The 56,299-nt window shown below is 72.2% G+C and carries 51 protein-coding genes, 1 tRNA gene and 1 pseudogene (2 of these 53 running past the window's edge); 28 read left to right on the forward strand and 25 right to left on the reverse strand.

Annotation, left to right across the window (positions count from 1 at the left end):
- The 3 genes from ACGFQ9_RS29445 to ACGFQ9_RS29455 form a co-directional block, all read left to right on the forward strand.
- On the forward strand, positions 1–284 hold the 3' end of the coding sequence (locus tag ACGFQ9_RS29445) for an acyl-CoA dehydrogenase family protein (protein ID WP_393577953.1). Its footprint begins 874 nt before the window's first position; only the last 284 of its 1,158 coding nucleotides appear in the window; the start codon falls outside the window, past its left edge; the stop codon is at positions 282–284.
- Positions 285–370: 86 nt separating this feature from the next.
- Positions 371–676 carry a YiaA/YiaB family inner membrane protein gene (locus ACGFQ9_RS29450; RefSeq protein ID WP_393577954.1) on the forward strand — a complete coding sequence of 102 codons (306 nt, stop codon included), beginning with the start codon at positions 371–373 and terminating at the stop codon, positions 674–676.
- 101 nt (positions 677–777) lie between these two features.
- Positions 778–1,413: a TetR/AcrR family transcriptional regulator gene (locus ACGFQ9_RS29455; protein ID WP_393577955.1), complete on the forward strand. Its 636-nt coding sequence runs from the start codon at positions 778–780 to the stop codon at positions 1,411–1,413.
- 17 nt (positions 1,414–1,430) lie between these two features.
- Here ACGFQ9_RS29455 and ACGFQ9_RS29460 read toward each other — a convergent pair whose 3' ends face one another.
- The gene (locus tag ACGFQ9_RS29460) at positions 1,431–1,892 is read right to left on the reverse strand and encodes a MaoC family dehydratase (protein WP_393577956.1); all 462 of its coding nucleotides are present in this window, start codon (positions 1,890–1,892) and stop codon (positions 1,431–1,433) included.
- A gap of 128 nt (positions 1,893–2,020) precedes the next feature.
- On the opposite strand from ACGFQ9_RS29460, the gene soxR reads away from it, so the two are divergent.
- On the forward strand, positions 2,021–2,464 hold the full coding sequence (soxR, locus tag ACGFQ9_RS29465; RefSeq protein WP_393577957.1) for a redox-sensitive transcriptional activator SoxR: 444 nt from the start codon (positions 2,021–2,023) through the stop codon (positions 2,462–2,464).
- On the opposite strand, the gene ACGFQ9_RS29470 is transcribed toward soxR, so the two are convergent.
- From ACGFQ9_RS29470 to ACGFQ9_RS29485, 4 genes are all read right to left on the reverse strand, one after another.
- A complete protein-coding gene (locus ACGFQ9_RS29470; protein WP_393577959.1) occupies positions 2,445–3,380 on the reverse strand; it encodes a 3-keto-5-aminohexanoate cleavage protein in 936 nt (311 codons plus the stop codon). The two genes, soxR and ACGFQ9_RS29470, sit on opposite strands and share 20 nt — an antisense overlap.
- Entirely contained in the window at positions 3,377–3,997 is a 621-nt protein-coding gene (locus ACGFQ9_RS29475) for a hypothetical protein (RefSeq protein ID WP_393577960.1), read from the reverse strand. The genes ACGFQ9_RS29470 and ACGFQ9_RS29475 overlap by 4 nt, the downstream gene beginning before the upstream one ends.
- A 107-nt stretch (positions 3,998–4,104) precedes the next feature.
- On the reverse strand, positions 4,105–5,436 hold the full coding sequence (locus ACGFQ9_RS29480) for a serine-threonine protein kinase (RefSeq protein ID WP_393577961.1): 1,332 nt from the start codon (positions 5,434–5,436) through the stop codon (positions 4,105–4,107).
- Between the two features lie 89 nt (positions 5,437–5,525).
- Entirely contained in the window at positions 5,526–6,833 is a 1,308-nt protein-coding gene (locus ACGFQ9_RS29485; RefSeq protein ID WP_393577963.1) for an exo-beta-N-acetylmuramidase NamZ domain-containing protein, read from the reverse strand.
- Between the two features lie 177 nt (positions 6,834–7,010).
- Between ACGFQ9_RS29485 and ACGFQ9_RS29490 the strand changes: the two genes are divergently transcribed.
- The 3 genes from ACGFQ9_RS29490 (at position 7,011) to ACGFQ9_RS29500 (ending at position 10,233) form a co-directional block, all read left to right on the forward strand.
- On the forward strand, positions 7,011–7,775 hold the full coding sequence (locus ACGFQ9_RS29490; RefSeq protein WP_393578186.1) for an SDR family oxidoreductase: 765 nt from the start codon (positions 7,011–7,013) through the stop codon (positions 7,773–7,775).
- Positions 7,776–7,864: 89 nt separating this feature from the next.
- Positions 7,865–9,571, forward strand: coding sequence for an AMP-binding protein (locus ACGFQ9_RS29495; RefSeq protein ID WP_393578187.1), 1,707 nt, complete (start codon positions 7,865–7,867; stop codon positions 9,569–9,571).
- A gap of 56 nt (positions 9,572–9,627) precedes the next feature.
- Positions 9,628–10,233 carry a TetR/AcrR family transcriptional regulator gene (locus ACGFQ9_RS29500; RefSeq protein ID WP_393577965.1) on the forward strand — a complete coding sequence of 202 codons (606 nt, stop codon included), beginning with the start codon at positions 9,628–9,630 and terminating at the stop codon, positions 10,231–10,233.
- Between the two features lie 66 nt (positions 10,234–10,299).
- Here ACGFQ9_RS29500 and ACGFQ9_RS29505 read toward each other — a convergent pair whose 3' ends face one another.
- The 7 genes and pseudogenes from ACGFQ9_RS29505 to ACGFQ9_RS29535 form a co-directional block, all read right to left on the reverse strand.
- Positions 10,300–11,532, reverse strand: a complete 1,233-nt coding sequence (locus ACGFQ9_RS29505) for an acyl-CoA dehydrogenase family protein (RefSeq protein WP_393577966.1) — start codon at positions 11,530–11,532, stop codon at positions 10,300–10,302.
- Between the two features lie 13 nt (positions 11,533–11,545).
- Entirely contained in the window at positions 11,546–12,580 is a 1,035-nt protein-coding gene (locus tag ACGFQ9_RS29510; protein ID WP_393577967.1) for a phosphotransferase family protein, read from the reverse strand.
- Between the two features lie 213 nt (positions 12,581–12,793).
- Positions 12,794–12,982: pseudogene (locus tag ACGFQ9_RS29515) on the reverse strand (MBL fold metallo-hydrolase); the annotation flags it as partial.
- A gap of 120 nt (positions 12,983–13,102) precedes the next feature.
- Positions 13,103–13,399 carry a hypothetical protein gene (locus tag ACGFQ9_RS29520; protein WP_393577969.1) on the reverse strand — a complete coding sequence of 99 codons (297 nt, stop codon included), beginning with the start codon at positions 13,397–13,399 and terminating at the stop codon, positions 13,103–13,105.
- Positions 13,400–13,546: 147 nt separating this feature from the next.
- The gene (locus tag ACGFQ9_RS29525; protein ID WP_393577970.1) at positions 13,547–13,876 is read right to left on the reverse strand and encodes a DUF202 domain-containing protein; all 330 of its coding nucleotides are present in this window, start codon (positions 13,874–13,876) and stop codon (positions 13,547–13,549) included.
- Positions 13,873–14,271: a YidH family protein gene (locus ACGFQ9_RS29530; RefSeq protein WP_393577971.1), complete on the reverse strand. Its 399-nt coding sequence runs from the start codon at positions 14,269–14,271 to the stop codon at positions 13,873–13,875. Before ACGFQ9_RS29530 ends, ACGFQ9_RS29525 begins: the two co-directional genes overlap by 4 nt.
- Entirely contained in the window at positions 14,268–14,795 is a 528-nt protein-coding gene (locus ACGFQ9_RS29535) for an NUDIX hydrolase (RefSeq protein WP_393577973.1), read from the reverse strand. Before ACGFQ9_RS29535 ends, ACGFQ9_RS29530 begins: the two co-directional genes overlap by 4 nt.
- 56 nt (positions 14,796–14,851) lie before the next feature.
- Here ACGFQ9_RS29535 and ACGFQ9_RS29540 point away from each other — a divergent pair, with 56 nt between their 5' ends.
- The 5 genes from ACGFQ9_RS29540 to ACGFQ9_RS29560 all read left to right on the forward strand — a co-directional run bounded on the left by ACGFQ9_RS29540 (position 14,852) and on the right by ACGFQ9_RS29560 (position 21,678).
- Positions 14,852–16,507, forward strand: coding sequence for an FAD-binding dehydrogenase (locus tag ACGFQ9_RS29540; protein ID WP_393577974.1), 1,656 nt, complete (start codon positions 14,852–14,854; stop codon positions 16,505–16,507).
- A gap of 20 nt (positions 16,508–16,527) precedes the next feature.
- Complete coding sequence (locus ACGFQ9_RS29545) at positions 16,528–16,815, forward strand: acylphosphatase (protein ID WP_393577975.1); 288 nt, start codon at positions 16,528–16,530, stop codon at positions 16,813–16,815.
- A 541-nt stretch (positions 16,816–17,356) separates the two neighbouring features.
- Entirely contained in the window at positions 17,357–18,313 is a 957-nt protein-coding gene (locus ACGFQ9_RS29550) for a hypothetical protein (RefSeq protein ID WP_393577976.1), read from the forward strand.
- A 157-nt stretch (positions 18,314–18,470) separates the two neighbouring features.
- On the forward strand, positions 18,471–20,018 hold the full coding sequence (locus ACGFQ9_RS29555) for an APC family permease (protein WP_393577978.1): 1,548 nt from the start codon (positions 18,471–18,473) through the stop codon (positions 20,016–20,018).
- Positions 20,019–20,229: 211 nt separating this feature from the next.
- Positions 20,230–21,678, forward strand: a complete 1,449-nt coding sequence (locus tag ACGFQ9_RS29560; protein ID WP_393577979.1) for an amino acid permease — start codon at positions 20,230–20,232, stop codon at positions 21,676–21,678.
- A gap of 91 nt (positions 21,679–21,769) precedes the next feature.
- Here the strand turns inward: ACGFQ9_RS29560 and ACGFQ9_RS29565 are convergent, their stop codons facing one another.
- Both ACGFQ9_RS29565 and ACGFQ9_RS29570 read right to left on the reverse strand, forming a co-directional pair.
- On the reverse strand, positions 21,770–23,548 hold the full coding sequence (locus ACGFQ9_RS29565) for a protein kinase (protein ID WP_393578189.1): 1,779 nt from the start codon (positions 23,546–23,548) through the stop codon (positions 21,770–21,772).
- Between the two features lie 152 nt (positions 23,549–23,700).
- Positions 23,701–23,788: transfer RNA gene (locus ACGFQ9_RS29570), tRNA-Leu, on the reverse strand.
- 164 nt (positions 23,789–23,952) lie between these two features.
- Here ACGFQ9_RS29570 and ACGFQ9_RS29575 point away from each other — a divergent pair.
- The 3 genes from ACGFQ9_RS29575 (at position 23,953) to ACGFQ9_RS29585 (ending at position 26,665) form a co-directional block, all read left to right on the forward strand.
- Positions 23,953–25,278: a M20/M25/M40 family metallo-hydrolase gene (locus ACGFQ9_RS29575; protein WP_393577981.1), complete on the forward strand. Its 1,326-nt coding sequence runs from the start codon at positions 23,953–23,955 to the stop codon at positions 25,276–25,278.
- A 168-nt stretch (positions 25,279–25,446) separates the two neighbouring features.
- Positions 25,447–25,680 (forward strand): chaplin ChpH, encoded by a 234-nt coding sequence (chpH, locus tag ACGFQ9_RS29580; protein WP_393577982.1) that lies wholly within the window; start codon positions 25,447–25,449, stop codon positions 25,678–25,680.
- A gap of 154 nt (positions 25,681–25,834) precedes the next feature.
- Positions 25,835–26,665: a chaplin gene (locus ACGFQ9_RS29585; RefSeq protein ID WP_393578190.1), complete on the forward strand. Its 831-nt coding sequence runs from the start codon at positions 25,835–25,837 to the stop codon at positions 26,663–26,665.
- 449 nt (positions 26,666–27,114) lie between these two features.
- Here ACGFQ9_RS29585 and ACGFQ9_RS29590 read toward each other — a convergent pair whose 3' ends face one another.
- Positions 27,115–27,303 (reverse strand): DUF5703 family protein, encoded by a 189-nt coding sequence (locus ACGFQ9_RS29590; RefSeq protein ID WP_393577984.1) that lies wholly within the window; start codon positions 27,301–27,303, stop codon positions 27,115–27,117.
- A 47-nt stretch (positions 27,304–27,350) separates the two neighbouring features.
- Between ACGFQ9_RS29590 and ACGFQ9_RS29595 the strand changes: the two genes are divergently transcribed.
- Complete coding sequence (locus ACGFQ9_RS29595) at positions 27,351–28,007, forward strand: hypothetical protein (RefSeq protein ID WP_393577985.1); 657 nt, start codon at positions 27,351–27,353, stop codon at positions 28,005–28,007.
- Between the two features lie 100 nt (positions 28,008–28,107).
- Here ACGFQ9_RS29595 and ACGFQ9_RS29600 read toward each other — a convergent pair whose 3' ends face one another.
- Positions 28,108–30,432 (reverse strand): helix-hairpin-helix domain-containing protein, encoded by a 2,325-nt coding sequence (locus ACGFQ9_RS29600; protein WP_393577986.1) that lies wholly within the window; start codon positions 30,430–30,432, stop codon positions 28,108–28,110.
- Positions 30,429–31,427 carry an aldo/keto reductase gene (locus ACGFQ9_RS29605; RefSeq protein ID WP_393577988.1) on the reverse strand — a complete coding sequence of 333 codons (999 nt, stop codon included), beginning with the start codon at positions 31,425–31,427 and terminating at the stop codon, positions 30,429–30,431. Before ACGFQ9_RS29605 ends, ACGFQ9_RS29600 begins: the two co-directional genes overlap by 4 nt.
- A 99-nt stretch (positions 31,428–31,526) precedes the next feature.
- Here ACGFQ9_RS29605 and ACGFQ9_RS29610 point away from each other — a divergent pair, with 99 nt between their 5' ends.
- A complete protein-coding gene (locus ACGFQ9_RS29610; protein ID WP_393577989.1) occupies positions 31,527–32,576 on the forward strand; it encodes an LLM class F420-dependent oxidoreductase in 1,050 nt (349 codons plus the stop codon).
- A 257-nt stretch (positions 32,577–32,833) separates the two neighbouring features.
- The gene (locus ACGFQ9_RS29615; RefSeq protein ID WP_393577991.1) at positions 32,834–33,622 is read left to right on the forward strand and encodes a ferritin-like domain-containing protein; all 789 of its coding nucleotides are present in this window, start codon (positions 32,834–32,836) and stop codon (positions 33,620–33,622) included.
- 25 nt (positions 33,623–33,647) lie between these two features.
- On the opposite strand, the gene ACGFQ9_RS29620 is transcribed toward ACGFQ9_RS29615, so the two are convergent.
- The gene (locus ACGFQ9_RS29620) at positions 33,648–34,640 is read right to left on the reverse strand and encodes a magnesium and cobalt transport protein CorA (RefSeq protein WP_393577993.1); all 993 of its coding nucleotides are present in this window, start codon (positions 34,638–34,640) and stop codon (positions 33,648–33,650) included.
- 55 nt (positions 34,641–34,695) lie between these two features.
- Between ACGFQ9_RS29620 and ACGFQ9_RS29625 the strand changes: the two genes are divergently transcribed.
- The 4 genes from ACGFQ9_RS29625 to mshC all read left to right on the forward strand — a co-directional run bounded on the left by ACGFQ9_RS29625 (position 34,696) and on the right by mshC (position 38,275).
- Positions 34,696–35,400: a histidine phosphatase family protein gene (locus tag ACGFQ9_RS29625; protein ID WP_393577994.1), complete on the forward strand. Its 705-nt coding sequence runs from the start codon at positions 34,696–34,698 to the stop codon at positions 35,398–35,400.
- Between the two features lie 81 nt (positions 35,401–35,481).
- A complete protein-coding gene (locus tag ACGFQ9_RS29630) occupies positions 35,482–36,072 on the forward strand; it encodes a DUF3090 domain-containing protein (RefSeq protein ID WP_393577996.1) in 591 nt (196 codons plus the stop codon).
- The gene (locus ACGFQ9_RS29635) at positions 36,036–36,914 is read left to right on the forward strand and encodes an SCO1664 family protein (protein ID WP_393577998.1); all 879 of its coding nucleotides are present in this window, start codon (positions 36,036–36,038) and stop codon (positions 36,912–36,914) included. The genes ACGFQ9_RS29630 and ACGFQ9_RS29635 overlap by 37 nt, the downstream gene beginning before the upstream one ends.
- A 131-nt stretch (positions 36,915–37,045) precedes the next feature.
- Entirely contained in the window at positions 37,046–38,275 is a 1,230-nt protein-coding gene (gene mshC, locus ACGFQ9_RS29640; RefSeq protein ID WP_393577999.1) for a cysteine--1-D-myo-inosityl 2-amino-2-deoxy-alpha-D-glucopyranoside ligase, read from the forward strand.
- 104 nt (positions 38,276–38,379) lie between these two features.
- On the opposite strand, the gene ACGFQ9_RS29645 is transcribed toward mshC, so the two are convergent.
- From ACGFQ9_RS29645 to ACGFQ9_RS29665, 5 genes are all read right to left on the reverse strand, one after another.
- A complete protein-coding gene (locus tag ACGFQ9_RS29645) occupies positions 38,380–39,348 on the reverse strand; it encodes a PAC2 family protein (protein WP_393578001.1) in 969 nt (322 codons plus the stop codon).
- Positions 39,349–39,483: 135 nt separating this feature from the next.
- On the reverse strand, positions 39,484–41,091 hold the full coding sequence (locus tag ACGFQ9_RS29650; protein ID WP_393578003.1) for an FAD-dependent oxidoreductase: 1,608 nt from the start codon (positions 41,089–41,091) through the stop codon (positions 39,484–39,486).
- 74 nt (positions 41,092–41,165) lie between these two features.
- Positions 41,166–42,692 (reverse strand): glycerol kinase GlpK, encoded by a 1,527-nt coding sequence (gene glpK, locus ACGFQ9_RS29655; RefSeq protein WP_393578005.1) that lies wholly within the window; start codon positions 42,690–42,692, stop codon positions 41,166–41,168.
- Between the two features lie 92 nt (positions 42,693–42,784).
- Complete coding sequence (locus ACGFQ9_RS29660; protein WP_393578007.1) at positions 42,785–43,567, reverse strand: MIP/aquaporin family protein; 783 nt, start codon at positions 43,565–43,567, stop codon at positions 42,785–42,787.
- Between the two features lie 325 nt (positions 43,568–43,892).
- The gene (locus ACGFQ9_RS29665) at positions 43,893–44,660 is read right to left on the reverse strand and encodes an IclR family transcriptional regulator (RefSeq protein WP_393578009.1); all 768 of its coding nucleotides are present in this window, start codon (positions 44,658–44,660) and stop codon (positions 43,893–43,895) included.
- Positions 44,661–44,927: 267 nt separating this feature from the next.
- Between ACGFQ9_RS29665 and metH the strand changes: the two genes are divergently transcribed.
- From metH to ACGFQ9_RS29685, 4 genes are all read left to right on the forward strand, one after another.
- On the forward strand, positions 44,928–48,437 hold the full coding sequence (metH, locus tag ACGFQ9_RS29670) for a methionine synthase (protein ID WP_393578010.1): 3,510 nt from the start codon (positions 44,928–44,930) through the stop codon (positions 48,435–48,437).
- Between the two features lie 125 nt (positions 48,438–48,562).
- Positions 48,563–49,264, forward strand: a complete 702-nt coding sequence (locus tag ACGFQ9_RS29675; RefSeq protein WP_393578012.1) for an HAD family hydrolase — start codon at positions 48,563–48,565, stop codon at positions 49,262–49,264.
- Between the two features lie 488 nt (positions 49,265–49,752).
- Positions 49,753–51,357, forward strand: a complete 1,605-nt coding sequence (locus tag ACGFQ9_RS29680; protein WP_393578014.1) for an ABC transporter substrate-binding protein — start codon at positions 49,753–49,755, stop codon at positions 51,355–51,357.
- Positions 51,358–51,428: 71 nt separating this feature from the next.
- On the forward strand, positions 51,429–53,012 hold the full coding sequence (locus tag ACGFQ9_RS29685) for an ABC transporter substrate-binding protein (protein WP_393578015.1): 1,584 nt from the start codon (positions 51,429–51,431) through the stop codon (positions 53,010–53,012).
- Between the two features lie 68 nt (positions 53,013–53,080).
- Here the strand turns inward: ACGFQ9_RS29685 and ACGFQ9_RS29690 are convergent, their stop codons facing one another.
- Complete coding sequence (locus tag ACGFQ9_RS29690; protein ID WP_393578016.1) at positions 53,081–53,752, reverse strand: response regulator; 672 nt, start codon at positions 53,750–53,752, stop codon at positions 53,081–53,083.
- Positions 53,753–53,809: 57 nt separating this feature from the next.
- Entirely contained in the window at positions 53,810–54,718 is a 909-nt protein-coding gene (locus ACGFQ9_RS29695) for a RecB family exonuclease (protein ID WP_393578017.1), read from the reverse strand.
- 156 nt (positions 54,719–54,874) lie between these two features.
- Here ACGFQ9_RS29695 and ACGFQ9_RS29700 point away from each other — a divergent pair, with 156 nt between their 5' ends.
- Together ACGFQ9_RS29700 and ACGFQ9_RS29705 are read left to right on the forward strand one after the other, a co-directional pair.
- Entirely contained in the window at positions 54,875–56,071 is a 1,197-nt protein-coding gene (locus ACGFQ9_RS29700) for a site-2 protease family protein (protein ID WP_393578018.1), read from the forward strand.
- Positions 56,072–56,089: 18 nt separating this feature from the next.
- On the forward strand, positions 56,090–56,299 hold the beginning of the coding sequence (locus ACGFQ9_RS29705; protein ID WP_150210670.1) for a tRNA (adenine-N1)-methyltransferase. The gene runs 690 nt beyond the window's last position; only the first 210 of its 900 coding nucleotides appear in the window; it begins with the start codon at positions 56,090–56,092; the stop codon falls past the right edge of the window.

Consider the following 56,299-nt stretch of genomic DNA (forward strand, 5'->3'; position numbering starts at 1 on the left):
TGGACGTGGACGCGGCCAGGCTGCTCACCTGGCGGGTCGCCGACCTGATCGACCGCGGCCGGCCCTTCGCCACCGAATCGGCCACGGCCAAGCTCTTCGCCTCCGAGGCGGCGGTCCGTGCGGCGGGCAACGCGCTCCAGGTGCACGGCGGTTACGGGTACGTCGACGAGTATCCGGCGGGCAAGCTGTTGCGCGACGCCCGCGTGATGACCCTCTACGAGGGCACCAGTCAGATCCAGAAGCTCCTCATCGGCCGTGCCCGCACGGGGGTTTCGGCCTTCTGAGCCGTGCCTCCGGCGGCGGGTTCTGAGTACCCACCTGAGTACGCGTACGGATTCCCGCCCGGCGGCACCGGCGGGAAGCTGGGCCCATGAACGAGACACCGGTTAAGCAGCAGAACACGGGGGCGTACTACGGCCAGGCCATCGCCTCCTTCGGCGTCGCGATCAGCGCGGTGGCCCTCGGGATCTACAACCTGGACGCGGACGCCTGGGTCCGGGCCTTCCTCGGCATCTCCGTCCTCTACCTCACCACCTCGGCCTTCACGCTGGCCAAGGTGATCCGGGACCGGCAGGAGGCGGACCAGATCGTCAGCCGGGTGGACCAGGCCCGGATGGAGAAGATCATGACGGACTACGACCCGTACCGGCCTCAGACCCCGAAGGCGGCGGGGTAGGGGAGGGGCGCGGAGGGCGGTGGAGGGGAGCGGTGTGGGCTAAGCGCTTGCTCAGCCTCCGGTAAGGTGTTCACTCCCCGAGGCGGAGAGGTGAACGAGCGATGGTCAGCGCGGAGGAGACCGGCGGCAGCGGCGGCGGGTACGTGCCGTGGTCGGAGGTCGCCCCCGACGCGGCGCGGCGGCTGCTGATCGCGGCCGTGGAAGCCTTCGCGGAGCGCGGGTACCACGCCACCACCACGCGTGACATCGCGCAGCGCGCCGGGATGAGCCCGGCGGCGCTCTACATCCACTACAAGACCAAAGAGGAACTCCTCCACCGGATCAGCCGGATCGGCCACGACAAGGCGCTGGAGATCCTGACGACGGCGGCAGACGGCCCCGGGAGCGCCGCCGCACGGCTCGACGCCGCCGTGCGGTCCTTCGTGCGGTGGCACGCCGCCCACCACACCACCGCACGGGTGGTCCAGTACGAGCTCGATGCTCTCGGTCCGGAGCACCGCTCCGAAATCGTGGCACTGCGCCGTGAGAGCGATGCGGCGGTCCGCCGGATCCTCGCCGAAGGGGTGGAGGCGGGCGAGTTCGACGTCCCCGACGTCCCGGGCACCACCCTGGCTGTGCTCTCGCTCTGCATCGACGTGGCCCGCTGGTTCAACGCGGCGGGGAACCGGACACCCGACGAGGTCGGCGCGCTCTACGCCGACCTCGTGCTCCGCATGGTGGGCGCACGCCAGGCGTAGCGCCACCCGCTCGGAAGTCAGAAGTAGTAGCGGGACACCGTCTCCGCCACGCACACCGGCTTCTCGCCGCCCTCACGCTCGACCGTGACGGTCGCCGCGACCTGTACCCCGCCGCCCGCCTCGGTCACGGAGGTGATGACGGCGGTCGCGCGCAGCCGTGAGCCGACCGGCACGACGGCGGGGAAACGCACCTTGTCCACGCCGTAGTTGATGCCCATGCGCATGCCCTCGACCCGCATGATCTGCGGCACCAGGGTGGGCAGCAGCGACAGGGTCAGATAGCCGTGCGCGATGGTCGAGCCGAACGGCCCGGACGCGGCACGCTCGGGGTCGACGTGGATCCACTGGTGGTCGCCGGTCGCGTCGGCGAAGAGGTCGATCCGTTTCTGGTCGACCTCCAGCCAGTCGCCGGGGCCGAGCGGTTCGCCGACCCCGGCCCGTAGCTCATCCGCGGACGTGAAGATCTTCGGCTCGGCCATGGGTCTCCCTCTGGGGCCATCGGGTCATCGGAGGTCATCGCAACATCATCGGAACAAGCGCTTGCTCAGAATGGTTCGGCGGCATGTATCTGTCAACGGAACAAGGTAGGCCGACTACCCTCGGCAGGGTGCCGCAGATTCCCGAGAAGATCCACGAACTCACCGTCGGCCAGCTGTCCGCGCGCAGCGGGGCGGCGGTCTCCGCGCTCCACTTCTACGAGTCGAAGGGGCTGATCAGCAGCCGCCGCACCTCCGGCAACCAGCGGCGCTTCACCCGCGACACGCTGCGCCGGGTGGCGTTCGTACGGGCAGCCCAACGGGTCGGCATGCCGCTGGACGCGATCCGCGAGGCGCTCGCGCAGCTCCCGGAGGAGAGGACCCCGACCCGCGAGGACTGGGCGCGGCTGTCGGAACTGTGGCGCGCCGAACTCGACGCCAGGCTGGAGCGCCTGTCGCGGCTGCGGGACCAGCTCTCCGACTGCATCGGCTGCGGATGCCTGTCGCTGAAGTCCTGTGCCCTGTCGAACCCCGACGACGCCATCGGCGCCGTGATCACCGGCTCCCGCCTCTAGCGGCGGAGCCGCCCTCACGGCCGGAGGCCAGGGCCGCCGTGACCAGGGCGGCGTTGGACGGGGCCGGGCGGCCGTCCGGGAGGTGGAGGACGTCTCCGATGCCGGTGCGGCGTCCCGCACCCAGCCGCGCGGCCGACCGCAGCACGGGCCAGGCGGCACCGTCGCGTCCGTACAGCACCACCTCGCCCGCACAGGCCTCGAGCAGCCGGGCGAGCGGCACTTCGGGGCCGTGGCAGGGCATGCGCAAGGACAGCCGGCCCAGTGCGCCGCCACCCGGCAGCGGCACCAGCAAGCGCGTCAGCGGGAGGCCTTCCAGAGGGTGAGGGAGGCCGTCCGGCCGGTGCGGGAGATCCCCGGGGCGGCCGGGAACGTCCTCCGTCGCGGGAGACAGGCACACCGGGAGCGGACGGACTACGCCGTCCACCGCGACACCCCGTCCCGCCAGGGCCATCGCCAGGTCCACCGCGCCCGGCTCCGAAAGGTCGACCACCGCGCGGTCCGGGAGGACCTCCCAGCCTGCGATCCGGGCGAGCCGCGCCGCCGGGTCCGGCTCCGTCGCCACCGTCGCGCACACCGCCAGCGGTACGCGGACCGCCGCCCGGAGCGCGGCGAGCACCGGCCCGACCACACGCGGCGACAGGGACTCCCGTCCGCACGGGGTGCGCGGGTGCACCAGCACCTCGGTGGCTCCCGCCGCGACCGATGCGACCGCCGCCTCGACCAGCGCTTCCGGCGACATCGGCACCGCCGCGCCCTCCGCCGCCGTACGCGAGCCGTTCAGCGCCACCTGGAGCACCGCCGCACCGGGCGGCTCCGGGGCGTGCGGCTCCGCGCCGCGCACCGCCGCCACCCGCTCCCGAGCCGCCGTGGCCGCCACCACCCCCGTCGCCGGCCGCCCCCGCCGCGCAGCCGTCATGGCGTACCGGTACCCGTGCCCATGCCTGTGCCCGCTTCCGTCCCCGTACTTGTGTCCGTGTCCGCGTCCGCCAGGGCGGGCCGCGGTACGACGATGCCGCAGCCGGCGCACACCGGGCCGTCCCACGGCTGGGCCCCCTGCGGCGGGGGCTCCGGCTGCGCCTGTCCCCAGCACAGTTCCCGGGCGCCGCACACCGGGCAGGTCGTGCCCGGCTCCGACTCCAGTGCCTTCACCAGCCGCCGCAGCACCTCGCCCAGCGGCTCCTTCGGCCGGATCCCCGGGTCGGCGCAGCGCGCCACCGCCTCACCGCCCCACGCCCACTCCGGCCGGCGCAGCCCGTCGTGCTTCTCCCGGCGCCGCCGCTCGGCGAAGTGCCGCTCGTACTCCAGCCAGACCGCCCTGGCCTCCTCCAGTTCCTCCAGCGCCGCCACCAGCCGCTGTGGATCCGCCGCCCGGTCCTCCGGCCCTATCCCGTGCCGGTCGCACAGGTGCCACCAGGTGGCCCTGTGCCCGTACGGCGCGAATCTCTCCAGACAGCGGCGCAGCGAATGCCGCCGCAAGGCGCGGTCGTTGCGCGCGTCGCGCACCTGGACCGCCAGGCTCCGGAAACCCGCCATCGCATCGTCACCTCCGTGCGCACCTCCACCTCCGTGGCCAACATGCCCGGACCCGTGTGGGCGCATGCGGGGGCGGTCGAGGCGTACGGGTGGCACGTGGCCGGAACTCAGCGCCCCATACGCCCCGCCGCGACCACCACCCGGGCGAGTTCCTCGTGGCAGATGTCGCTGTGCGCCCCCGACGGGGGACCGCCCCGCCGGACGACCGAAGCGGCGTCCACGCTCGCGCAACCCGCCGTCGGCAGCCCGCCCCGCAGGGCCTCGTCCAGGGTGATGCGCACGGCCCCGGGGATCCCCTGGACGCCGTCGTGACCGATGGCGCCCCACCGGGCGTCGAATCCCGCGAATCCGGCTGAATCGCCCGCCATCCGGGACGCCAGCGGGTAGAAGACCCGCAAGGCCGCGTCGTGCCGCGAGTAGCAGGACACCACCGGCCCGTCCACCCGCCGCTGCAGCCCGGCCAGCGCCCCGCCCCGGCCCCGGTCGTGCGGCAGCCGGTCCGCGAAGGCGTAGTGCGAGAAGGCTCCCTGGAGCAATGTCAGGGACCGGACGAATCCCCAGCCGTCCGGCACCGCGCGGAGCGCGAACGACACCACGCGGGCGCCGAAGCTGTGCCCGATCAGATGGATCCGCAACCGGGGGCGGGATCGCGACAGCTCGGTCAGTACGGGGCCCAGCCCGCGCTCGCCGACCACCCCGGCCCGCTTCTTCATCCGGTGGTACGTGGCCTGCCGGAGCAGTTCCTTGCCGCCGTTCCACAGCCCTTCCGGCTCGGTCGAGCCTGCCTCCGTCAGTCCGGCGGCCAGCGCCCGGCAGGCGTCGGCCGGGTCCCCGGTGAAGATCACCGGCAATGGCTCCGCCGCCCCCGCGCCGAGCGGGCCCGCCCCGAACGCGCCCGGCCCGGCCGTGTGCGCGCCTGATCCGTTCTCGCCCGCCAAAGCCCTGGTCAGTGCGGCGAATTCGGTCAACGCCTCCACCGACTCCGGGCGCTCCGCCAGCAGTTCGGCGATCCGGTCCAGCTCCGCTTCCCGGCCCGGCCAGAACTCCCGCAGCGCCGAACGGGTTCCGGCATCCAGCCCGGCCGTGCCCCCGGCGCCGCTCCCGGCCACGGTGCCGTTCTCCGCCCCGAATCCCGCCCCGCGCACCTCGAAGTCCGGGATCGGTTCGTCCGCGAACCGGATCGACGGCCAGACCACGCCCACGTAGCCGAGCCGTACCGAGGGCCCGACCAGCCCGGGGAACGGCGCGAAGAACCGGTCGTACAGCCGGGTCGCGGTCGACGGCTCGCTGTTCCAGCCGTGCGAGAACACCAGCAGGTCGGTGGCCTCCAGACCGGCCACGGCAGCCCGCGACCCGGGATCCACGTCCCCCTCTGCGTCGAAGGTCAGTTCCGCGTACGGGCCAACCCCCAGGGCCGCGCCCCGACTCGCACCCGACATGAGGTCCCCCCTCGCCGCCGCGCTCCGTCACCGCGGCTCCAGCATCCCGCCGCGCCGGGCATCCGGCCAGCCCCCTCGCACGGCGGACCTCACCGGTACAGCAGGTACTGCTCGCGCACCTCCGCGAACCGTGCCAGCCCGGCCTCCCAGTCCGCCACGACCTCCTCCACCCCGGCGCCGGCGTCCACCAGCCGCCGCACCCGGTCCGAGCCGGTCAGCTTGTCGATCCAGTGGTCGGGCCGCCAGGCGAACCCGCTCCACGACCGCCGGGCCGTCACCAGCAGCCCGATCCCGGCCCGCACCGGCTCGAACGCCGCCCGGTCGTGCACGAGCACCCGTACCCCGCCGCAGGTGCGCCCGGCGAACTTCGAGAACGACGGGGTGAAGTACGTCTCCCGGAACCACACCCCGGGCAGCTCCAGGGCGTTCGCGGCCTCCGCCCACCGCCGGTCCACCCCCTCCGCCCCCACCACCTCGAACGGGGTGGTCGTGCCGCGCCCCTCCGACAGGTTGGTCCCCTCGAACGGGCAGGTCCCCGCGTACGCGAGGGCGGTGTCGGGAGTCGGCATGTTCGGGCTCGGCGGCACCCACGGCAGCCCGGTGTCCCCGAAGAAGGCGTCCCGCCGCCACCCCGCCATCCGTACGGTGCTCAGCCGGGCGGGCCGGTCCTTCAGGAACTCCCCGTTGAACAGCAGGGCCAGCTCCGCCGCCGTCATGCCGTGCGCCAGCGCCACCGGCTCCCGCCCGACGAAGCTCGCGTACGCGCGCTCCAGCACCGGCCCGGCGGCCCGCCGCCCGCCCACCGGGTTGGGCCGGTCCAGCACCACCACGGCCCGCCCGGCCAGCGCGGCCGCGCGCATGCAGTCGTACAGCGTCCAGACGTAGGTGTAGAAGCGGGCCCCGACGTCCTGGATGTCAAAGACCACCGTGTCCACCCCGGCCGCGGTGAAGACGTCGGCGAGGGCCTGCCCGCTCCGGCCGTACGTGTCGTACACCGGCAGCCCGGTCGCCGGGTCGCGACCCTGCCCCTCGGACCCGCCGGCCTGCGCGGTGCCCCGGAAGCCGTGCTCCGGGCCGAACACCGCGACCAGGTCGACGCGGTCGTCCGCGTGCAGCACGTCCACCAGGTGCCGGGCATCCGCGGTGATCCCGGTGGGGTTGGTGACCACGCCGACCCGCTGCCCGGCGAGCAGCGCGTACCCGTCCGCGGCGAGCTCCTCGAAGCCGGTCCGTACCCGCCCGGCCCGGGGAGCGGCGGCCGCGTGAACCACCCCGGCCCCAGGAGCGGCGGCCCCGGCGACCTCGGCGGCTTCGGCGACGGCCGGCACCGCACCGGCTCCTGCTCCTGCTCCCACGGCCCCCGCCAGTCCCAACAGCCCCCGTCGCGACAGACTCATCCGCCCACGCTAGGCGCCCGTCCCCTTCCAACCGCCCATACCGACTGGTTAGTCTGCCGTCGTCCCGGCAGCCCTTCACCCCCAGATCCCTCACCCCCCGTTCCCTCACCCCCCGTTCCCTCACCCCCGTTTCTTCACCGGTTGCGAAAGGCGGAACCCGTGAGCCCCCAGAACACCGTGAGCCCGTACCAGAACGCCCGAGTCGTCGTCACCGGCGCGGGCGGCGGCATCGGCGAGGCCCTCGCGCACCGCTTCGCCGCCCAAGGCGCCACGGTCGTGGTCAACGACCTCGACCCGGCCCGGGCCGCGTCCGTCGCGAGCGCCATCGGGGCCCGCGCCATCGCCCTGCCCGGCGATGCCTCGCGGATCGCCGAGGAGGCCCGCGAGGCGCTGGGCGGCACGGTGGACGTCTACTGCGCCAACGCCGGGATCGCCTCGGGCGGAGACCCCTTCGCTGAGGAGGCCGTATGGGACGCGGCCTGGCAGACCAACGTGATGTCGCACGTCCGCGCGGCCCGCGCGCTGCTGCCCCACTGGCTGGAGCGGGGGAGCGGGCGCTTCGTCTCCACCGTCTCGGCCGCCGGGCTGCTCACCATGATCGGAGCCGCCCCGTACAGTGTCACCAAGCACGGCGCGCTCGCCTTCGCGGAGTGGCTCTCGCTGACCTACCGCCACCGCGGGATCAAGGTCCATGCCATCTGCCCGCAGGGGGTGCGCACGGACATGCTGACCGCCGCCGGCTCGGCCGGTGAGCTGGTCCTCGCGCCGACCGCGATCGAACCGGAAGCGGTCGCGGACGCGCTGTTCGACGGCATGGCGAAGGGCACCTTCTTGATCCTCCCGCACCCCGAGGTGGCCGGGTACTACGCGACCCGGGCGACCGACCCCGACCGCTGGCTGTCCGGCATGAACCATCTCCAGCGCACCTGGGAGGGCGCGTGACCCCCGACCCGGCCCCGGGACCCTCCGCGTCCGCCGGATCCTCCGCATTCACCGCACCCGCCGAGTCCCCCGCACCCACCGGATCCTCCGTGTCCCGCTACGCCGCCCGCCCCTGGCTGGCCCGGCTCAGCCCCGCCCAGCTGGCGCCCGCCGACCCCCCGCCCAGCGTGCTCCACGCTTTCCGTGCGGCGGCGGCCAGGGCGCCGGAACGCGTCGCGCTCGCCTACTTCGACGGCCGGCTGAGCTACGCCGAGACCGCCGCGCTCTCCGGTTCGCTGGCCGGCCACCTCGCCGCCCGGGGGGTCCGGCCGGGCGACCGGGTCGCGGTGATGCTGCAGAACACCCCGCACTTCGTGCTCGCCGTACTCGCCGCCTGGGGGGCGGGCGCGGTCGTGGTCCCGCTCAACCCCATGTACAAGTCGGGGGAGGTCCGGCACGTCCTGGCCGACTCCGGAGCCGCCGCCCTGGTCTGCGAGGCCTCGGCCTGGACGGCGTACCTGCGCGAGGCGACCGCCGGTACGGCCGTGCACACCGTGCTGACCGCCCGCGACCGCGACCTCCAGACCCGCGACGACCCGCGCGTCTTCGGCTCCGCGACGGCTACGGCGGACACGGCCGAAGACCTGTCGCCGCCGACCCCCGAAGGCCCCCGAGGTCCCGAAACCCCCGCAGCCTTCGACCTGCTGACCGAGGCCCGCCGGGGCCACGCCGAACCCGCGTCGGTGCCCGAGCCGCGGGCGACCGGCACCGCCCTGGTCAGCTACACCTCCGGTACCAGCGGCACCCCCAAGGGCGCCCTCAACCCGCACGGAGCGCTCACCCACAACGCCGTGCGCCAGGTCATGGGCCACCCCATACCCGAGGGCGCCGGGTACTTCGCCCTCGCCCCGCTCTTCCACATCACCGGCATGGTCTGCGAGCTCGCCGCCTGCTTCGTCAACGCCGGCACCCTCGTCCTCGCCCACCGCTTCGAACCGGGCGCGGTCCTCGACGCCTTCCTGGAACACCGTCCCGCCTACACCATCGGCCCCGCCACCGCCTTCATGGCTCTGGCCGCCCATCCCGCCGTCACCCGCGACCACTTCGCCTCGTTCCGGATCGTCTCCTCCGGTGGCGCGCCACTCCCGCCCGCCCTCGTCGAGCGGCTCCGCACCACCCTCGGCTGCTCCCTCCGCAACGGCTACGGACTGACCGAGACCACCGGTGCCACGGCCTCCGTCCCCGCCCACCTGGAGGCCCCGGTCGACCCGGCCTCCGGCACCCTCTCCGTGGGCGTGCCCGGCGCGGACACCCTCGTACGGATCCTCGACGACCACGGCCGCGAGCTGCCCTTCGGCGAGACCGGGGAGATCGCGGTCCGCGGCCCCCAGGTGGTGCCCGGCTACTGGCGGCAGCCCGAAGCCACCGCCCGGGCCTTCCCGGGCGGCGAACTCCGCACCGGGGACGTCGGCTTCATGGACCCGGACGGCTGGCTCTACGTCGTCGACCGGAAGAAGGACATGATCAACGCGTCCGGTTTCAAGGTCTGGCCGCGGGAGGTCGAGGACGTCCTCTACACCCACCCCGCCGTCCGCGAGGCCGCCGTGGTCGGGGTCCCGGACCCGTATCGCGGCGAGACGGTCAAGGCGTACGTCAGCCTGCGCCCGGGTGCCTCGGCCGGACCGGCGGAACTGTCCGCCTACTGCGCCGAGCGGATCGCCGCCTACAAGTACCCGCGCGAGGTGGAGATCCTGGCTGTTCTTCCCAAGACGACCAGTGGCAAGATCCTGCGACGAGAACTGCGCGACCGCGGCTGAAATCGTTCGTAGGAACGGGCAGGCGCAAAACTGCACGAAAGAGGAGGAGCAGGGCGATGGCATCCAGAACCACGGTTCCCACGGAAGGCACGGACACCCCCGTACCGCGGCGGCTGCTCGCCGTCGCCACCCGCCTGTTCGCCGAACGCGGCTACGACCGCACCTCGGTGCAGGAGATCGTCGAGGCGGCCGGCGTCACCAAGGGCGCCCTGTACCACTACTTCGGCTCCAAGGACGACCTGCTGCACGAGGTGTACGCGCGGATGCTGCGGCTCCAGCAGCAGCGCCTCGACACGGTCGCCGGTTCGGACGCACCCGTCGAGGAGCGGCTGCGCGCCGCGGCCGCCGACGTGGTCGTCACCACCATCGAGAACCTCGACGACGCGATGATCTTCTTCCGCTCGATGCACCAGCTGAGCCCGGAGAAGTACAAGCAGGTGCGGGCCGAGCGCCGCCGCTACCACGAGCGGTTCCGCGCCCTGATCGAAGAGGGCCAGCGCACCGGGGTGTTCTCCAGCGCCACGCCCGCGGACCTGGTGGTGGACTACCACTTCGGCTCCGTCCACCACCTCTCCACCTGGTACCGCACGGACGGCCCGCTCACCCCGCAGCAGGTCGCCGACCACCTCGCCGACCTGCTGCTGCGCGCGCTGCGCCCGTAGGCCGCGCGCCGGAGGCCCCTCTCGCGGAGCGACCCCGTGGGCGGCGGCCGGGACCGGCGGGCGGGATCAGGCGTACCGGCCCAGTTCCCGCCGCGCCAGCGACCGCTGGTGCACCTCGTCCGGGCCGTCCGCCAGCCGCAGGGTCCGTGCAGCCGCCCACAGTTCCGCCAGCGGGAAGTCCTGGCTGACCCCGCCCGCGCCGTGCAGCTGGACCGCGTCGTCGAGGATCCCGACCACCGCGCGCGGGGTCGCGATCTTGATGGCCTGGATCTCCGTGTGCGCCCCCCGGTTGCCGGCGGTGTCCATCAGCCAGGCCGTCTTCAGCACCAGCAGCCGCAGCTGCTCCACCGTCACCCGGGCGTCCGCGATCCAGTTCCGTACGACGCCCTGGTCGGCCAGCGGCCTGCCGAAGGCCGTACGGTCCAGAGCCCGCCGGCACATCAGCTCGATGGCCCGCTCCGCCATGCCGATCAGCCGCATGCAGTGGTGGATGCGGCCCGGCCCCAGCCGGGCCTGGGCGATCGCGAACCCCGACCCCTCCTCGCCGATCAGGTTCGAGACGGGCACCCGCACCCCGTCGAAGACCACCTCCGCGTGGCCGCCGTGGTCGTGGTCCTCGTACCCGTACACCGTCATCGCCCGCCGCACCTCCACCCCGGGGGTGTCGCGCGGCACCAGGATCATCGACTGCCGGCGGCGCGGGTCCGCGCCCTGCGGGTCGGTCTTGCCCATCACGATGAACACCTTGCAGTCCGGGCTCATCGCACCGGAGATGAACCACTTCCGGCCGGTGACCACGTACTCGTCGCCCACCCGCTCGATCCGGGTCTCGATGTTCGCCGCGTCCGAGGAGGCCACCCCGGGCTCGGTCATCGCGAACGCCGACCGGATATCGGCCGACAGCAGTGGCTCCAGCCACTGCTTCTTCTGCTCCTCGCTGCCGAACTGGGCGAGCAGCTCCATGTTTCCGGTGTCCGGCGCCGCGCAGTTGACGGCCATCGGGGCCAGGTGCGGGCTGCGCCCGGTGATCTCCGCCAGCGGGGCGTACTGGAGGTTGGTCAGCCCCGCGCCGTGCTCGTGGTCGGGCAGGCTGTGCTCGTTCGTGAAGAAAAGGTTCCACAGGCCCTGGCGGCGGGCCTCGGCCCGGAGCTCCCCGAAGACCGCGGGGGTGTCCCACGGGGAGGCCAGTTCCGCCCGCTGCGCGGCGGCCACCGGCTCCGCCGGGTAGACGTACTCCTCCATGAACGCCAGAAGCCGTTCGCGGAGTTCCTCGGTCCGGGCGTCGAATGCGAAGTGCATGGTGATCGGTACCTCAGCCTTCCTGAAGGGTGGTCAGGCCGTGTGTGACGAAGACCGGGACGAGCTCGCCGATCCGGTCGAAGCCGGCCCCCACGGTCTGCCCGAGGGTCCAGCGGTAGTGGATGCCCTCGAGGATCACCGCGAGCTTGAACCAGGCGAAGGCCGTGTACCAGGAGATCTCCCCGACGTCCCGGCCCGACCGCGCGGCGTACCGCTCGACCAGCTCGGCGGGCGCCGGATGCCCCGGCGCGCCGCTCGTCGTGCTGACCGGGGACTCCGGCAGCCCCAGGTCGGAGCTGTACATCACCAGCAGGCCCAGGTCGGTGAGCGGATCGCCGAGCGTGGACATCTCCCAGTCCAGCACCGCCCGGATGGTGTCGGGCTGCGCCGGGGCTCCGCCGACCAGCACGTTGTCCAGCCGGAAGTCGCCGTGCACCACGGCCGGGGCGGCCGAGGCGGGCAGCGCCCGGCCCAGAGCACCGTGCAGCTCGTCGATCCCGGCCAGCTCCCGGTTCCGGGAGGCGTCCAGCTGCTTGCCCCAGCGCCGCAGCTGCCGGTCGAGGAAGCCCTCCGGCCGGCCGAAGTCCGCCAGACCCACCGCCGCCGGGTCCACGGAGTGGAGCTCCACCAGGGTGTCGACCAGGTCCAGCACGACCCTCCGGGTGCGCTCCGGGCCGAGCGCGGCGAGTTGCTCCGCCGTCCGGTAGGGGGTGCCGTCCACGAACTCCATGAGGTAGAACGGGGCTCCCAGCACCTCCTCGTCCTCGCACAGCAGCAACGGTTCGGGCACCGGCACCGGGGTGCCGTGAAGCGCCCGGATCACCCGGTGCTCGCGGGCCATGTCGTGCGCGGTGGCCAGGACATGGCCGAGCGGCGGCCGGCGGAGCACCCAGCGGGTGCTGCCGTCGGTGACCTCGTAGGTGAGGTTCGACCGGCCGCCCTCGATCAGGCGGCCGCTCAGCTCCCCGGCCACGAGTCCGGGCAGCGCGGCGTCGAGACGGCCGCGCAGCCGCGCCAGGTCGAGACCCCGGGGGTCGGACGGGCTCATGGTGCGCACCTCCGTGCGGAGTTGACGGCGACGTTCGCCGCCCATCATGCCGACCAGTCGGTATGGCGTCCAGGGTGGGGGCCGGATTCCGGCCCTTTCCGGGGCCGTTCCCAGGCCGTTCCCGGGCCTTCCTCGGTCCTTTCCCCGACCCGGCCCGACCCGCCCCGCGCGCCGCGGCTCAGGCGTGGCAGGCGACCGGGACGCCCCCGTTCACGCCGCGGCAGCCACCGCCGCGTCGCGCAGGGCGTGCGCCCGGCGGAGGGTGGCGGCCGTGTCGACGAGCAGGGTCCGGCCGCCGTCGGTGACGAACCCCGCGTTGTTGAGGCACCAGCCGCCGTCGGGCTGGACGTAGGGGTACACCCCGGGCGCGGGCTGGACGAGGTAGGGCTGGTCGGCGGTCATGTGCGCTCTCCCCGGGTCGCGCTGACTGGTGATCAGCATCCTGCCAGTCGCCGCGCGACCGCGGGGAGAGAGAGCCCGCGCCTGTGGAAAACCCGTTCCGCGGCTTGCCGCCGAGGTCGGTCAGTGGTCGTCGTAGTGGCCGTCGTGCGGTGCGTGCCGGTGGCCGTCGTGCAGGTAGTCCAGGTGGTCGCCGTGCGCCACGGCCTGATGGCCGCAGTCCTCGCCGTGCGCGTGCCCGTGGCCCTGGTGCGCCACGTGCCCGGCCGGCTCGCACTCGTCCCAGTGCTCGCCGTGCTGCCGGTGCAGGTGCCCGTCGTGCGCGTAGTCGACGTGATCGCCGTGGACGACCTCGGTGTGCCCGCAGCCGGGGCCGTGCGCGTGCTCGTGCGTGACGTGTTCCTGGTGTTCTGTGGTCATACGCCTGAGATTAGGGAGATTGCCTGGATATCACCCGTTGCGTCGCTGCCCGTCGGACGTGTCGCCATCCGACGGACGTGCAGATGGACGCGCGGAGGGATGTGCAGGCGGACGCGCCGGCGGACATGTCTCCATCCGGCGGACCACTCAGATGATCATGGCGGCGGCGAAGACGGCCAGCACCAGCGTCGCCGCGGTCGCCGCGAGCGCCCGGCGCGGTGCGAGCCCGGGCGGCCGGGCCGAGGCCAGCTCCCGGATCCGGCCGTGCGCCACGGCGAGGAAGGCCAGCCACACCAGGGCGATGAAGGCCACCCCCGCGATCTCGGCCGCCGACACGGGCCCGCGCAGCGCCTGCCGCAGGGCCAGTACGGCGGCGATCGAGCAGGTCAGCGTCGTCCGCCGCCACGCCAGCCGGGTCCGCTCCGGCTGCAGCCCCGGATCCCGGTCCCCGCCCCGCCCGTCGGTGCCCGAGCTCACCGCGCCGCCGTCCAGCCCATCAGCACGACCACCACCATCACCACCGCGACCAGCCCCACCCCCAGGCTGAGCAGCACCGGGAACCGGGACACCGGCAGGTCCTCCCCGCGCCGCATCGCCCGCTCACAGCGCACCCAGTGGTTCACCGCCCGCAGCGCGCACGCCCCGCCCACCACCAGCAGGGCCACCGCCATGCCGACCCGCACGCCCCACCGCAGGTCCGGCAGGAACTGGTCCACCGCGAACCCGCCGCCGACCAGGGCCAGCGCGGTCCGGATCCAGGCGAGGAAGGTCCGCTCGTTGGCCAGCGAGAACCGGTAGTCGGGGGTCGCGCCCTCCGCTCGGATCCGCTGCGGGGCGAACCAGAGCCGGACGTCTCTGACGAAGTCGATCACATGTTCATTCTCGGTTCCCCCCGGAACTCCCGCAGCCGCCGGTACGCCTCCAGCCCGTCCGGCACCCACGCCAGGTCCCCGCCGAGGACCCACCGCTCCACCTCGGCGGGGTCCAGGAAGGCGTACCGGTCCACCTCGGACTCCTGCGGCCGCACCGGCAGCTCGCAGCGCACCTCGTGCACGTACGACCACCAGGCCCCGCCCTCGCCCTCGTAGAGGAACTTGAACAGCGGCACCGGCTGCGGCAGCCCGCTCACCCCGAGCTCCTCCTCGGCCTCGCGCAGCGCGGCCGTGGCGTAGTCCTCGCCCGCGCCCAGCACCCCGCCCACGAACATGTCCCAGTACGAGGGGAACACCAGCTTCGACGCGGTCCGGCGGTGCACGAACACCCGCCCCTCCGCGTCCGTGGCCAGCACGAACACACACCGGTGGATCAGCCCGCGGGCGTACACCTCGCCGCGCGGGGCCTGCCCCGTCACCCGGTCCTCACGGTCCACCACGTCCAGGATCTCTTCAGCGCTCACGCATTCATCCAAGCAGGCCTGTTGACGGGTTACCGCCGCGTAGCCAGGATCTGCGCATGACGTACGACGCTGACGTGATCGTGATCGGGGCCGGTCTGGCGGGGCTGGTGGCCACCGCAGAACTCGTCGACGCGGGCCGCCGGGTCATCCTCCTCGACCAGGAGCCCGAGCAGTCCCTCGGCGGCCAGGCCCACTGGTCCTTCGGCGGCCTGTTCTTCGTGGACTCGCCCGAGCAGCGCCGGCTGCGGATCAAGGACAGCCGCGAGCTCGCCCTCCAGGACTGGCTCGGCACGGCCGGTTTCGACCGCCCCGAGGACGCCTGGCCGCGCCGCTGGGCGGAGGCCTACGTCGACTTCGCCGCCGGCGAGAAACGGCCCTGGCTGTACGCGCGCGGCGTCCGCTTCTTCCCGGTGGTGGGCTGGGCCGAACGGGGCGGGTACGGGGCCACCGGCCACGGCAACTCCGTCCCCCGCTTCCACATCACCTGGGGCACCGGCCCCGGCCTGGTCGAGCCCTTCGCCGCGCGGGTCCGGGCCGGCGCGGCCCGCGGCCTGGTGCAGCTGAGGTTCCGGCACCGGGTCACCGGCCTGGCCCGCACCGCGGGCGCGGTGGACACCGTCACCGGCGAGGTCCTGGCGCCCTCCGACGCCGTACGCGGCACCCCCAGCGGCCGTGAGGCCACCGGCACCTTCTCGCTGCGCGCCCAGGCCGTGATCGTCACCTCCGGCGGCATCGGCGGCAACCACGACCTGGTCCGGTCCCAGTGGCCGGCCCGGCTCGGCACTCCGCCGGCCCGGATGCTGTCCGGGGTCCCGGCCCACGTGGACGGCCTGATGCTGGGCATAGCCGAGCGGGCCGGCGCCAGCCACATCAACAAGGACCGGATGTGGCACTACACCGAGGGAATCGAGAACTGGGACCCGATCTGGTCCCGGCACGGCATCCGCATCCTGCCTGGCCCCTCCTCGCTCTGGCTCGACGCCACCGGCAAGCGGCTCCCCGTTCCCCTCTTCCCCGGCTTCGACACCCTCGGCACGCTCGACCACATTCTGCGGACCGGCCACGACCACACCTGGTTCGTGCTCAACCGGCGGATCATCGGCAAGGAGTTCGGGCTCTCCGGCTCCGAGCAGAACCCCGACCTCACCGGAAAGTCGGTACGGGACGTCATCGACCGGGCCCGGCAGGCGGTCCCCGGCCCGGTCCAGGCGTTCATGGACAAGGGCGCCGACTTCATCGTGGAACGCGAACTGCCCGCCCTGGTCCGCCGCATGAACGAGCTCACCAAGGAGGACCTGATCGACGAGGCGGCCCTGCGCCGCGAGATCACCGCCCGGGACCGGGAGATCGCCAACCCGTTCACCAAGGACCTCCAGGTGACGGCCATCCGCGGCGCCCGCAAGTACCTCGGCGACCGGCTGATCCGCACCGCCCCGCCGCACCGGATCCTGGACCCCGCGGCCGGCCCGCTGATCGCCGTACGCCTCTCGATCCTGACCCGCAAGTCCCTCGGCGGTCTGCATACCGACCTGTCCTCCCGCGTGCTCACCCCGGAGGGGGAGCCGCTGCCCGGCGTCTACGCGGCCGGGGAGGCGGCCGGATTCGGCGGCGGCGGGGTCCACGGCTACCGGGCCCTGGAGGGCACCTTCCTCGGCGGGTGCATCTTCTCCGGCCGGGCGGCGGGCCGCGCGGCGGCCGCGGCCACCGGCTGAGCCGTGGCTACGCTCTCCCCATGGTGCGCAAGCGCGTGATCGTGACCGGGATCGTCCAGGGCGTCTTCTTCCGGGACAGCTGCCGTACGGCGGCCATGGCGGAGGGTGTCACCGGCTGGGTGCGCAACCTGCCCGACGGAGCCGTCGAGGCGGTGTTCGAGGGGGAGCCGGAAGCCGTGGACCGGCTGGTCGGCTGGTCCCGGCAGGGCCCGCCCGCCGCCCGCGTGGACGGCGTACGGACCCACGACGAGCCTCCGGAGGGCATCGCGGGCTTCGAGGTGCTCCCCACCCCGCGCGGCCGGGTCTGAGCCTGGGTCGCCGAGGGCGTCCCGCTGTTCCGGCGGGCGTCGGAACTCCTCGTGCGAGGCACGCCATTCGGCCACGGAGGCGTAGCCCTCACCCTCGTCCGGCGCGTGCCGCAGGCCGACCTTGGCCGGCCGCGCGATCCGGACCTCCGGCACCTCCGGACCGGCCGCGACCGCGCACGGAATCCATCGGTCCGGTCTGTCGTCCGAGGTCCGGAAGTGGCTCGTCCTCGGCCTCGTAGGCCGCCAACGGGCCGGTCGTCGCGGTCTCCCGGCCACCGGGACCGGGGCGCCGGCCACGCGCGCGGCGACCCCGGAAAGCCCGGTGGACGCGGGGCGAGATCGTCGTAGGTTGCCACGAGCGCCGGACCGACGGCCCGTGGCCGACACGCCGCGAAGCACCGAAACCGACCCAACTTACCCACTGGGGCTGGGAGTTGAAACGCGCCACGCCGAAAGCCGGACCTTGACGCGGAGCTGTACCTACCGGTTTGCTGTGTGTGATCATCCAGTCGAAACCAGCGTCCTGGAGGGAAAACAGCGGATGTCCCCGCCTCCGCCACCTCTCGGCCGTTCCCGCAAGCGCGACGACCGGCTCTTCGACTCCGCCCTCTGCGACGCCGAACTCGTCGACGTCCGCGCCCGGTTCACCCAGGGCCGCTGGTCCGGCGCCCGTGCGCTGCTCACCGCCACCGGAGACGACTGGGACCGCCGCGGCCACCGCCTGGCCGTCCTCGCGGAGACCCCCGCCGCAACCGCCTGGACCAACGAGTGGCTGCTCGCCGAACCCGAGAGCGCCGACGCCGGCACCCTGCTCGCCCTCGCCGCAGTGTTCCGCGCCCTGCGCCGCAAGGGCGCCCCCGAGGACGCCGAGGAGGCGTGCCACCGCGCCGCGGCCCTGCTCCCCGCCGACCCCACCCCCTGGCTCGGCCTGCTCATGCTCAGCCGTGCCTTCGGCACCGAGGAGGAGTTCAGCCGGCACTTCGACCAGGTCCGCGCCCGCCACCGGGAACACCACCACGCCCACCACCTCATGGTCGCCCGGCTCGCCGAACGCACCCCCGGCAGCGGACACGACCCGCTCCACGAGGTCTACGACTTCGCCGCCTGGGCCGCCGAAGAGGCCCCCGCCGACTCCCCGCTCGCCGTCCTCCCCGTGATCGCCCACGCCGAGCGCTACCGGGTCCTGGCCGCGCGGCACGGCCTGCCCGGCGGGGACACGGCGAGCGCCACCCAGCACTGGTCCGGCCGCCGAGCCCGCCAGGTGCTGCGCACCGCCTTCGACTGGTGGCTCGAATGGGAACGCGACGACCACCCCCGCAACCGCGTCGACCTGAACTTCCTCGCCCACGCCAAGCTCTGCGAGGGCCGCCCCGCCGAGGCCGCCGCCCTCTTCCACCGCATCGGCCGGCATGCCACCCCGGCCCCCTGGTCCTACCCCGACCGGGACCCGCACAAGGCCTTCCTCGCCGCCCGCAGCACCGCCCTCGGATCGGCCTGAACCGCTCGGCGCACACCCCCGCGGACACCCCCTGGCACCCCTTGCACCTCCTGCACCACCCCTGGCACCACCCCCGCGCAAGACCCCCGCACCGCACCCCTGCACCGCACCCCCGCACCGCACCCCCGAATCTCCACCCCCGAAAGGACCACCCGCCATGCCGACGGGCAGATCCACCACGCTCCACCCAGAGGCCGAGATCCGCACGTACAAGGGCCAGGAACGGGCCCTGCAGGCCGACCGGCTCGGCACCGCCGGCCTGCTGCTCTCCGTCCTCGCCGCCAGCGCCCCCCTGATGGTCGTCGCCGGCGTGATGCCCACCACGTTCGGCGTCATGGGCATCGTCGGACAGCCCCTGCTGTTCGTCATCCTCGGCGTCCTCCTCGCCCTCTTCGGCGTCGGCTACGCCGAGATGAGCCGCCACGTCCACAACGCCGGCGCCCTCTACGCCTACATAGCCCGCGGCCTCGGCCCCACCGCCGGCGTCGGCGCCTCCCTCGTCGCCCTGGTCGCCTACAGCGCCATGCAGGTCGGCGTCTACGGCATCCTCGGCTTCGAGATCTCCGGCCTGTTCGCCACCTACCTGGAGATCGAGCTCGCCTGGTGGATCCCCGCCCTGATCGCGGTCGCCGCCACCGGCGCCCTCGGCTGGCTCAAGATCGACCTCAACGCCCGGGTGCTCGGCGTTCTGCTGCTCGTCGAGTGCGCCCTCGTGGTGATCTTCGACGTGGCCGCGATCGGCGACCCCGGCCCGGAGGGCGTCTCCTTCCACGCCTTCAACCCGGAGACCCTCGGCGGCGCCGGCCTCGGCACCGCCCTCTGCTTCTGCATCGCCGCCTTCGTCGGCTTCGAGCAGTCCCCGGTCTACGCCGAGGAGACCAGCAAGCCGCACATCGTCGTCTCCCGCGTCATGTTCCTCGCCATCGGCTTCGTCGCCCTCTTCTTCGCCCTCAGCGCGTGGGCCCTGACCGTGGCCACCGGCCCCGCCGAGGTCGTCAAGACCTCCGCCGAAGCCGGCCCGGGACTCCTCTTCGCGCTCACCGAGGCACGGCTCGGCACCGGCTTCACCGACGTCCTGCACGTGCTCTTCGTCACGGGCATGTTCGCGGCCATGCTCAGCTTCCACAACGTCGTCGCCCGCTACGCCTTCGCCATGGGCCGCGAAGGCCTGCTGCCGGCCGCCTTCGGCCGCACCAACCCCGGCACCGGAGCCCCCGCCACGGGCTCCCTCCTCCAGACCGCCGTCGCCACCGTCGTCGTCCTCGCCTTCGCCGTCACCGACGACAAGCCCACCGGCGACCCCACCACCCCCGTGCTGCACCTCTTCACCTGGATGGGCAACGTCGGCGCCCTCGGCGTGACCCTGCTGATGGCGGCCGCCTCCTTCGCCGTCATCGCCTTCTTCGTCCGCCGCGGCACCGCCGGCGCCCAGATCTGGCGGCTGACCGCCTCCGGCGCCGCCGGAATCGCCCTGCTCGGCATCGCCGTCTACACCGTCAAGGACTTCGGCGTCCTGGTCGGCGCCGGCGACGGCTCCGCCCTCAACTGGATGCTCCCCGGGGTCATCGGCGCCACCGCCGTCCTCGGCCTCGCCTACGGGCTGGTCCTGCGGTCCCGCCGGCCCGAGACCCACGCCAGGATCGGCCTGGGCAACGAGGCCTTCCGGCTGGAGCAGGCAGCCTCGGAAGCCACACCCGCCAACTGACCTTCGTACCGGGTCCCGCAGAGGCCCCCGACGCCCGTTTCCAAGGGCGCCGGGGGCCTTCGCATACGACGCCCGTTTTGGCACCCGAAGGCAGCCGTGATCTCCTGGGGAGACCAATCGCCCGGAACGCGCACGCCGTCGGACACCACCCACGCCCGCCGCGCGGCGCTCCGGGCCTGCCTGTCCCACCCACGAAGGCGAAGTACCGTCCATGAGTGACCGCACGCTGACCGCCGCCGCCACGGCGGCGGAGCCAGTCCGCCACGTCGACGCCGGCGACGAGGGCTACAGCAAGGACCTGAAGTCCCGCCACATCAACATGATCGCGATCGGCGGTGCGATAGGCACCGGCCTGTTCCTGGGAGCCGGCGGCCGGCTCGCCGGAGCCGGCCCCTCGCTGGCCATCGCGTACGCCGTATGCGGCATCTTCGCCTTCTTCGTGGTCCGGGCCCTCGGCGAGCTGGTCCTCTACCGCCCCTCCTCCGGCGCCTTCGTCTCCTACGCACGCGAGTTCATGGGCGAGAAGGGCGCGTACACGGCCGGCTGGCTCTACTTCCTGAACTGGTCGACCACCACGGTGGCCGACATCACGGCCGCCGCCGTCTACGCCCACTACTGGTCGATGTTCACCGACGTCCCGCAGTGGCTCCTCGCCCTGATCGCCCTCTCCGTGGTCCTCGCCGCCAACCTGATCTCGGTGAAGTACTTCGGCGAGATGGAGTTCTGGTTCTCGATCATCAAGGTCGCCGCCCTGACCGTCTTCATGCTGGTCGGCATCTACCTGGTGGCCACCAGCCACAAGATCGGTGACCACACCCCCGGCCTGTCCTCCGTCACCGACCACGGCGGCCTCTTCCCGGCCGGCCTCCTGCCCATGCTCCTGGTGATCCAGGGCGTGGTCTTCGCGTACGCCTCCGTCGAACTCTGCGGCGTCGCGGCCGGCGAGACCGAGAACCCCCAGAAGATCATGCCCAAGGCGATCAACTCGATCATGTGGCGCGTCGGCGTCTTCTACGTCGGCTCGGTCGTGCTCCTCGCACTCCTCCTGCCGTACACGTCCTATTCGTCCGACCAGAGCCCGTTCGTCACGGTCTTCGACAAGCTCGGCATCCCCGGTGCCGCCGGCGTCATGAACCTGGTCGTCCTCACCGCCGCCCTCTCCTCCCTGAACTCCGGCCTGTACTCCACCGGCCGGATCCTGCGCTCCATGGCCATGTCGGGCTCCGCGCCCAGGTTCACCGCCCGCATGAACAAGGGCAAGGTCCCCTACGGCGGCGTCCTGTTCACCGCCGCCTTCGGCATCGCGGGCGTGGCCCTCAACAAGTTCATGCCCGGCGAAGCCTTCGAGATCGTCCTCAACCTCGCCTCCCTCGGCATCCTGGGGACCTGGGCGATGGTCATGCTCTGTTCGCTGTTCTTCTGGCGCCGCGCCAAGGCCGGCCTCGTCGAGCGCCCCGCCTACCGCCTGCCCTGGGCCCCGTACACCCAGATCGTCACCCTGGTCTTCCTGGCGACCGTACTGGTCCTGATGTGGAGCGACGGCGGCGTCGGCCGCTGGACGGTCTCCATGCTCCCGGTGATCGGCGCCGCCCTGGTCATCGGCTGGCTCTGCGTCCGCAAGCGGGTGGCCGCCATCGCGGCCGGCGCTCCCCGCGACTGACCGGCCCGCGCCACCCGCCCACGAGGGCCCCGCGCCCCGGGAACACGTCCCGGGCCCGGGGCCCTTCGCGTACCCGCACCAGGGCCCGCGGTCACCGCGGGGCCGGTACGAAGAACGCCTTCGCCACGCCCCAGTGGTCCTCCCCCTCCGCGGCCCGTCCGACCGGGGCAGACACCCACAGGTCGTACAGCAGGCCGTCCTGCTCCCAGGCGAGGTCGATCGTGCGCCGGGCTCCCTCGGCCCGCGTGAAGCCGTCCCAGACGAAAGTCCACAGCGCAGCCGGCAGATTGGTGTAAGTGGTGGCCCCCACCGAGGCGTCGCGGTAGCCCGGGTTGGTCTGCGGACCGCGTTCGTGCGCGCGCCGCATGGCGCCCAGGGCTCCGCCCGGCGGGATTGCCGTCACCTTGATCCCCACCCGGATCGCGCCGTCCGAGGACACGTAGAACACCCGCTCCGAGTCGGTCTCACGCCGGGAACCGACCGGCACGGCCAGGGAGAACCCGCGCTCGTCGGTGACGAACCGGTACCCGTCGGGGACCTCCCCACCGGGCGGTACGGGCGCCTCCGGCGTGGTGGACACGACGGGCGAGCCCGGTGCGACGACGTCGGTGGACGCCGACGCCGACGCCGACGCCGACGGCGCGGCACTCGGCCCGGTCGCGCCGCCGGTCGGGCGGCCGCTCGCACCGGAGTCCGGCGACGCGGATCCAGCCGGCGGCGCGGGCTGCCCGGAGGCGGGGGAGGAGACCACGGGCGCCGTCGCTCCCGCCCCGCCGACCTCGGCGCCTTCGCCCCCGGCCTTCAGAAGCACCACCCCGGCCACCGCGCCCGCGCACGCCGCCACGGCCACCGCGGCGAGCAGCGCCACCCGTCCGCCGGCCCGGCTCCCGGACCGCGCCGCGCCCCCGGTCGTACCGCCCGCCCGGTTCACGACGACCGGGCTCACGGCCGGGCCCGTGACCGGCTCCGCCTCCGGGCCGGTGACCGGCTCCGCCACCCGCTCGGTCGGCGTGTAGCCACCACCCGCGAAGGGCGCCGGCGGGAGACCGCCCGTGGTCTCCTCCGACTCCGCCCCGTCGCCCGGGTCCGCTGCCGCGCACGCCGACAGCAGCCGCCGGGCCTCCGCCGCCCCCACCCGGCGCCCCGGATCCCGTTCCAGGAGCCCGCCGACGAGCGGCAGCAGGGGACCCAGCCGTGCCGGGGGCCGGATCTCCTCGTACACCACGGCGTGCAGCACCCCGCCGATCGAATCCCGGCGGAAAGGTGACTCACCGGTCACCGCCGTGCACAGCAGGGCCCCGAGGGACCACAGGTCGGCGGCCGGCCCGGCCGACGCCCCCTGCATCCGTTCCGGCGCGGTGTACTCGGGGGAGCCGACGAAGGCCCCGGTCTCACTGATCGTCGTCGCCCCGGCCACACTGGCGATGCCGAAGTCGGTCAGCACCACCCGGCCGGTACCCGCCTCCACCAGTACGTTGGCCGGCTTCACGTCCCGGTGCAGGACCCCTTGGGCGTGGGCGGCCGTCAGCGCGTCGAGCAGTGCAAGCCCGGTCCGGGCGGCCTCCCGCGGCGACAGCGGCCCGTCGGAGGACAGCCGGTCGGCCAGCGACCCGCCGTCCACCAGCTCCATCACGATGAAGGGCCGGCCCTCGTGCTCCACCACGTCATGGACCACGACCACGTGCGGATGCCTGATCTGGGCCACCACCCGTGCCTCGCGCAGCGCCGCCGCCTTGTCGGCCCCGCCGTCCAGGTGCAGCTCCTTGACCGCGACCGGCCGCCCCAGCAACTCGTCCTCGGCCCGCCGGACGACACCCATGCCGCCCCGCCCGAGCCGCCCCAGCACCCGGTAACGCCCGCCGATCAGCATGCCGTTGTCGTACGACGACAACCCCTTGCCCCCCGTCCGCCGTGGACCTCGCGGTGACATCACGGCATCACACCATCACGCCAAAACGCCGGCATGCGGATATGCCGACATGCAGAGAACCCCAGATCGATCAGATCGACTGGGGTTCTCGCTGGTGTCCGAGGGGGGACTTGAACCCCCACGCCCGATAAAGGGCACTAGCACCTCAAGCTAGCGCGTCTGCCATTCCGCCACCCGGACAAGGTGTCTGTCTCGCGTCCCTTGCGGGCCGTTCCGACGAAGAGAACATTACCAGGGATTCGGAGTGCCTCGATCACATGCTCGTCGGAGGGGAACCCCCTTGGGGCGGGGGACCCGGACGGCGAGGATTAGGGACAGCAAACGATCAGTGGGAGGAACCTTCAGTGAGCGAGTCGAGCGCGAGCAGGACCGTCACCGGCGAGGACGAGGTCGTCGACCTCTGCCGGGATCTCATCCGGATCGACACCAGCAACTACGGCGACCACTCCGGCCCCGGTGAGCGGAAGGCCGCCGAATGGGTGGCCGAGAAGCTGGCCGAGGTCGGACTGGAGCCGCAGATCTTCGAATCCCACAAGGGGCGCGCCTCGACGGTGGCCCGGATCGAGGGCGAGGACCCCTCCCGGCCCGCCCTGCTGATCCACGGGCACACCGACGTGGTCCCGGCGAACGCCACCGACTGGACGTACGACCCCTTCTCGGGCGAGATCGCCGACGGCTGCGTGTGGGGCCGGGGCGCGGTCGACATGAAGGACATGGACGCGATGACCCTCGCGGTCGTACGGGACCGGCTGCGCAGCGGCCGCAAGCCGCCCCGGGACATCGTGCTGGCCTTCCTCGCGGACGAGGAGGCGGGCGGGATCTACGGTGCCCGGCACCTGGTCGACAAGCACCCCGAGCTCTTCGACGGGGTCACCGAGGCGATCGGGGAGGTCGGAGGCTTCTCCTTCACGGTGAACGAGAACCTGCGGCTCTACCTGATCGAGACCGCCCAGAAGGGCATGCACTGGATGCGGCTCACCGTGGACGGCACGGCCGGCCACGGCTCCATGACCAACACCGACAACGCGATCACGGAGCTGTGCGAGGCCGTGGGGCGGCTGGGCCGCCACCAGTTCCCGGTGCGGGTCACCAAGACCGTGCGGTCCTTCCTCGACGAGCTCTCGGACGCGCTCGGGGTGCCGCTCGACCCGGAGGACATGGACGCCACGCTGGCCAAGCTGGGCGGCATCGCGAAGATCATCGGGGCCACGCTGAGGAACACCGCCCAGCCGACCATGCTCGGTGCGGGCTACAAGGTGAACGTGATCCCCGGCCAGGCGGTGGCGCACGTGGACGGGCGCTTCCTGCCGGGCTACGAGGACGAGTTCCTGGCCGACCTGGACCGGATCCTCGGGCCCCGGGTCCGGCGGGAGGACGTGCACGGCGACAAGGCCCTCGAAACGGACTTCGACGGCCGCCTGGTGGACGCCATGCAGGGCGCGCTGAAGGCCGAGGACCCGATCGCGCGGGCGGTCCCGTACATGCTCTCGGGCGGTACGGACGCCAAGTCCTTCGACGACCTCGGCATCCGCTGCTTCGGCTTCGCGCCGCTGCAGCTGCCGCCGGAGCTGGACTTCGCCGGGATGTTCCACGGCGTGGACGAGCGGGTGCCGGTGGACGGTCTGAAGTTCGGGGTGCGCGTCCTGGACCGCTTCATCGACAACTGCTGAGCGGAGCCCGCCGGCCGGCGGCTGCCGTTCCGGAGCCGCCGGTCGAGCGGATGTGCGGACCTCACCGGGAAGAGTGAATGCGCTCATACGCTCGTAGCCCTGGTGGGACCTCCTCGTTACAGGTGTTGCGGTCCGCGGCTGGGACCGCATTGCCTACTAGGAGGAATGATGATCAAGAAGGTTGTCGCCGCTGCGGCTGCCACCGGTGGCCTGGTTCTCGCGGGTGCGGGCATGGCTGTCGCCGACGCCGGCGCCCAGGGCGCGGCCATCGGCTCTCCCGGTGTTCTGTCCGGCAACGTGGTCCAGGTCCCGGTCCACATCCCGGTCAACGTCTGCGGTAACACCGTCAACGTGATCGGCCTGCTGAACCCGGCCTTCGGCAACACCTGCGTCAACGCCTGACGCTGACGCCGGAGTCACGGCCCCGGAGCGCATCCAGCGCTCCGGGGCCGCCGGATTTTCGAACGAGACAGCAGCAGGGGGACGAGGACGAGTGCAGAAGCGACAGATTGCGGCCGGCCGGAAGACACTGATCACCGTGGCGGCCGCTGGCGGGGTGCTCGCGCTGGGTGGGGGTTACGCACACGCGGACGCCGGCGCGACGGGCCGGGCCGCGAACTCCCCGGGCGTTCTGTCCGGGAACTCCGTACAGGCACCGGTGCACGCGCCGGTGAACGTCTGCGGGAACACCGTGACGGTGGTGGGCGCCCTCAACCCGGCGTTCGGCAACCACTGCGCGAACACCCCGGGCAAGCCGAAGCCGAGCAAGCCGAAGCCCGGCAATCCGGGGCCCGGCCACCCGGGTCACCCGGGCCACCCGGGTCACCCGGGCCACCCGGGTCACCCGGGCCACCCCGGTGGCCCGGGACACCCGGACGAACCGTGTGAGCCGGGCCATCCCGGTAACCCGGGGAACCCGGGTCACCCGGGGAATCCGGGGAACCCTGGGAATCCCGGTAACCCGGGCAACCCCGGTAACCCGGGCAACCCCGGTAACCCTGGGAACCCTGGGAACCCTGGGAACCCCGGTAACCCGGGCAACCCTGGGAACCCCGGTAACCCTGGGAACCCTGGTAACCCGGGCAACCCTGGTAACCCGGGCAACCCCGGAAACCCTGGGAACCCGGGCAACCCCGGAAACCCGGGCAACCCCGGAAACCCTGGTAACCCGGGCAACCCCGGAAACCCCGGTAACCCGGGCAACCCCGGTAACCCCGTCACGCCGGGTCAGCCCGGTGGTGGTGACGGGGGTGGGAACACCCCCGGCCAGAACGGGGCCGGACTCGCGGAGACCGGGGCCGGCGGCGCTCTCGCCGGTGTCCCGATCGCCGGCGGTCTGCTCCTCGCCGGAGCAGTGCTCTACCGCCGGGCCCGTAGCGCGGCCTGAGGTGGCAGCGATCCCCACCGTCGTCGACGGCGGGTGAGCCCGTCGGCGCGTCCTGACCCGCGCCGGCGCACCCGGCGGACGGCCCTCCGGCCGTCCGCCGGGTCACGGGCCGCTCTCCGCAGGCATCGAAACGTTCGTCCTGGGCGCGCCCGACTGCCGGTGGGGCCGCAGCCCGCCTAGGTGCCCGACAGTCGGCCGTCCGGCCGTTCGCCGGACCGGTGGCGGCGGGGACACCCGAAGGGCGTGGGGCGGCAGGCGCAGCGACCTGGCCGTGCGCCGGAGGGGCCGGCGGCAGTCAAGAAACGGATCCCCGCCCCCGCTCTCGGCGGCGACGGGAGAGTACCCGGCCCCCGGAGCCGGGGGGTGGGGCCCGGATTCCCGGAGCGGGGGAGGATCAGTCGGTAGGCCGGGCAGGGCCCCCCGGGGCGGGCCGGGGGCGGCGGATCAGGTCACCAGGTGGGGCGGAGCTGACGGATGATGCGGCGGCGCAGCCGCACACGGCGACTGCCGTCCCGGCGCAGGGTCAGCCGGTCCAACTCCCAGTGCCCGTACTCGGCATGGTCGGTCAGCAGCCGGGTCGCCTCCTTGCGTGAGACACCCCGCGGCACGTACACGTCGACAAATTCGTATTCCGGCATCGCATCTATTGTGCGGGCAGAGGCCCGCTACGGATAGCGTCTGCACTATGTCTGATGCCGCTCTGCCCACCGTAGCCGAGGTACGCGCCGCCGCCGAGGCGGTCAAAGCCGCGCTGGACCGTCACCTGGCGGCGGTCGAGCGCAGGTCAGGGGCCGAAGATCCCGAGGTCCACGCCGCGTTCAACGAACTGGCCGCGGCCGCCGAGGAGTACGACGAGCTGCTGTACGAGCGGTACGACGAGGTCACTCCGTTCGAGATCCCGGCCTCCGAGGACGGCGTGCCGTACAGCGGCCCGGCCGAACCGACCGCGTTCAGCGTGCTGATCCGTCGCGACTACGCCGTCGTGGAGCCACAGCGGCTGCTCGCCCAGGCCGAACGGGTCGCGGCGCACGACCGGGACGCCGGAGCCGAACTCGGTGAGTCCGCCGGGACGGCAGCCGCGCTCGGTGTGCTGTTCGGCGAGTACGAGCCGGACGAGATCGCTTCCCGTTACAAGGAGTTCGGCCTGGAGGAAGGCGATTCGACGCTCTGGATCACGGCCGGCGGGACGACGCCGGAGCCCGGTGAATGGCTCAACACGCCCTTCGACCACGCCGATCCGGAGCACGTGCTGCACCGGTTCGACGTCAGCTCCGTCTTCGACGACGAGTTCGACGAGGACGAGGACGACGACGGCGCTCCGGCGCTCGAACGGATCCGGTAGCCGAATCCGACAGCGGAAGAGACGTGTGACCGCCGCCCGGGGCGGGGCCGTACACCGGCCCCGCCCCGGGCGGCCGTGCGTGCCGGGCCCCGCCCCGCCGCTACGCCTGCTCCGTGGCCGTCGACGCCACCAGCGTCCGCAGCAGGCCGGTGAGGCGGGTGGTGCGCGGCTTCGCCGGGATCTCCGAGACCGCCTTCGGCAGGGCCTGGTCCACCCCGTGCACCACGGACAGGTGCCGCTCGGCCCGGCCGAAGGCCGTGTACACCCAGTCCCGGGACAGTGCGTCCGCCGCGTCCCCCGGCAGGACCACGACCACGGCCGGCCAGCGCGCACCGACCGCCTGGTGTGCCGTCATCGCCCAGCCGTGCCGCACCTGCGACTCGACCTGCTCCTTCGGCACGATGATGCCGGCGGGTCGCCCGCCTGCGGCACCGCGGTCCAGGTGGAGTCCCTCGGCATCCGCCGACACCACCGTGGCCGGGACGGCCCGCCCGGGGGAGGGGACGTGGACGACCCGGTCACCCGGGTCGAAGCCGCCGAACCGGCCGGGGCCTGGGTTCAGCCGCTCCTTCAGGGCCGCGTTGAGCGCCCGGGTCCCCGCGGAGCCGCCGTGCCCCGGAGTGATCACCTGGACGCCCTCCGGTCCGATCCCGAACGCCCGCGGGACGGACTCGGCGACCAGCTGCACCGTACGGTGCACGGCCTCGCCGGCGTCCCGCACCGGGACGATGACGACCTCCTTGCCGGGCGCGTCCACCTGGGTCAGCTCGCCGATGCCGATCCCCGAGACCAGCTCGCCCAGCGGGCCGGGGTCGGGAGTGCGGGAGACCACCTGCGGGCAGGCCCGCGCCGCGAGCAGATCCGCGAACACCCGGCCGGCACCTGCCGATCCGAGTACCCCCGGGTCCCCGGACAGCACCAGCCGGGCACCGTCCGGCACGGACTCGACCAGTGCCGCCGCGACCTCCACGTCCAGCTGCGGCGCGTCCAGCACGATCAGCAGGTCCAGTTCCCACTGGCCGTCTGCGTCCCGCGGCGGACCCTCGGTGCCGCCGAGCAGGCCCGCGACCGTGACCGCGCCGGCCGTGGGGGCGTGCGCCGCCAGGCAGGCGCGCAGGCCGAGGCCGCGGGCAGCGGTGAACAGGGCACGGGGCTCCGCGCGGGCGGCCTCGCCGCCGGTGTGGGCGACCAGGCCGTGCCCGGCCACGGCACGGATCAGCTCGGCGGCGGACGGGCCGGGCGCGGCACCGGCGGTGTCGGCCCAGTCGGCCGGGTCGGTGAAGGTGTTGATCAGCCGGGCGAGACCGTCGGCGAGGCTCTCCTCGGCCAGCGCGGCGGCCTCCAGCCCGACCAGCACCCGGACCGGCTGCTCCTCGCCCTCCGGCACCGGCTCGCCGACGGGCTCCTGGAAGACCAGGACGGTGCCCTCGCCGATGGCCTGCTCCAGCGCCTCCTCCGGGTCCGGTACGCCGTACTGGGTGAGCGCCGACCGCAGGACGGTGGCGTCCAGCGCGGTGTGGCCCTTCACGGCGGCCTGGGCGAGCAGCCAGCCGAGGAGGGCGGCGGAGCGCCGCTCGTCGTCCGGCCCGCACTCCGGGCCGAGCAGGGAGCGGGCGAAGCCGTCGGCCTGGGACGGGCGGACGCCGGGGACGCCGAGCAACTGCCAGGGGTCGGCGGAAAGCTGCTCGGCGGCGCCTTCGCCGAGCAGCTCGGCGGCCTGGGGGGCCAGTGCTTCGGGCGCTCCGGCTCGGCCGAGCAGGGCGCGCACCGCCGCGACGGCATCGGCGGAGGCGGGGGTGCGGGCGGGGCGGGCGGCCGGAGCGGGCTCGGGGGCCCGGGGCGGCGGGGGAGTGGCGGGCCGGCGCGGCTCTGCCGGGGCCGCATCATCGAAGTACGTGGGGGAGGACTTCTCGCCGGTCTCCACGGCGCGTACGGCGGCCAGCAGGTCGGCGGCCTTTCCGCTGAGCTTGGCCCCGGCATCGATCGGGGCCGTCCGCTCGGCCTTCCGCCGGGCGATCCGCTCCCGTTCGATCTTCTGCGCCGCGAGCTCCGCCTCGGCCTCGCTCCGCTGAGGCGCCGCTTCCGCCCCAGCTCCGGCTTCCGCCCCAGCTCCGGCTTCGGTCCCGGCTCCGGCTTCGGTCTCGGCTCCGGCTTCGGTCTCGGCTTCCACCTCCGCCTCGGCCCCGGCTTCGGTCTCGGCTCCGGCTTCCGCTTCGGCTCCGGCCTCCGCCTCGGCCTCCGCCTCGGCCTCCGCCTCGGCCCCGGCCGGGGACGGCTCTGCCGTGGCCGCGGTGTTCTCCGTCCCGGCTTCGCCGCCATCGGCTTCCGCCGGCGGGCCGGCCTCGTGCCGGGCTTCGGCGGCGGGCTCGGCCGACGCGTCGCCCTGCTGCCCGGCCGCGCCGGCGGTGGGCCGTTCCGTACTCACAGCGTGCTCCAGTCCTGATCGGGGTAGCGGTGCACCGGCGCCGACACATCGTCCAGCGCCTGGCAGATCTCCTCCGGAAGACTAAGGGGCTCCACCGACAGCGCTTCGCTGAGCTGCGACGACGTACGGGCACCGACGATCGGTGCGGCCACTCCCGGGCGGTCCCGGATCCAGGCCAGGGCCACCTGCAGCGGGGTCACCGCCAGGCCGTTCGCCGCGGTGACCACCGCGTCCACGATCCGGCTCGCCGTGTCGTCCAGGTACGGGTCGACGAACGCGGCCAGGGTCTCCGACGCGCCCCGCGAATCGGCCGGGACGCCGGAGCGGTACTTGCCGGTGAGGACCCCGCGGCCGAGCGGGGAGGAGGGGAGGAGCCCGACCCCGAGGTCCAGTGCGGCCGGCAGCACCTCCCGTTCCACGCCGCGCTGCAGCAGCGAGTACTCCATCTGGGTCGACGCCAGCCGGGTCCGCGTGCCCGGCGCGGCCAGCTGCCAGGTCGCCGCCTTGGCCAGCTGCCAGCCGGAGAACCCCGCCACCCCGGCGTACCGGGCCCGACCACTGCTCACTGCCAGGTCCAGCGCCTGCAGGGTCTCCTCCACCGGGGTCGCGGGATCGAAGGCGTGCACCTGCCACAGGTCCACGTAGTCCGTGCCCAGCCGGGCCAGCGAGGCGTCCAGCGCCGCCAGCAGGTGGCCGCGCGATCCGTCGACCCTGCGGTCCGGGTCCCGGACCGAGCCGGACTTGGTGGCCAGCACCAGGTCCTCGCGCGGCACCAGCCCGCCGACCAGCTGCCCCAGCAGGTATTCGGCCTCGCCGCCGCCGTACACGTCCGCGGTGTCGACCAGCGTGCCGCCCGCCTCCCAGAAGATCTTCAACTGCTCCGCGGCGGCCTGGTCGTCCCCCGCCTCGCCCCCGGAGGTCCGCCCCCACATCAGCGTTCCGAGGCCGATCCGGGACACGCGCAGGCCGGTCCGGCCGAGATGCCTCTGCTCCATGGGCGTGAGACTACTGGGGCGCTGTCGGAGCGGACCCCGGCGCGCTAGAGTCCCCGCAGACCTGTGTTACTGATCGGTAAACCAGTAAGGGGACCACCTATGCGGCTCGGCATCAATCTCGGCTACTGGGGTGCGGGCATGGACGCCGACAACCTGGAGGTCGCCAAGGAGGCGGACCGCCTCGGCTACGAGGTCTGCTGGGCCGCGGAGGCGTACGGCTCCGACGCCCCGACCGTGCTCGCCTGGGTGGCCGCGCAGACCGAGCGCATCGACGTCGGCTCGGCGATCATGCAGATCCCGGCCCGCCAGCCCGCCATGACCGCGATGACCGCCGCCACGCTCGACTCGCTCTCCGGCGGCCGGTTCCGCCTCGGCCTCGGCGTCTCCGGCCCGCAGGTCTCCGAGGGCTGGTACGGGGTCAAGTTCGACAAGCCGCTCGCCCGGACCCGCGAGTACGTCGAGATCGTCCGCAAGGCGATGAGCCGCGAGCGGCTGACCCACGACGGCGAGCACTGGACCCTGCCGCTGCCCGGCGGCCCGGGCAAGCCGATCAAGCTCACGGTGCACCCGACCCGCCCGCACATCCCCCTCTACATCGCGGCGATCGGCCCGAAGAACCTGGAGCAGACCGGCGAGATCGCCGACGGCGCACTGCTGATCTTCCCCGCCGCCGAGCACCTGGAGGAGACCGCCCTCCGGCACATCCGGGCCGGCCGGGAGAAGGCGGGCCTCACCCTGGACGGCTTCGACGTCTGCCCGACCGTGCCGCTCGCCGTAGGCGAGGACGTGACCGCGCTCGCCGACATGTTCCGCCCCTACACCGCCCTGTACGTCGGTGGCATGGGCAGCCGGAAGCAGAACTTCTACAACCAGCTCGCGCAGCGCATGGGCTACGAGAAGGAGGCCGCCGAGATCCAGGACAAGTACCTGTCCGGCGACAAGCAGGGCGCGGCCGCCGCCGTCCCGCACTCCCTGATCGACTCCACCACCCTGCTGGGATCCGTCGACCGGATCGCCGACGGGATGCGGGCCTACGCGGAGGCCGGGGTCACCACGCTCACCCTCGCCCCGGCCGGCTTCACCCTGGACGAGCGCCTCACCGCCCTCCGGGCCGGCGTCCAGGCCCTGGAGATCGCCGGCCTCGCCTGATCGCACGCGCCGGGCCCGCCCCGGAGGGGGCGGGCCCGGCGGCAGTTGAGGAGCCCAGCGGCCGTGGTGGGGGCTCGGGGGTCTTCCCCGCCACGGCCGTCACCCCCATCAACGCGCGGCCCGCCCGCCGGGTTACGCGCCCGCCGCCACCCTTCCCGTCCTTCGTTCGGCCCAGCCGTCCGGCGTATCGGCTTGCCCGCGCTCCCCATCCCGACTTCAGTGGGCTACCCGGGGGTGTCCGCGCACGGAGGTGGCCCATGCTCTCTGCCCGCAGCCTGTTCCAGGAGATCGTCGACGACGACGCCTCCTTCCAGCTGTTCTGTTCCATCGCCGCCAGCGGCGAGGCCCAGGGAGGATGGGAGAACGCCCGGATCGCCGCCCTGGTCCCGGAGAGCATGCGCGACATGGCCCCCAAGATCACCCGGCACGGCGCGGACGAGGACAAGCACGGCCGCATCTTCCACGCCCTGCTCCGCAAGCGGGGCCTGCCGGCGGTCCCGGTCCCGCCGGAGACCGACTACACCATGCTGCTGGAACGCCGCGGCATCGGCCTCGCACACACCAAACTGCGAGCCGACGAACCGCTCTCCGAACAGGACATCGTGGTCTACCTCGCGCACAGCAGGGTCACCGAGCAGCGGGCCGCCGACCAGATGGACATGCTCGTCAGGGACTTCGGCGAGCACCCCGAGCTCGGCAGGGCCATCCGCATGATCAGCAACGACGAGACCAACCACCTCGCCTACTGCCACGAGGAGTTGCTCCGGCTCGCCCGCGCCGGGCACGGCCGCACCATCCAGCGGGTGCTGCGCGAGAGCGCCCTCGCCGAGATCGCCGTCTACCGGGACGTGAGCCTGGCCGTTATGGACCACATGGGCCGCATCCTGAAGTGGCCCCGCCCGAAGGCGGCCGTGCTCGCCGCCGGCATCCGCGCCGTCCACGGCTACGAGCGCTTCGCCGGCTGGCACCGCATGGTCAGCCTGGCCATGCCGGAACGCCGCGACGCCCTCGGCGGCCCGGCGGCCACCGCACCCGAGTTCGCCTGACTCCCGGGGCGGTCCGGTACGGCCGCTACAGCCAGCCGCGCTGCTTGAACATCCGGTGCAGGCCCACGCAGGCCCCCGCCATCAGTGCCAGCACCAGCGGGTACCCCCACCACTGGTGGAGCTCCGGCATGTGATCGAAGTTCATGCCGTAGATGCCCGCGACCATCGTCGGGACGGCGGCGATCGCCGCCCACGCCGAGATCTTCCGCACGTCGTCGTTCTGCCGGACGCCCATCTGCGCCAGGTGCGCCGCCAGGGCGTCCGACAGCAGCCGGTCCAGGCCCTCGATGTATTCGGTCGCCTTGGTCAGATGGTCGGCGACATCGCGGAAGAACGGCTGCGCGTGTTCGTCCACGAAGGGCACTCCGCCGAAGGCGAGCCGGTTCATCGGCTGGATCAGCGGAGTGGTCGCCCGCCGGAACTCCAGCACCTGCCGCTTGAAACCGTAGATCCGCATCGCGATCGACTTGGGATCGGTGGGATTCGGCGCGAACACGTCCGCCTCCACCTCCTCCATGTCGGCCTGGAGCTCGGCCGCGACCTCGATGTAGTGGTCCACCACCGCGTCGCTGACCGCGTACAGCACGGCCGTCGGCCCGTGCCTGAGCACCTCCGGCTCGTGCTCCAGCCGCCGGCGCACCGCGGAGAGCGCACCGCCCTCACCGTGCCGGACGGTCACCACGAAGGAGTCGCCGACAAAGACCATCAGCTCGCCCGCCGTCACCGTGTCGGTGTCCTCGTCGTACAGCACCGGCTTGAGGACCACGAACAGCGAGTCGTCGTAGACCTCCAGCTTCGGGCGCTGGTGCGCGGTCAGAGCGTCCTCCACCGCCAGGGGATGCAGGACGAACTCCTTCCGCACATGCTCGAACTCCTGCTCGGTGGGCTCGTACATGCCGATCCAGAGGAAGGCGTCACCGGTCGCACGTGCCTCGGCCAGGGCGTCGGAGAGGTCCCCCGGCGTCTCCGCGCGACGCCCGGCCCGGTAGATGGCGCAGTCCACAATCACGCCGGGCATTCTTCCCTGCCCGGTCCGGACCCGCACCCCGGGCGCACCGCCTACTCTTGGCGCCATGGCCACGTTGATCCTCGTACGACACGGGCGGTCCACCGCCAACACCGCAGGGCTGCTCGCCGGCTGGACCCCCGGCGTGACCCTGGACGAGAGGGGTGCCGCCCAGGCCGCCGCACTGCCGGGCCGGCTCGCCGGACTCCCGCTCGCGGCCGCCGTCACCAGCCCCCTCGAACGCTGTACGCAGACCCTGGCGCCGCTGCTGGCGGCCCGCCCGGACCTCCCGCTGCACACCGACGAGCGGATCGGCGAATGCCACTACGGCGACTGGTCCGGCCGCAAACTCTCCGAACTCGCCGACGAACCCCTGATGGACGTGGTCCAGCAGCACCCCTCCGCCGCCGCCTTCCCCGGCGGGGAATCCATGCGGGCCATGCAGGCCCGCGCCGTGGACGCCGTACGGGACTGGAACGCCCGCATCGCCGAACAGCACGGCACCGGCGCCGTCTACCTGATGTGCTCGCACGGGGACATCATCAAGTCCCTTGTGGCCGACGCCCTCGGCATGCACCTGGACCTGTTCCAGCGCCTGCACGTCGACCCCTGCTCGGTCACCGCGATCCGCTACACCCGGACCCGCCCCTTCCTGCTCCGGCTGGGTGACACCGGGGACTTTGGCTCGCTCGCCCCCCGGGAGAGCAACGCGGACAAACTCACCGAAGACGGCGGGAAAGCGGTGGTCGGGGGCGGCGCGGGCGCCGGGTGACCGAACGGTGCACGGGTGGGCGCAGTAGTGTGGACTGATCGAACTGCCCAGAACGACCCTGCCGAGACTTGGAGACTGGACGTGCCCCGTCAGGTGTTCCTCTACGACCCGCCGGACCGCTTCGTAGCGGGCACGGTCGGCCTGCCTGGACGCCGTACGTTCTTCCTGCAGGCATCGGCGGGTCCCCGGGTCACCAGCGTCTCGCTGGAGAAGACCCAGGTCGCCGCGCTCGCCGAGCGGATGGACGAACTCCTCGACGAGGTCGTGCGCCGTACCGGCGGGAACGCGGCGGTTCCGGCCGTCGCCCCGGCCGAGGCCACCGACACCGCGCCGCTGGACGTTCCCGTGGACGAGGAGTTCCGCGTCGGCACCATGGCCCTGGCCTGGGACGGCGAGGAACAGCGCATGATCGTCGAGGCCCAGGCCCTGGTCGAACTCGAGGCGGACTCCGAGGAGGACCTCGCCGAGGCCGAGGAACGGCTCCTGCAGGACGAGGAGAACGGCCCGCCCATGCTCCGCGTCCGGCTCACCGGCGCGCAGGCCCGGGCCTTCGCCAAGCGCGCCCTGGACGTCGTCAACGCCGGCCGGCCGCCGTGCCCGCTGTGCAGCCTGCCCCTGGACCCGGAAGGACACGTGTGTCCGCGTCAGAACGGATACCGGCGGCAGGTGTGACCGCCGTGACCCCCGACAGCTCCGCACTGGTGGAGCTGCTCACCCATGGTGAGCTGACCGTCCGCGGCCGGATCCGGGAGGCGTCCAACGCGGTCCTGCTGTGCACCGTCACCCTGGACGGCGACACCGCCGAGTGCGTGTACAAGCCGGTCAAGGGCGAGCGGCCGCTGTGGGACTTCCCCGACGGCACCCTCGCCCAGCGCGAGGTCGCCGCCTACCTGGTCTCCGAGGCCACCGGCTGGGGCCTGGTGCCCGTCACCGTGCTGCGCGACGGCCCGTACGGCGAGGGCATGGTCCAGCAGTGGATCGATGCCGATGCCGATGCCGACGCAGGCGCGGGGGACGGGGCCGGCGGGGACGGCGCGCTGCTGGCCCTGGTCGACGGCGAGGAGGCCGGGGAGGGCTGGCGGCCGGTCGCCTTCGCGGAGGTCGGCGGCGGGCGCACCGCCCTGCTGGTGCACGCCGACGACGAGCGGCTGCGACGGCTCGCCGTGCTCGACGCCGTGATCAACAACGGCGACCGCAAGGGCGGCCACCTGCTGCCGGGCGGGGACGGACGGCTCTACGGGATCGACCACGGGGTCTCCTTCCACGTCGAGGACAAGCTGCGGACCCTGCTGTGGGGGTGGGCGGGGGAGCCGCTCACCGAGGAGGCGGTGGCGGTGCTCGGCTCGCTCTCCGGGCAGCTCGCGGAGGGAGGCCCCCTCGCCACCCGGCTGGCCGAACTGATCACTCCCGCCGAGCTGGCCGCCGTACGGGACCGGGTGGCGGTACTGCTGGGTACCGGGACGCATCCGGAGCCGTCCGGGCAGTGGCCGTCGATCCCCTGGCCGCCGGTCTGAGTCCGGCAGGCAGCCGAAGCCGGCGGGCGCGCACGGATCCAGCCGGCCCGCAAGAGCGCGGAACCGGCCATTCCCGGTAACGGTGCAGGTCCGGTTCGTTTACGGAACATCCGTCCGGTTAGGCTCGAGGCATGCATGCCTGGCCCGCTTCTGAGGTCCCCGCCCTGCCCGGCAAGGGCCGCGACCTCCAGATCCACGACACCGCGACCGGCGGACTGATCACCCTCAGTCCCGGTCCCGTCGCCCGTATCTACGTCTGCGGTATCACCCCGTACGACGCGACCCACATGGGTCACGCGGCGACCTACAACGCGTTCGACCTCGTTCAGCGCGTGTGGCTCGACACCAAGCGGCAGGTCCACTACGTCCAGAACGTGACCGACGTGGACGATCCGCTGCTGGAGCGGGCGCTGCGCGACGGCCATGACTGGACCGAGCTGGCGGAGCGCGAGACCGCGCTGTTCCGCGAGGACATGACCGCCCTGCGGATGCTGCCGCCGCAGCACTACGTCGGCGCGGTCGAGGCCATACCGGGGATCGTGCCGCTGGTGGAACGCCTGCGGGACGCGGGTGCCGCCTACGAGCTCGACGGCGACATCTACTTCTCCGTCGAGGCCGACCGGCACTTCGGCACCGTCTCCCGGCTCGACGCCGAGGCGATGCGCCTGCTGTCGGCGGAGCGCGGCGGCGACCCGGAGCGGCCCGGCAAGAAGAACGCCCTCGACCCGATGCTGTGGATGGCGGCCCGGGACGGGGAGCCGAGCTGGGACGGCGGCTCGCTGGGGCGCGGCCGCCCCGGCTGGCACATCGAGTGCGTCGCCATCGCGCTGGAGCACCTCGGGATGGGCTTCGACATCCAGGGCGGCGGATCGGACCTCGCCTTCCCGCACCACGAGATGGGCGCCTCGCACGCCCAGGTGCTGACCGGCGAGTTCCCGATGGCCAAGGCGTACGTGCACGCGGGCATGGTCGCGCTGCACGGCGAGAAGATGTCGAAGTCGAAGGGCAACCTGGTCTTCGTCTCGGCACTGCGCCGGGCCGGCACGGACCCGGTGGCGATCCGCCTCGCCCTGCTCTCCCACCACTACCGGGCCGACTGGGAGTGGACCGACGCGGTCCTCGCCGAGGCGGAGGCCCGCCTGGGCCGCTGGCGCGCGGCGGTGTCCCGGCCCGACGGCCTGCCGGCCGACGGCCTCGTCGAGGAGGTCCGCGAGGCCCTGGCCAACGACCTGGACGCCCCGGCGGCCCTCGCGGCGGTCGACCGCTGGGTCGAGCGCCAGCTCGCGACGGACGGCGAGGACGAGTCCGCCCCCGGGCTGGTCTCCCGCACGGTGGACGCCCTGCTGGGCGTCGCACTGTAGCCGCTGCGCGGGGCGATTTCCCCTCCCCGCACGAAGGCCGGTGGGCCGGAACTGCTCAGCAGTTCCGGCCCACCGGCCTTCGTGGTGCGGGGGCCCGCCGGGGGTCAGCCCGACGAGTCCTCGTCGGGGTCCGCCGGCCCCTCGGGCCCGGGCTTCGGTTTCGGCTGGGGGCGGCCGCCGCTCGACGGGTCGCGGATGTACGAGCCGTCACCCGGGCCGCCCTGGTCGGGCGCGGGGTCACGCCGCCGCAGGTACCGCTCGAACTCGCGGGCGATGGCCTCGCCGGACGCCTCCGGCAGGTCCGCCGTGTCCCGGGCCTCCTCCAGCGTCTGCACGTACTCCGCGACCTCGCTGTCCTCCGCCGCCAGCTGGTCCACGCCCAGCTGCCACGCCCGCGCGTCCTCCGGCAGCTCGCCCAGCGGGATCCGGATGTCGATCAGGTCCTCAAGGCGGTTGAGGAGGGCCAGCGTCGCCTTGGGGTTCGGCGGCTGCGAGACGTAGTGGGGGACCGCCGCCCACAGCGAGACGGCCGGGACGCCGGCGTGGGTGCAGGCCTCCTGCAGGATGCCGACGATGCCCGTCGGGCCCTCGTACCGGGTCTCCTCCAGGTCCATGGTCCGCGCCAGGTCAGGGTCGGAGGTGACCCCGCTGACCGGCACCGGCCGCGTGTGCGGGGTGTCACCCAGCAGCGCGCCCAGGATGACCACCATCTCGACGCCCAGCTCGTGGGCGAAGCCGAGGAGCTCGTTGCAGAAGGACCGCCAGCGCATGGACGGTTCGATGCCCCGCACCAGGACCAGGTCGCGCGGCTTCGCCCCGCCGATCCGGACCACCGACAGCCGGGTCGTCGGCCAGGTGATCTTGCGTACGCCGTTGTCCAGCCACACCGTCGGACGGTTGACCTGGAAATCGTAGTAGTCCTCGGCGTCCAGCGCCGCGAAGACCTCGCCCTTCCATTCCCGGTCCAGATGCGCGACCGCACCGGAGGCCGCGTCGCCCGCGTCGTTCCAGCCTTCGAACGCGGCCACCATGACCGGGTCGATCAGCTCGGGCACGCCCTCAAGCTCGATCACCCAGGTCTCCTTCCGAAGTTCCTCGTGTACAAGGGGTCAGCCTATGCCTTGAGGGGACGGCCGCCACACCCCGCGTGAAGCCATGACGAAGGGGCGGTTCCTCTCGGAACCGCCCCTGCCCAGTGGCCGCGTGGGCTACGCCTTCGCGGCCAGCATCTCCGCCACCCGCGCGCGCACGGCGTCGTCGTCGAGGCCGCGTACGGTCACCGTCGTACGGCGGCGCAGCACGTCGTCCACCGTCTCAGCCCACTCGTAGTCGCGGGCGTAGGCGACCTGCGCCCAGATCTCCGGGCCGTCCTCGTGGATCCGCTCGCCCAGCGAGGGGTCCTCGTTGACCAGGCGGGCGATGTCGAAGGCCAGCGAGCCGTAGTGGGAGGCCAGGTGCCGGGCGGTGAGCGGGTCCATCCGCATGCCCGGCTCGCGGTCCACCAGCAGGCGGTGCGCGACCGCGTTGGGGTTGGCGACGCCGGGCAGCGGGACCCGGCGCACCAGGGACTTCACCGGCTCCATGTCCTCGGTCAGCGGGCTGCCCGGCAGCTTGGACAGCTTGTCCATGACCACGCGGCCGATGTGCCGGTAGGTGGTCCACTTGCCGCCGGCCACCGACAGCATGCCGCCGCGGCCCTCGGTGACGACCGTCTCGCGCTTGGCCTGCGCCACGTTGCCCGGGCCGCCGGGGAGCACCCGCAGGCCGGCGAAGGCGTAGGTCATCAGGGAGCGGTCGAGGTCGGTGTCCTTGATGGAGAACGCGGCCTCGTCGAGGATCTGCTGGATGTCGGCCTCGGTGGCCTGCACGTCCGCCGGGTCGCCCTCGTACTGGGTGTCGGTGGTGCCGAGCAGGAGCTGGTCCTCCCACGGCAGGGCGAAGGTGATGCGGTACTTGTCGATCGGGGTGGCCATGGCGGCCTTCCACGGGGACTTGCGCTTCATCACGATGTGCGCGCCCTTGGAGAGCCGGATCGACGGCATCGAGTGCTTGTCTTCCATGCGCCGCAGGTGGTCCACCCACGGGCCGGTGGCGTTGAGCACGACGCGCGCGTCGATCCCGAACTCGGTGCCGTCCAGGCGGTCCCTGAGCTCGGCGCCGGTGACCCGGCCCTGCGTCATGCGCAGGCCGGTGACCTCGGCGTGGTTGAGGACGACGGCGCCGGACTCGACGGCCGCGCGGACCGTCATGACCGCGACGCGGGAGTCGTTCATCTGGTGGTCGTAGTAGACCGCGACGGCCTTGAGGTTGTCCGTCTTCAGGCCGGGGTTGTCGGCGGCGGCACGGGCCGGGGATATGACCTTGCCCATGCCGTCGCCGAAGGCCGAGAGGGCGGAGTACGCGAACACACCCGCGCCCAGCTTGGCCGCACCCACCGGACCGCCCTTGTAGACCGGCAGGTAGAAAGTGAGCGGGTTGACCAGGTGCGGGGCCACGTCCTTGGCCAGCACCCGCCGCTCGTGGTGGTTCTCGGCGACCAGCTTGACCGCGCCGGTCTGCAGGTAGCGCAGACCGCCGTGGACCAGCTTGGAGGAGGCCGAGGAGGTGGCGCCGGCGAAGTCGCCGGCGTCCACCATGGCGACCCGCAGGCCCGACTGCGCGGCGTGCCAGGCAACCGAGGTGCCCAGGATTCCGCCACCGACGACCAGCAGGTCGTACGTGGCCTTCGCCAGCTGTTCGCGGGTCTCGGCACGGCTCGCGTGGGAACCGGCGGTCGGGTGCGTGCCCAGGGCGGGCACGCTCTGCGGGCTGCTCATTGTCTTAGCTCCTCGTCGTCGCTTGCGCCGGCCGCGGTGCGGTGGGCCGGCATCGTTGCGTCAGCCGGTTGAGGTCAGCTGGCGTCTTCGTCGTCGACCCAGCCCATGGTCCGCTCAACGGCCTTGAGCCAGCTCTTGTACTCGCGCTCCCGCTGGTCGGCGGGCATCCGCGGGGTCCACTCCGCGGCCCGGCGCCAGTTGGCGCGCAGCGCGTCGGTGTCGGGCCAGAAGCCGACGGCCAGGCCGGCGGCGTAGGCGGCACCGAGGCAGGTGGTCTCGGCGACCATCGGACGGACCACGGGGGCGTCCAGGAAGTCCGAGAGGGTCTGCATCAGCAGGTTGTTGGAGGTCATGCCGCCGTCGACCTTGAGGGCCGCGAGCTCGACGCCCGAGTCCTTGGTCATGGCGTCGGTGATCTCACGGGTCTGCCAGGCGGTGGCCTCCAGCACGGCACGGGCGATGTGCGCCTTGGTGACGTACCGGGTGAGGCCGGCGATCACACCGCGGGCGTCGGAACGCCAGTACGGGGCGAACAGGCCGGAGAAGGCGGGCACGAAGTAGGCGCCGCCGTTGTCCTCGACGGAGGATGCCAGGGTCTCGATCTCGGCCGCGGACTTGATCAGGCCCATCTGGTCGCGCATCCACTGGACGAGCGAGCCGGTGACGGCGATGGAGCCCTCCAGGGCGTAGACCGGCTTCTGGTCGCCGATCTGGTAGCCGACCGTGGTCAGCAGGCCGCTGTAGGAGTTGATGATCTTGTCGCCGGTGTTCATCAGCATGAACGTTCCGGTGCCGTAGGTGGACTTGGCCTCGCCCTCGGCGAAACAGGTCTGGCCGAACAGGGCGGCCTGCTGGTCGCCCAGCGCGGAGGCGACGGGGATGCCCGCGAGCACGCCCTCCTCGACCTCGCCGTAGACCTCGGCGGAGGACCGGATCTCCGGCAGCACGGAGGCCGGGATGTCCATGGACTGCAGGATGCGCTCGTCCCAGGCCAGGTCGTGCAGGTTCATCAGCATGGTGCGGGAGGCGTTGGTGACGTCGGTGACGTGCCGGCCGCCGTTCACACCGCCGGTCAGGTTCCAGATGACCCAGGTGTCCATGGTGCCGAAGAGGATGTCCCCGGCCTCGGCGCGCTCGCGCAGGCCCTCGACGTTGTCGAGCAGCCAGCGGACCTTGGGGCCGGAGAAGTACGAGGCCAGGGGCAGGCCGGTCTCGCGGCGGAAGCGGTCCTGGCCGACGTTGCGGCCGAGCTCCTTGCACAGCGCGTCGGTGCGGGTGTCCTGCCAGACCAGCGCGTTGTGCACCGGCTCGCCGGTGTTCTTGTCCCACAGGACGGTGGTCTCGCGCTGGTTGGTGATGCCGACAGCCTTGACGTCGGCGGAGGTGATGCCGGCCTTGGCGATGGCCCCGGCGACGACCTCCTGGACGTTGGTCCAGATCTCCGTGGCGTCGTGCTCCACCCAGCCCGGCTTCGGGAAGATCTGCTCGTGCTCCTTCTGGTCCACGGCGACGATGCGGCCGTCGCGGTCGAAGACGATGCAGCGGGAGGAGGTGGTGCCCTGGTCGATCGCGGCGATGAAGGGGCCGGTGCTGGTGGTCATGTGGCTGCTCCTGGCAAGTCTCGTGAGTGGGCGGATGCCGGGGCCGACCGGCGGGGCCGGTCGGCACGCCGACGGATCAGCAGATCAGCGGATCAGGCGAACGCGAGGTTGTACAGACCGCCGGCGAGTACGGCGCCGATGAGCGGGCCGACCACCGGGATCCAGGAGTACCCCCAGTCCGAACCGCCCTTGTTGGGCAGCGGGAGCAGGGCGTGCACGATGCGCGGACCGAGGTCACGGACCGGGTTGATGGCGTAGCCGGTCGGGCCGCCGAGCGAGAGGCCGATGCCGACGACCACGAAGGAGGTGATCAGCACGCCGATGACACCGAGGCCCTTGCCGTCGCCCTGCAGACCCTGGGTGAGGATCGCGATGATCAGGACGGCCGTGCCGATGATCTCGGTGGCGAGGTTCTGGACGACATTGCGGATCTCGGGGCCGGTGGAGAAGATTCCCAGGACCGGGCCGGCCTGGTCGTGCGGGTGCGGGTCCTCGGGACCGAGCGTGGCGTCCTTGATGTGCTCCGGGTCGGAGAGGTGCACCTGGAACTGCCCGTAGTAGGCGATCCACATCAGCACGGAGCCGAGCATCGCGCCGAGCAGCTGGCCGGCCAGGTAGACGGGGACGTCGCCCCACTCGCCGTTGGTGACGGCGATGCCGACCGTGACGGCCGGGTTCAGGTGCGCGCCGGAGAGCGGCGCGGACACGTAGGCCGCGATCAGGACGGCGAAGCCCCAGCCGAAGGTGATGGCGAGCCAGCCCGCGCCGCGGGCCTTGGAGCTCTTGAGGGTCAGCGCGGCGCAGACGCCACCGCCGAGCAGTGTGAGCAGGGCGGTACCGATGGTCTCGCCGATGAAGATGTCGGAGCTGGTCACCCGCGACTCCTTTGTCGTACGTCCAGGGGGTGAGGGGACCCCGGATCCCGCCCGGGTCCCACGCACTGGGTCAGTGCTGTTCCGGTCCCGGCCTTGTCACACCCTAGCGCGTATTGCCGGTAGGTGTTCGACAATGCCGACCGATGAACGGCAGTTTTCCGGCCAGGTGAAGAACGCGTCAAGGTCTGGCCAGGCCAGATTCCGGATCGTTACCACTCGGTACGATCGCCCAAATTCAGCCACCTGGATGGCGTGACGTGGCTGAAAATGCTCAAAAAACGCCAAAAGAGGCCACAGAGTGGCCTCCTGGCAGAGAAGGGGAAGGTCAGAACCGGCCCGCGCCGAGATCGCGGGAAACCGCCCTTGCGCAGTCGCGGACCGCCGCCACCAGGGCCGCGCGCGGCTCTCCCGGCTCCCCGCAGACCCGCTCCACGGCACCCGCGACGGCCACCGCGCCCACCGGCATCCGCCGCCGGTCGTGGATCGGCGCCGCCACCGAGGCGATGCCCTCCCAGGTCTCCTCCACGTCCGCCGCCCAGCCGCGCGCCCGGGTCAGCGACAGCACCGCCTCGAAGCCCTCCAGGTCGGTGACCGTCCGCGGGGTGAACGCCTCCCGCTCCGCCTCCACCGCCTCGCTGTGCGCCACCGGGTCGTACGCCGACAGCACCTTGCCCAGGGCCGTGCAGTGCAGCGGCTGCATGGCCCCGACCTCCAGCACCTGCCGGCTGTCGTCCGGCCGGAACACGTGGTGCATGATCAGCACCCCGCTCTGGTGCAGCACGCCCACGTACACGCTCTCGCCACTCGCCCGCGCCAGGTCGTCCGTCCACACCAGTGCCCGCGCGCGCAGCTCGTGCACGTCCAGATAGCTGTTGCCCAGCCGCAGCAGCTCTGCGCCCAGCTGGTAGCGGCCGGACGCCGGGTCCTGCTCGACGAAGCCCTCCGCCTGCAGGGTGCGCAGGATCCCGTGCGCCGTACCCTTGGCCAGCCCCAGGGCGGAGGCCACGTCGGACAGGCCGAGCCTGCGCTCGCCGCCCGCCAGGAGCCGCAGCATCGCAGCGGCTCGTTCGAGCGACTGGATGTTCCGTGCCATCGCGGGGCCTCCTGGGAGCGGTGTGGAGCGGGTAGGGCTGGTGAAGACGTCATTCGACAATGTCGAACTCTATCGGCCGATGCCGACCTTGCGCAGGACCGGGGCGACGGGCGGCACCGGACCGGACCGGCCGTCCCCGCGCACAGGATGCCTGTCCGCCCCGTGGGACACCCGCACCGGGGGCGGGCCCGCACGGTTACCCTGACCGCGTACACCCTTGTCAGAAGGGTGTAAAGCCGACAGCCGTCGCATCCCAGGGAGCACACCATGGCCTCGTTGCCGAACCCGTCCGCCGACACCCGTGCCCGGGCAGAAGCCCTCCGCGAGGCACTCGCCACCCGCGTGGTGGTCGCCGACGGAGCCATGGGAACGATGCTCCAGGCGCAGGACCCCTCACTGGAGGACTTCCAGCAGCTCGAAGGCTGCAACGAGGTCCTGAACGTCACCCGCCCCGACATCGTCCGCTCCGTGCACGAGGAGTACTTCTCCGCCGGGGTCGACTGCGTCGAGACCAACACCTTCGGCGCCAACTTCGCCGCGCTCGCCGAGTACGACATCGCCGACCGCAACTTCGAGCTGTCCGAGGCCGGCGCCCGGATCGCCCGCCAGGTCGCCGACGAGTTCACCGCCTCCACCGGCCGCCAGCGCTGGGTGCTCGGCTCGATCGGCCCGGGCACCAAGCTGCCCACCCTCGGCCACATCTCGTACGCCACCATCCGCGACGCCTACCAGATCAACGCCGAGGGCCTGCTGGCGGGCGGCGCCGACGCCCTGCTGGTGGAGACCACCCAGGACCTCCTCCAGACCAAGGCCTCGCTGATCGGCGCCCGCCGCGCCATGGACGCCTTCGGCGTCTCCGTACCGCTGATCTGTTCGGTCACCGTGGAGACCACCGGCACCATGCTGCTCGGCTCCGAGATCGGCGCCGCCCTGACCTCGCTCGAGCCGCTCGGCATCGACATGATCGGCCTGAACTGCGCCACCGGCCCCGCGGAGATGAGCGAGCACCTGCGCTACCTCGCCCGCAACGCCCGCATCCCGCTCTCCTGCATGCCCAACGCCGGCCTGCCGGTCCTCACCAAGGACGGCGCCCACTACCCGCTCTCGCCGAGCGAGCTCGCCGACGCCCAGGAGACCTTCGTCCGCGAGTACGGCCTCTCCCTGATCGGCGGCTGCTGCGGCACCACCCCCGAGCACCTCCGCCAGGTCGCCGAACGCGTCCACGGCCTGGCCCCCGCCGTCCGCGAGCCGCGCCCCGAGCCCGGCGCCGCCTCCCTGTACCAGACCGTCCCGTTCCGGCAGGACACCTCGTACATGGCGATCGGCGAGCGGACGAACGCGAACGGGTCGAAGAAGTTCCGCGAGGCCATGCTCGAAGCCCGCTGGGACGACTGCGTGGAGATGGCCCGGGACCAGATCCGCGAGGGCGCGCACATGCTCGACCTCTGCGTGGACTACGTGGGCCGGGACGGCGTCGCGGACATGGAGGAACTCGCGGGCCGTTTCGCGACCGCGTCCACGCTGCCGATCGTGCTGGACTCCACCGAGGTCGACGTCATCCAGGCCGGCCTGGAGAAGCTCGGCGGACGCGCCGTCATCAACTCCGTCAACTACGAGGACGGCGACGGCCCCGAGTCCCGCTTCGCCAAGGTCACCCGGCTGGCCCAGGAGCACGGCGCGGCGCTGATCGCGCTGACCATCGACGAGGAGGGCCAGGCCCGCACCGTCGAGACGAAGGTCGCCATCGCCGAGCGCCTCATCGACGACCTGACGCAGAACTGGGGCATCCGCGAGGCGGACATCCTCATCGACACCCTGACCTTCACCATCTGCACCGGTCAGGAGGAGTCCCGCAAGGACGGCATCGCCACCATCGAGGCGATCCGGGAGCTCAAGCGGCGCCACCCGGAGGTGCAGACCACCCTCGGTCTGTCGAACATCTCCTTCGGCCTGAACCCGGCCGCCCGCATCCTGCTCAACTCCGTGTTCCTGGACGAGTGCGTGAAGGCGGGCCTGGACTCGGCGATCGTGCACGCCTCGAAGATCCTGCCGATCGCCCGGTTCGACGAGGAGCAGGTCACCACCGCCCTGGACCTGATCTACGACCGGCGTGCGGAGGGCTATGACCCGCTGCAGAAGCTGATGGCCCTGTTCGAGGGCGCGACCGCGAAGTCGCTGAAGGCGGGCAAGGCGGAGGAGCTGGCCGCGCTGCCGCTGGAGGAGCGGCTGCAGCGGCGGATCATCGACGGCGAGAAGAACGGCCTGGAGGCCGACCTCGACGAGGCGCTGAAGGACCGCCCGGCCCTCGACATCGTCAACGACACCCTGCTGGAGGGCATGAAGGTCGTCGGCGAGCTCTTCGGCTCCGGCCAGATGCAGCTGCCGTTCGTGCTGCAGTCCGCCGAGGTCATGAAGACCGCGGTGGCCTACCTGGAGCCGCACATGGAGAAGTCCGACGCCGAGGGCAAGGGCACGATCGTGCTGGCCACGGTGCGCGGTGACGTCCACGACATCGGCAAGAACCTGGTGGACATCATCCTGTCCAACAACGGCTACAACGTGGTCAACCTGGGCATCAAGCAGCCCGTCTCGGCGATCCTGGAAGCCGCCGAGGAACACCGCGCCGACGTCATCGGCATGTCCGGCCTGCTGGTCAAGTCCACCGTGATCATGAAGGAGAACCTGGAGGAGCTCAACCAGCGCAAGCTGGCCGCCGACTACCCGGTCATCCTCGGCGGTGCCGCCCTCACCCGCGCCTACGTCGAGCAGGACCTCCACGAGATCTACGAGGGCGAAGTCCGCTACGCCCGCGACGCCTTCGAGGGCCTCCGCCTCATGGACGCCCTGATCGCCGTCAAGCGCGGCGTGCCCGGCGCCGCCCTGCCCGAGCTCAAGCAGCGCCGCGTCGCCAAGCGCGAGGTGCCCCTGCCGGTGACGGAGGAGCCCGAGAGCGGAGTCCGTTCCGACGTCGCCACCGACAACCCGGTGCCCACCCCGCCGTTCTGGGGCACCCGCGTCATCAAGGGCATCGGCCTGAAGGACTACGCCTCCTGGCTCGACGAGGGCGCCCTGTTCAAGGGCCAGTGGGGCCTCAAGCAGGCCCGCGCAGGCGGCCCGACGTACGAGGAGCTCGTCGAGACCGAAGGCCGGCCGCGGCTGCGCGGCCTGCTGGACAAGCTGCACACCGAGAACCTGCTGGAAGCAGCCGTGGTCTACGGCTACTTCCCGTGCGTCTCCAAGGGCGACGACCTGATCATCCTGGACGAGCAGGGCAACGAGCGGACCCGCTTCACCTTCCCCCGGCAGCGCCGCGGCCGCCGCCTCTGCCTCGCCGACTTCTTCCGTCCCGAGGAGTCCGGCGAGACCGACGTGGTCGGCCTCCAGGTGGTCACGGTGGGCTCGAAGATCGGTGAGGCCACCGCCAAGCTGTTCGCCTCCGACTCCTACCGCGAGTACCTCGAACTCCACGGCCTGTCCGTGCAGCTCGCCGAGGCCCTCGCCGAGTACTGGCACGCCCGCGTCCGCGCCGAGCTCGGCTTCGCCGGCGAGGACCCCGCCGACGTCGAGGACATGTTCGCCCTGAAGTACCGCGGCGCCCGCTTCTCCCTCGGCTACGGCGCCTGCCCCGACCTGGAGGACCGCGCGAAGATCGCCGACCTGCTCCAGCCGGAGCGGATCGGGGTCCACCTGTCCGAGGAGTTCCAGCTCCACCCCGAGCAGTCCACCGACGCGATCGTCATCCACCACCCCGAAGCGAAGTATTTCAACGCACGCTGAGGCAGACCGGCGTACACTGGTCGGTCCCATACAGGCCGGTCGCCTGTTCCCTCCGGCACGCACCCCGCGTGCCGCCCGGGGGAAGAGGTGGCCGGCCTTCTCGTCCCTTCAGAGAGGTGCGCCACATGACCAGCGCCGTATCCGCCTCCGTCGCGCGCACGGCCGACGGCTCGGCCCTCCAGGCGGTGCTGCTCGACATGGACGGGACGCTCGTCGACACCGAGGGCTTCTGGTGGGACGCCGAAGTCGACGCCTTCGCCGAACTCGGGCACCGGCTCGACGAATCCTGGCGCGACATCGTCGTCGGCGGGCCGATGAGCCGGAGCCTGGGCTTCCTGATCGAGGCCACCGGCGCGGACATCTCCCTCGCCGAGATGTCCGTACTGCTCAACGAGCGGTTCGAGGCCCGCATCGCCGAGCGCGTACCGCTCATGCCCGGCGCCGAGCGCCTGCTCACCGAACTCGCCCGGCACAACGTGCCCACCGCCCTGGTCTCCGCCTCCCACCGCCGGGTCATCGACCGCATCCTGCTCTCCCTGGGACCCGAGCGGTTCGCCCTCACCGTCGCCGGGGACGAAGTGGCACGCACCAAGCCGCACCCCGACCCGTACCTGTTCGCCGCCCAGTCCCTCGGCGCCCACCCCTCCCGGTGCGCCGTCGTCGAGGACACCGCCACCGGGGTCGCCGCCGCCGAGGCCGCCGGCTGCCGGGTCGTGGCCGTACCCTCCGTGGGCCGGATCGACCCCGCGCCGGGCCGGACCATCGTCGGCTCTCTGGAGGACATCGACCTCTCGTTCCTCCGGTCGCTGATCACCCGGATGAACTGAACAGGCACCCTCCGTACCCGCGTACGCCGAACGGAACGCGGCCCATGCCCCGGTGTCACGGAAGGATCTCTCGCGCAGGGTGCCGGAGGCCGAAATTCCATCCCGTGTCGGGCGGGATGTCCGGGTGACCTTGGTCACCCGCGGCAGGCCCGCCCGGCCCCGTTCGGGCCCCCGCGCCGTTCCCTTGTGTCCGGATTGATCAGCTCCTGACCGAATCTGCCGAGAGCCTTGGATACGCAGGCAGTTCGGACCCATCACCCAGCGATTACAGGCCCGCCGTGGGTGGTTCCAGCCATCCCTTCCCGGACCACTATGGTCGTCGCGGGCACTTCGCCGCACCTCAGCCGTTCCGGACACATACCCACGTGCCGGAACTGCGTGGACCGATCGTCACAACACCGGCCCGATCGTTCCGCCCAGAACGGGCGAATCGCGAAATGCCCTCAGTACCGCAGTGACCAAGCGCCGGTCGAGGGAGAACGTCCAGCATGAACCGCAAGACCCTGGTGCTGACGGCCGCAGCCGGCCTGCTCACCCCCGCGCTGACCGCCTGCGGCAGCACCAGCGGAGCGGGAGCGGGATCCGGAGCGATCGTGGTCGGCACCACCGACCGGTTCGAGGCCTCCGCATCCGCGCCCGCACCCTTCGACCCGGCCCACGCCTACGACGCCGGCGCCTGGAACGTCCTCCGCCAGACCGTCCAGACCCTCATGCACACCCCCCGCGGCGGCGGCCAGCCCGTCCCCGAAGCGGCCTCCAAGTGCCACTTCACCGACAAGGCCAACCAGACCTACCGCTGCACCCTGCGGCCCGGCATGAAGTTCGCCAACGGTGACCCGCTCACCGCCGAGGACGTCAAGTTCTCCATCGACCGGGTCCTCGCCATCAAGGACGAGAACGGCCCCTCCTCCCTCCTCTCCACCCTCGACCGGGTCGAGACCAAGGGCGAGGACACCGTCGTCTTCCGACTGAAGACCCCCGACGCGACCTTCCCGCACAAGCTCTCCACCCCCGCCGCGGGCATCGTCAACCAGAAGACCTACGACGCCCGCAGGCTCCGCGACGGCTTCCAGATCGACGGCTCCGGCCCGTACACCATGAAGGCCGAGGTCAAGGGCGACAAGCTGGTCCGCGCCGTCTTCACCCGCAACCCGAACTACCAGGGCGACCTCAAGCCGCAGAACGACAAGGTCGAACTGCGCACCTTCGAGGACTCCGACTCCATGGGCACGGCACTCACCGACGGCAAGATCCACGTGGTCTCCCGCACCCTGTCGCCCGCCCAGATCAAGGAACTCTCCACCAACCCGCCCAAGGGCGTCCGGCTGGTGCCCCTGCCCGGCCTGGAGATCCGCTACATCGGCTTCAACACCGACGCGCCCGCGGTCAAGGACAAGGCCGTCCGCCAGGCCCTCGCCACCGCCGTCGACCGCGGCCGGCTCATCAACAAGGTCTACGGCAAGAGCGCCCAGCCGCTCTACTCCCTCGTCCCCGCCGGCGTCCCCGGCCACGTCAACTCGTTCTTCAACAAGTACGGCGAGGCCGACACCCAGACCGCCGCGAACCTGCTGCGCACGGCCGGCATCAAGACCCCGGTCAAGCTGACCCTGAACTACACCACCGACCACTACGGCGACGGCACGGCCGCCGAGTTCGAGGAGCTCAAGGCCCAGCTCAACGCCACCAAGCTGTTCGACGTCACCGTCCAGGGCAAGGAATGGGCGGACTTCCGCCCCGCCCAGAAGCAGGGCGACTACGCCGCCTACGGGCTCGGCTGGTTCCCCGACTACACCGACGCCGACAACTTCCTCGCTCCCTTCCTGGAGCAGGACAACTTCCTGGGCACGCCGTACGCGAACAGCACGGTGCGCACCAAGCTCATCCCCGAGTCCCGGCGCGCGGCCGACCGCACCCTCGCCGCGCCCGCCGTCGAGGAGATGCAGAACATCGTCGCCGAGGACGTGCCCGTCCTGCCGCTCTGGCAGGGCAAGCAGTACGTCGCCGCACGCGACGGCATCACCGGAGTGGAGTGGTCCGTGAACTCCATCTCCGACCTTCAGCTGTGGGAACTCGGCCGGGGCATGCGGGGCTGACACTGCGGCAACCGGCCGTCGGAACCGCGGTCGGCGGAACAAGGCGTACAAGAACTGTGAAGGACACTCGCGTGAAGATTCGTAACCAGTGGTTGGCGGCCCCGCTCGGCGCGGCCACCGCAGCTGCCCTGCTCAGCGGTTGCGGCTCGCAGGAAGGCCCGGCCGACGGCGACGGCAAGTCCGTGGTCATGGGAATGTCCGACGAGGTCAAGGCCACCGACCCGGCATCCGGCTACGACCCCGGCTCCTGGCTGCTGTTCAACAACGTCTTCCAGTCGCTGCTGCACTTCCCCAAGGGCGCCACCGCCCCCGCCCCCGACGCCGCCGAGACCTGCGGCTTCAAGGGCAGTGACAGCAAGGTGTACACCTGCACCCTGCGCACCGGCCTCAAGTTCAGCAACGGCAACGCGCTCACCTCCAAGGACGTCAAGTTCTCCTTCGAGCGCACGCTGAAGATCAACGACGAGAACGGCCCGGCCGTCATGCTGACGTCCATAGCCGGAATCGACACGCCCGACGACAAGACCGTCACCTTCCGCCTGAAGACCCCCGACGCGACCTTCCCCAGCAAGATCGCCTCCGGTGCCGGCTCCATCGTCGACCACACCGAGTACCCGGCCGACAAGCTGCGCACCGACGGCAAGGCCGTCGGCTCCGGCGTCTACAAGCTGGACTCCTTCGGCGACAAGTCGGCGAGCCTCTCCGTCAACTCCTCCTACACCGGCCAGGCCAAGGCGAAGAACAACGGCGTCACCATCAAGTTCTTCGACGGCGACCAGACCGCGCTGAAGAAGGCCCTCGAGGACGGCCAGGTCGACTTCGCCTTCCGCGGCCTGGACCCCAAGGACATCCCCAACCCCGCCGCCTCCACCGGCACCGACGGCAAGCCCTCCGCTATCCAGGGCACCGGAGCCGAGGTCTCGCACCTCGTCTTCAACATGAACGACCCGGTCGCCGGCAAGCTCCCGGTCCGCAAGGCCATGGCCTACCTCCTGGACCGCGAAGCCCTCGTCAGGAACGTCCACCAGGGCACCGCCACCCCGCTGTACTCCATCGTCCCGGCGGGCATCGGCGGCCACACCACCCCGTTCTTCGACAAGTACGGCTCCTCCCCGCAGGCCGACAAGGCCAAGGAGGTCCTGGACAAGGGCGGCATCAAGGGCAAGGTCAAGCTGACCCTGTGGTCCACCCCCAGCCGCTACGGCCCCGCCACCGGCCGTGACCTCGAGGTCATCGCCAAGCAGCTCAACGACAGCGGCCTCTTCCAGGCCGACGTCAAGTCGAGCGAGTTCGACCAGTACGAGAAGGACATCGAGGCCGGCAAGTACGGCGTCTACGTCCGCGGCTGGGTCCCGGACTACCCCGACGCGGACAACTTCACCGCGCCGTTCTTCGGCAAGGACAACGTGCTGAAGAACAACTACAACAACAAGGAAATCACCGAGAAGATCATCCCGCAGACCTCGGCCGTTTCCGACCGCACCTCCATCAGCACCGACTACGCCCGCCTCCAGGACATCGTCGCCGAGGAGATCCCGCTCCTCCCGCTGTGGCAGAGCAAGCAGTACGCGGTGGCCCGCCCCAACGTCACCGGCCTCCAGTGGTCGCTGGACGCCTCCACCGTCTTCCGCTTCTGGGAGATCTCCAAGGGCTGAGCCCGACCCCGCACACCGAGAGGGGCCGGACCGCGAGCGCGGTCCGGCCCCTCCGGCCTGTGCCCGTCCTACTGCGCGCCCGGGCGCACCAGCCCGCTCTCGTACGCGTACACCGCCGCCTGCACCCGGTCCCGCAGACCCAGCTTCGTCAGCACGTGCCCCACGTGCGTCTTCACCGTCGTCTCGCTGACGAACAGGTCCGCCGCGATCTCCGCGTTCGACAGGCCGCGCGATACCAGCTTCAGCACCTCGACCTCCCGCTCGGTCAGCGTCCCCAGCGAATCCGGTACCGCCTCCTCGCCCGAAGGCAGGTGCCCCGCGTACTTGTCCAGCAGCCGCCGCGTGATCGACGGCGCCAGCATGGCCTCACCCGCCGCGACCACCCGGATCGCCTGCACCAGTTCGTTCGCCGGAGCGTCCTTCAGCAGGAACCCGCTCGCCCCCGCACGCAGGGCCTCCACCACGTACTCGTCCAGGTCGAACGTGGTCAGAACCAGCACCTTCGCCGGCCCGTCCCGGCCCGGCCCGGTGATCTGCCGGGTCGCCTCCACCCCGTCCATCCGCGGCATCCGGATGTCCATCAGCACCACGTCCGGCTGCAGCGCCCGTACCTGGTCCAGGGCCTGCAGACCGTCCCCGGCCTCACCGACCACCGCGATGTCCCCCTCGGCCTCCAGGATCATCCGGAAGCCGGTACGCAACAGCGGCTGGTCGTCGACCAGAAGGACGCGGATCGCCACGGAAAACACCTCGATTTCGTGTCGGCGGACGACGCCCATTCTGCCCCGGCCCGATGATCAGGATTCCCCGGCCCGCGCCCCGCCCTCTTCCCCCCTCGGGATGACCACCAGAGGATAGGCCGGGGGAGTGCCCCCGAACTCGGGACACACCGACTGATGATCACACCATCCGCACAGCTTCGTCGGACGCGGCCGCCACTCACCCGTCTCCGTGGCCTCCTTGATCGCCTCCCACAGCGCGTGCAGCTTCCGCTCCACCCGCTCCAGGTCCCCCACCACCGGGTCGTACGTCAGCACCTGCCCGTTGCCCAGGTACACCAGCTGCAGCCGCCGCGGCACCACGCCCTTCAGCCGCCACACCACCAGCGCGTAGAACTTCATCTGGAACAGGGCGCCCTCGGCGTACTCCGGCCGCGGCGCCTTCCCCGTCTTGTAGTCGACGATCCGCACCTCACCCGTCGGCGCCACGTCCACCCGGTCGATGATCCCGCGCAGCCGCAGGCCCGACTCCAGCTCCGCCTCCACGAAGAACTCCCGCTCCACCGGCTCCAGCCGCGTCGGGTCCTCCAGCGTGAACCAGCGCTCCACCAGCGCCTCGGCCTCCGACAGCCAGCCTGCCAGCCGCTCACCGTCCGCGTCCTCCGCGAACAGCTCCGCCAGCTCCGGTTTCGCCTCCAGCAGCCGGTCCCACTGCCCCGGCACCAGCGCCTTCGCCCGCGGCACCGTCCGCTCCGCCGCCGGATGATCGAACAACCGCTCCAGCACTGCGTGCACCAGCGTCCCCCGGGTGGCCGCCGCACTCGGCTTCTCCGGCAACCGGTCGATCACCCGGAACCGGTACAGCAACGGACACTGCATGAAATCGCTCGCCCGCGAAGGGGACAGCGACACGGGCCGGGCAGCGGCACCGGAGGCATCCGCCACCGGCTCCGCGCCGGCCGGAACGGGACCGGGGCTCGTCGTCATGACAAAGACCCTACGACCCGCCACCGACAGCACCGCAATACCATCGACGGCAGCCCCCCTCGCACTGCATGATCGGAGCATCACCCCGAGCGACAACGGGGGGCCACCGGACCCCCGGCCACCGAACCGGCCGACGCACCCGAACGAAGGACAGCCGTGGCAGACACCGACGGAACCGGCGAGCGCACGGCCCGGCGCTCCGAACCGGGCGGCGGACTCCTCATGGGCCGCCCCTTCGGCGTACCCGTCTACGTCTCACCCAGCTGGTTCGTCGTCGCCGCCCTCCTCACCTGGATCTTCGGCGACCGACTCGACCAGGTCCTCCCCGGCCTCGGCGCCGTCCGCTACCTCGTCGCCCTCTTCTTCGCCGTCGCCTTCTACGCCTCCGTACTCGTCCACGAACTCGCCCACGCCGTCGCCGGACTCCGCTTCAAACTCACCGTCCGCCGGATCCAGCTCCAGTTCGTCGGCGGCGCCACCCACGTCGACGAGGCCGAGACCCCCGGCCGCGAATTCGTCCTCGCCTTCGTCGGCCCCCTGCTCTCGCTCGTCCTCGCCGCCGCCTTCTACCTCGGCATGACCGCCGTGGAACCCCGCACCATCCCCGGCGTCCTGCTCGCCGGCCTCATGATCGCCAACCTGATCGTCGCGGTCTTCAACCTCCTCCCCGGCCTCCCGCTCGACGGCGGACGCATGCTCCGCGCCCTGGTCTGGGCCCTCACCGGCCGCGCCATGGCCGGCACCGTCGCCGCCGCCTGGGTCGGCCGCGCCATCGCCGTCTCCGTCCTCCTCGGCCTCCCCCTCCTCACCGAGACCGGAGTCATCGGCGCCGGCGCCGACCAGACCAGCGGCATGGACACCGTCATGAACGCCCTCCTCGCCGCCATCCTCGCCGCGATCATGTGGACCGGCGCCGGCAACAGCCTCCGCATGGCACGCCTCCGCGAACACCTCCCCCAACTCCGCGCCCGCACCCTCACCCGCCGCGCCATCCCCGTCGAAGCCGCCACCCCCCTCTCCGAAGCCCTCCGCCGCGCCAACGAAGCCGGCGCCCGCGCCCTCGTCGTCACCGACGGCCACGGCAACCCCACGGCCATCGTCCGCGAGAGCGCCATCGCCTCCATCCCCGAACACCGCCGCCCCTGGGAAGCCGCCGGCAGCATCGCCCAGGACATCACCGACGGCATGAAGGTTTCAGCGGACCTCGCGGGCGAAGAACTCCTCGACCACCTCCGCACCACCCCCGCCACCGAATACCTCGTCACCGAAAGCGACGGAGCCATCTACGGCGTCCTGTCCACCCTCGACGTCGAGAAGGCCTTCTTCAAGGCCATGGCACGGCCCCACTCCTGAACCCAATACACTGGTCACATGTCCGAACCGACCGGTGCCGCCCGCCGACGCGGGCCCTTCAAGGTCGGGGACCAGGTCCAGCTCACCGACCCCAAGGGACGCCACTACACGTTCACGCTCGAAGCCGGGAAGAATTTCCACACCCACAAGGGTTCCTTCCCCCACGACGAGCTGATCGGCGCTCCCGAGGGCAGTGTTGTCCGTACCACGGGGAACGTCGCGTACCTC

This window comes from Streptomyces sp. NPDC048603, from assembly GCF_043199475.1.
Taxonomy (GTDB): Bacteria; Actinomycetota; Actinomycetes; order Streptomycetales; family Streptomycetaceae; genus Streptomyces.

Excerpts from the sequence above, each read along its gene's own strand:
- ACGFQ9_RS29450 (WP_393577954.1), top strand. The coding sequence starts at position 371 with ATGAACGAGACACCGGTTAAGCAGCAGAACACGGGGGCGTACTACGGC.
- ACGFQ9_RS29455 (WP_393577955.1), top strand. The coding sequence starts at position 778 with ATGGTCAGCGCGGAGGAGACCGGCGGCAGCGGCGGCGGGTACGTGCCG.
- ACGFQ9_RS29460 (WP_393577956.1), bottom strand. The coding sequence starts at position 1,892 with ATGGCCGAGCCGAAGATCTTCACGTCCGCGGATGAGCTACGGGCCGGG.
- ACGFQ9_RS29470 (WP_393577959.1), bottom strand. The coding sequence starts at position 3,380 with ATGACGGCTGCGCGGCGGGGGCGGCCGGCGACGGGGGTGGTGGCGGCC.
- ACGFQ9_RS29475 (WP_393577960.1), bottom strand. The coding sequence starts at position 3,997 with ATGGCGGGTTTCCGGAGCCTGGCGGTCCAGGTGCGCGACGCGCGCAAC.
- ACGFQ9_RS29480 (WP_393577961.1), bottom strand. The coding sequence starts at position 5,436 with ATGTCGGGTGCGAGTCGGGGCGCGGCCCTGGGGGTTGGCCCGTACGCG.
- ACGFQ9_RS29485 (WP_393577963.1), bottom strand. The coding sequence starts at position 6,833 with ATGAGTCTGTCGCGACGGGGGCTGTTGGGACTGGCGGGGGCCGTGGGA.
- ACGFQ9_RS29500 (WP_393577965.1), top strand. The coding sequence starts at position 9,628 with ATGGCATCCAGAACCACGGTTCCCACGGAAGGCACGGACACCCCCGTA.
- ACGFQ9_RS29505 (WP_393577966.1), bottom strand. The coding sequence starts at position 11,532 with ATGCACTTCGCATTCGACGCCCGGACCGAGGAACTCCGCGAACGGCTT.
- ACGFQ9_RS29510 (WP_393577967.1), bottom strand. The coding sequence starts at position 12,580 with ATGAGCCCGTCCGACCCCCGGGGTCTCGACCTGGCGCGGCTGCGCGGC.
- ACGFQ9_RS29520 (WP_393577969.1), bottom strand. The coding sequence starts at position 13,399 with ATGACCACAGAACACCAGGAACACGTCACGCACGAGCACGCGCACGGC.
- ACGFQ9_RS29540 (WP_393577974.1), top strand. The coding sequence starts at position 14,852 with ATGACGTACGACGCTGACGTGATCGTGATCGGGGCCGGTCTGGCGGGG.
- ACGFQ9_RS29545 (WP_393577975.1), top strand. The coding sequence starts at position 16,528 with ATGGTGCGCAAGCGCGTGATCGTGACCGGGATCGTCCAGGGCGTCTTC.
- ACGFQ9_RS29550 (WP_393577976.1), top strand. The coding sequence starts at position 17,357 with ATGTCCCCGCCTCCGCCACCTCTCGGCCGTTCCCGCAAGCGCGACGAC.
- ACGFQ9_RS29555 (WP_393577978.1), top strand. The coding sequence starts at position 18,471 with ATGCCGACGGGCAGATCCACCACGCTCCACCCAGAGGCCGAGATCCGC.
- ACGFQ9_RS29560 (WP_393577979.1), top strand. The coding sequence starts at position 20,230 with ATGAGTGACCGCACGCTGACCGCCGCCGCCACGGCGGCGGAGCCAGTC.
- ACGFQ9_RS29565 (WP_393578189.1), bottom strand. The coding sequence starts at position 23,548 with ATGCTGATCGGCGGGCGTTACCGGGTGCTGGGGCGGCTCGGGCGGGGC.
- chpH (WP_393577982.1), top strand. The coding sequence starts at position 25,447 with ATGATCAAGAAGGTTGTCGCCGCTGCGGCTGCCACCGGTGGCCTGGTT.
- ACGFQ9_RS29590 (WP_393577984.1), bottom strand. The coding sequence starts at position 27,303 with ATGCCGGAATACGAATTTGTCGACGTGTACGTGCCGCGGGGTGTCTCA.
- ACGFQ9_RS29595 (WP_393577985.1), top strand. The coding sequence starts at position 27,351 with ATGTCTGATGCCGCTCTGCCCACCGTAGCCGAGGTACGCGCCGCCGCC.
- ACGFQ9_RS29605 (WP_393577988.1), bottom strand. The coding sequence starts at position 31,427 with ATGGAGCAGAGGCATCTCGGCCGGACCGGCCTGCGCGTGTCCCGGATC.
- ACGFQ9_RS29610 (WP_393577989.1), top strand. The coding sequence starts at position 31,527 with ATGCGGCTCGGCATCAATCTCGGCTACTGGGGTGCGGGCATGGACGCC.
- ACGFQ9_RS29615 (WP_393577991.1), top strand. The coding sequence starts at position 32,834 with ATGCTCTCTGCCCGCAGCCTGTTCCAGGAGATCGTCGACGACGACGCC.
- ACGFQ9_RS29620 (WP_393577993.1), bottom strand. The coding sequence starts at position 34,640 with ATGCCCGGCGTGATTGTGGACTGCGCCATCTACCGGGCCGGGCGTCGC.
- ACGFQ9_RS29625 (WP_393577994.1), top strand. The coding sequence starts at position 34,696 with ATGGCCACGTTGATCCTCGTACGACACGGGCGGTCCACCGCCAACACC.
- mshC (WP_393577999.1), top strand. The coding sequence starts at position 37,046 with ATGCATGCCTGGCCCGCTTCTGAGGTCCCCGCCCTGCCCGGCAAGGGC.
- ACGFQ9_RS29650 (WP_393578003.1), bottom strand. The coding sequence starts at position 41,091 with ATGAGCAGCCCGCAGAGCGTGCCCGCCCTGGGCACGCACCCGACCGCC.
- glpK (WP_393578005.1), bottom strand. The coding sequence starts at position 42,692 with ATGACCACCAGCACCGGCCCCTTCATCGCCGCGATCGACCAGGGCACC.
- ACGFQ9_RS29665 (WP_393578009.1), bottom strand. The coding sequence starts at position 44,660 with ATGGCACGGAACATCCAGTCGCTCGAACGAGCCGCTGCGATGCTGCGG.
- metH (WP_393578010.1), top strand. The coding sequence starts at position 44,928 with ATGGCCTCGTTGCCGAACCCGTCCGCCGACACCCGTGCCCGGGCAGAA.
- ACGFQ9_RS29675 (WP_393578012.1), top strand. The coding sequence starts at position 48,563 with ATGACCAGCGCCGTATCCGCCTCCGTCGCGCGCACGGCCGACGGCTCG.
- ACGFQ9_RS29680 (WP_393578014.1), top strand. The coding sequence starts at position 49,753 with ATGAACCGCAAGACCCTGGTGCTGACGGCCGCAGCCGGCCTGCTCACC.
- ACGFQ9_RS29695 (WP_393578017.1), bottom strand. The coding sequence starts at position 54,718 with ATGACGACGAGCCCCGGTCCCGTTCCGGCCGGCGCGGAGCCGGTGGCG.